Raw genomic sequence first — 44,283 nt, forward strand, 5'->3', positions numbered from 1 at the left:
AGCCATTGATCGCCGGGCCTGCCGGCTTTGGTCGGCAGGCCTGGCACTTCGCACCGTTGGAGTGCCCTATGCTGGACGCATATCTCCAGACTCTCCTGAGCGGCCTTGCCGTCGGCGGGGTCTATGCCCTGATCGCACTCGGCTTCAGCATCACCTTCACGACCACGAAGACGCTCAACTTCGCGCAGGGCGAGTTCATCTCGTTCGGCGCCTTCATTGGTGTGACGGTGCTCCTGCTCGTGTCCGGCTTGGCCGGCACGGCCACGGCTGTGCCCAGCGAGGCAGCTGCGGCCTGGCGCTATCCTGCGGCCGTCATTGCCGCCGGAGCGGTTGCAGGCGTCATGGGCATCCTCATCTTCGTCCTTGCCGTCCGGCCGTTCGCCGGAAAGGGTGGGATGAACTGGGTGATGAGCACCCTCGGGTTCGGCGTGATTCTGCAGAGCATCGGGCTTGCCATCTGGGGCCCCGCTCCCGTCATGGTGCCGTCTCCGTTGGGAGACGACGTGCTGCGCGTCGCCGGGGCAGGGGTTCGGCCGCAGGAACTGCTCGTGCTTGCCTGCGCGATTCTGATCATGATCGCGCTCGACCTCGTGATGCGCCGCACGCGCATCGGCAAGGCGATGATGGCCGTCGCGCATTCGCCGCAGACCGCGAGCCTCATGGGCATCAACGTCAACCTGGTCATGATCGGCGCCTTTGCCTTGTCGAGCGGCCTTGCCGGAGTGGCCGGCGTCCTGATCGCCCCGATTGCTTCCGCGTCGCTCTTCATGGGCATGGGATTTGCTCTCAAGGCCTTTTCCGGGGCCATCATCGGTGGGTTGAACAATCCGCGGGGCTGCATCTATGGCGGCTTCATCCTGGGTGTTCTTGAATCAGGCGTCGGGCTCTGGCAGGCGCAATGGCGCGAGATCGTCGTCTTCGGACTGATCATCCTGGTTCTGGCATTCCGCCCGGCAGGCCTTTTTGGCCAGGCCGCCGTCGACAAGGTGTAAGCCGCATGCGCCACATCATCGGATCCATTGCCCTGGTTGCGTCCATCGCGATCGGCGCCTCGTTCATCGAGAACGAGTTCTATCTGCGCACGCTCTTCATGATCTGCGTCTACTTCCTCTGTGCCGCGGGCATGAACGTGCTGTTGGGTTTCGCGGGGCAGAAATCGCTCGGTCAGGCTGGCCTTTTCGCGGCAGGAGCCTATGCAGTCGCTCTCCTGACCACGCACTATGAGGTCGGCCCCTGGCTGTCCCTTCTGCTCGCCTGCGGTGTTTCGGCGTTTTTCGGTGTCCTGATCGCTGTGCCGTCGTTGCGGGTCAAAGGGCCAAGCCTTGCCATGGTGACGCTGGCCTTCGGAATCGTCATTGAAAAGGTGGTGACGGAAGGCTCAGACGTCTTCGGGGGGGCGATGGGCATCTACGCCATTCAGCCCCTGAGCATCGGCGGCACGCCATTCACGATGGTTCAGTGGGTTTGGTTCGGATTGTTTTTGTGCCTTGGGACGCATCTTCTGCTTCGCAACCTGCTCAGCGGGCGATTTGGGCGCGCTTTCCTGTCTCTTCAGGCCGACGAGGTTGCCGCCGGAGCGGTCGGCGTGGCGGTGTATCGCTATAAGGTGCTCGCCTTCGTGATCGCGGCCGTGACCTGCGGCCTTGCGGGTGCGCTGGTGGCGCAGCAGAACCAATACATCAATTCCGACTTCATCAACTTCCACCTGTCGATCTTCATTCTTCTGCTCGTACTGTTCGGCGGGAGCGGTTCGCTCTATGGGCCTCTGCTCGGATCCGTGACGCTCGTGATCATCGGGGCTCTCGTGGCGCGGTGGTCCTGGATTGAGCATTTCGTCAACGGCGCGCTGCTGCTGTTCGCCCTGTACGCCATGCCCAAGGGATTGGCAGGTGTCTTCGGATCCCTCTTCCAGAAGATCGGTTTGGTCCGCAGCACGGGACGTGGGGCTGCCGCAGTGCAAAGCGGGATAGCGCCCAAGCTGCCTACACGGAGTACGTCTCGCAAGGCTGTAGGCAAGTTTCTGACGGCCGATCATCTCAACAAAGCCTTCGGCGGCGTCGTCCCGGCTAGGGATGTATCGCTCAGTCTGACGGAAGGGCATATCCACGCCCTAATCGGCCCGAACGGAGCAGGCAAGAGCACCTTCATCAACATGCTCACCGGGATCATCCGTCCGGATCAGGGCAAGGTGACGTTCCTGGGAGACGAAATTACCCAGCGATCGGTTCACGGGATCTGCAATCACGGGATCGCTCGGACCTTCCAGAACCTCAGGCTGTTCAAGGATCTGTCTGTGCGCCAGAACGTACTGCTCGGCCAGCACTCCCGCATGCGGAACGGTTTCGTCTCATCGCTCCTGGGCCTACCCAAGGCATGGCGGGAGGAGGACCAGGCCCTTCGGAAAGTCAATGATATACTGGCTTTCACAGGTTTATCCCAATATGTTGAGTCTGCGGCCGGGAGCTTGGCTTACGGTCTGCAGCGTCGGGTGGAACTGGCGAGGGCTCTCGCATCCGAACCGTTCCTTCTGCTGCTCGACGAACCGGCCGCCGGACTGAACCCGCAGGAGACGGCGGAGCTTGGACAGTTGCTCGTGCGAATCCGCAACGAGGGGATCACGATCCTGCTGATCGAACATCACATGGATCTGGTCATGACGATCTCGGATCACGTGATCGTTCTCGACTATGGCCAGAAGATCGCCGAAGGCACGCCGGGCAAGATCCAGGCGGATCCGCGGGTCATGGAAGCCTATCTCGGAACCTCCACTGAGGCAGCCTAGGACGGGAACAGCAATGCTGAAGATTCAGGACGTTCATCTCGCCTACGGACCGATCTCGGCGGTTCGCAGAGCCACCATCGACGTCGAATCCGGTGAGGTCGTCGCCATCGTCGGAGGCAATGGGGCTGGCAAGAGCACCTTACTGAAGGGAATTGCCGGATTGATGCCAGTCAGTTCTGGGCAGATTCTCTTTGAAAAGGAAGATGTCACCAGACTCCCGCCACATCGCAGGGTTGCACGAGGCATTGCGTTGTCCCCAGAGGGCAGGCAGGTTTTTCCGGACCAGAGCGTCTATGACAATCTGACCCTTGGTGCTTACTTCCGGCGGCTTTCAAACGACGCACTGGAGGCCGAGGTCGAGGAGCAGTTCAAGCTGTTCCCACGCCTGCGCGAGCGCCGGGATCAACTGGCCGTCACCCTTTCCGGGGGCGAACAGCAGATGCTGGCTATCGCGCGAGCCCTGATGGGCAAGCCCCGGCTGCTCCTGCTCGACGAGCCCTCGCTCGGTCTCGCTCCGAAGATCATCCAGGAGATCTTCGACATCATCGTGTCCCTCCGCCGATCCGGCATCACGATCTTGCTTGTCGAACAGATGGCAAATATGGCACTTGCGATCGCAGATAGAGCTTATGTTCTCGAAACCGGTAATGTGACGCTGTCTGGAACGGGGCAACAGCTCCTTCACGATCCAAAGGTTCGTGCGGCATATCTCGGAATATCCCACGGCACAGCGTGACGCTGCTGCCTTCGGGAGGATTGGATTGAGCCATGAGTATTGATGGACGCGGCGTACAATCGGTCGAAGTCGGGGGCAGGATTCTCGCGGCGCTGGTCAAAGCCGGCAAACCCTTGATGTTGCGCGAACTCGCGACCATGGCGGACGTCGCACCGGCTCAGGCACATGCCTATCTCGTCAGCTTCCGCAAATTGGAGCTTGTCGAGCAGGATGCAGCGAGCGGACGCTACCAGCTTGGCCCTTTCGCGCTGCAGCTCGGTATTGCGCGTCTGCGAAGCTTCGATCCGCTGCGCCTCGCGGCACATGCGGTTGTCGGGTTTGCGGAAGAGGTAGGCCTGATGGTCGCTATTGCCGTTTGGGGCACTCACGGCCCTACCATCGTTCAGGTTCAGGAGGGCAGCGACCAAGTTCACGTGAACGTACGCACCGGAACCGTGTTCTCGATCACCGGCACGGCAACGGGCAAGGTTTTCGCAGCTTTCATGCCTCCGAAGATCATCGAGGCTCAGTTGGCTGAGGAACTCCGAAAAGGCGCTCGTATCCAGGGTGTCGGCGCGACAACGTCGCGCAAGGAACTGGAAGCCGAAGTGGCAACAGTCAGGCAGCTTGGTTATGCAACGACCGAAAGCAAGCCGGTCACCGGCATCAACGCCATTGCGGCTCCAGTTTTCGATTACAGCGGGCAAATGCAGATCGCCGTTACCCTGATCGGACCCACAGGGGTTCTCGACGTCGGTCCCGGCAGCACCGATGCGAAGGCCCTGTTGGCCTTCACTCAAAAGCTTTCGACACAGCTCGGCTATGCGCCGAACGTGGACGAAGACGACTCGCAGGAAGAAGCAGGTCATGCAGAGATCGTTGCAGCCCCTGTCACCAGACGCCGCCGTCGCGCTTAGCTTCATTGAATTTAATTCACCTGCTTTTCGATGATATCTGCTCTGCTGTTGCAGAGTGCGCCCTATCGTGCCGCACTCGCGCTCTCATTGAATTGTTTCTACGACTATTCGCCATTTGCGAACGCGTTCGCTATATGCTTCTCTGAATGGAGCGCCTGATGTGTAGCAAGCGTGCGATTGCCTCAATCAATTCAGGGAGACGAAACAGATGTTGCTCGAAGGGCGTATTGCACTTGTAACGGGCGCCGGTCAGGGAAACGGCGCCGCTATTGCGCGAGGGCTCGCAGCGGAAGGTTCCCGGGTCATCGTAACCGATCTGAATGGAGAGGCGGCGGAGCAGACGGCCAAGGGAATCATTCAGACCGGCGGTGAAGCCTGGCCCTTCACTCTCAACGTTGCCGACGCTGAAGCATGCAAGGCTTTGGCACAAGAGGTTGAGTCGTCCATCGGTCCGGTATCGATACTCGTCAACAATGCGGGAATATGTCCGCGCAACACCATCGACAGTCCCGACATGCGGCGTTCCTGGGACGCCGCGATGCAGGTCAATCTTGACGGTACGCTTAATGTGACGTTGGCTTTCGTTGCCGCCCTGCGAGCCACGAAAGGAACCGTCATCAACATGGCGTCCATTGCATCCTTCGTGTCGACATCCACATCGATCAGCTATTCGACCTCGAAGGCAGCCGTGCGCATGCTGACCCAGAACCTGGCCCAGGAACTGGCCAAGGATGGCGTGCGTGTCAACGCGATTGCGCCTGGAACGCTCAATACACCGATGACGGAAGCCACGCGCAACAATCCTGAACGGGCAGCGCGCTTCCTGGCCCGCATTCCACTCGGGCGATTTGGAGAGCCTGAGGAACTGATCGGTCCGACGGTTTTTCTTGCATCAAACATGTCGAGCTACGTGACGGGCACGACGCTCGTGGTCGACGGCGGCTATCTCGCAGTCTGAGGAGACCGACATGATTGTTCGAATGGGACTCCTGACTCGCAAACAGGGCTCGAGCAGCGAAGACTTCCGTAGTCACTGGCGTAACGTGCACGGCCCACTGGCTGCCCGCCTACCGGGATTGAAGCGGTATCATCAGAACCACGTCGTCGATAGCCGCCAGCTTGCCATCGATCATGCCAGAGGGAACTGGGCGATCGATGGTATTTCAGAATTATGGTTCGACAGTATCGACGACATGCATCGGGCGATCTCTTCCGATGCCTATCTGGATGTCGCGCGAGACCACGAACGCTTCGTTGGTCAAACTGGACTGATTACGGCTGAGCAGAACATCGTTGTGCCGGTTGGATCTGCGGCAGGACCACTCGTCAAACGCATGTCGATCCTAACGCGCAAGCCGGGCCTGACGCCAGCACAGTTCAAGGCGGAATGGTGGGGCTTTCATGCCGAGGCCGTGAAGGCGTTTCCAAACCTCATGGGCTACACCCAGAATTTCGTCACCGAACGCAGCATTGGCCTTGGAAAGTCTGCATCCTACGAGGCGCTGCCCATCGATGGCATGGTGGAGCTCTGGTTCCGCTCTGTTGGCGACATCGAAGCGGCCTTTCGCTCTCCGGCAGCCAATGTCTCACAGACACATGCGCTCAGCTTCATTGCGGAAATCACGACGTTTCTCGTGGAAGCGCACAAGGTGATCTGACGAGCTGAGCGGTTTCGATACTCGATAGGGCATCGAAATTATCTTGAAATAGCGAATGCGTTCGTCTAAAACAAATCAACGAATGCATTCGCAAATGCTGAATCAGAAGCGTCCCAGGACTGCAAAGAGGGGCGAGAGACGAGGAGCGCCATGAAGCCGACGAAAACAGTCACCTGCGATGTTCTAGTTGTTGGGTCCGGCGCCGGCGGTTTTGCGACCGCGCTGACGGCCCGGCTTCATGGTCTCGACGTGATTGTCACGGAAAAGGAGCCCGTCTTCGGCGGAACGACTGCACGTTCCGGGGGATGGATGTGGATCCCCTGCAATCCGCTGGCGAAGCGGGAGGGCTTCAAGGATTCTCGCGAGGCGGCTCGCACCTATCTTCAGCATGAGGCCGGCAATCACTTTGACGCGAGCCGCGTCGACGCCTTCCTTGAGAATGGCCCGAAGATGGTCGAGTTCTTCCAGGAGAACACCGAGATGGATTTCACCCTCGGTCCGGCCTTCTCCGATTATCACCCGGATGCGCCAGGTGGCATGCCCGGCGGGCGCTCGGTCGTGGCAACTCCTTACGATGGACGCAAGCTCGGTAAGGAGATCGCCCGTCTGAGGCCGCCGCTGAAGGAAATCACGTTCCTCGGCATGATGATAGGATCCGGCAAGGAACTCCTTCACTTCTTCAACGTAACCCGCTCCGTCAAATCGGCCGCCTATGTCGGTGTGCTTCTCGCAAAGTATGGCCGCGACCTCGTATCCCATGGCCGTGCAATGCGCCTGACGAACGGCAACGCTCTTATCGGACGGCTGGCCAAGTCGGCGTTGGACCGGAACATTCCGATCTGGACCACGTCGCCCGTCAAGGATCTGATCGTGGAAGACGGCGCCGTGAAGGGAGCACTGGTTCAAACCGAGGATGGAATGACCGAGGTCCGCGCCCGTCGAGGCGTGGTGCTGGCAGCGGGGGGCTTTCCGCAGGACATGCTGCGGCGGAAAGAGCTCTTCCCGCATGCCCCGACTGGAGCGGAGCATTGGTCTCCCGCTCCCCCCGGCAACACCGGCGATGGCATTCGCCTGGGCGAGCGGGTCGGCGGACGGGCAATTGACGGCCTGCCGAACGCTGCGGCGTGGGTTCCGGTCTCCCTTGTTCCTCGCCGGGATGGTACTGCAGGACCGTTTCCGCATTTCATCGATCGCGGCAAACCCGGTGTCATTGCCGTTACGAAGAGCGGCAAGCGCTTCACGAACGAGGCCAATTCCTACCACGATTTCGTCCAGGCCATGGTCAGCGCCTGCAGCGAGGATCCGGAAAAGGCAGCTTGGCTCATCGTCGATCATCCGACGATCCGACGCTACGGCTTGGGGTTCGTGAAGCCGTTCCCGGTGCCGTTGGCGCCGGCCTTGAAGAGTGGCTATTTGGTGAAGGGCCGCACTCTGCGCGAGCTCGCGCAGAAGGTAGGTATCGATCCCGCTGCATTCGAGCAGACAGTCGAGACTTACAATCGCGATGCGCACCGTGGCGAGGATCCTCAGTTCAAGCGCGGCAGCACCGCATATAACCGGTATCTCGGGGATCCGGATCACAAGCCCAATCCCTGCGTCGGCCCAATCGAGCGTGGTCCGTTCTATGCCGTGAAGGTCGTGCCTGGAGACCTCGGTACTTTTGCAGGGCTCAAGACCGATGCCGATGCACGCGTGATCGACGAGAACGGGAATGCCATTCCCGGCCTTTATGCTGCCGGCAACGATATGGCGAGCATCATGGGTGGCAATTATCCTGGGGGTGGCATCACGCTCGGACCGGCCATGACCTTCGGCTTTATCGCAGGCCGGCATCTCGCTGGTGCTGCGGCTGAGGTTGGTTCGTCCGCGAGCCGTCCGGCAGCTTAAGCCTAGAACATGAACGCGCTTATCAAGCGATCGGCAAGTGAGCAATGACTCCAGCGCATCAGCGGCCACGACTCTTCGAGCCCGTGACGATCCGGGGCCTTACCCTCAAGAACCGCGTGGTCATCTCGCCCATGTGTCAGCATTCGGCGGAGCAGGGATTAGCGGGATCTTGGCATCTGGTTCATCTCGGCAAGTTCGCATTGGGTGGGGCAGGGCTGATTTTTGTCGAGAGCACAGCCGTCGATCAGAGCGCGCGCATCGGCGTACGGGATGTCGGGCTGTGGGCAGACGAGCAGGTTGCCCCCTTCAAAGCCATCGTTGACTTCATCCACCAGAATGGCGCCGCCGTCGGCGTGCAACTGGCCCATGCGGGGCGAAAGGCTGGTTCGCAGGCTCTATGGGAGGGGGGGAGGGCGCTCACAATGGAGCAATTGCACGAGACCGGCGAGCCATGGCGACGGGTCGGACCGAGTGCCATTGCGGCTGGGCCGGAATGGTCCGTGCCGGATGCTTTGAGCTTGAACGACATCACTGAGGTCCGGCAGATGTTCGTTGATGCAGCCAAACGGGCGGACCGGGCTGGTTTCGACGTCCTGGAGCTGCATTTCGGCCACGGCTATCTCGTCGCCTCATTCCTCTCGCCGCAATCCAATCTTCGGGAGGATGAGTATGGTGGCTCGCGCGAGAACCGCATGCGACTCGGCCTTGAGATCGCCGCTGACGTGCGAGCCGTGTGGCCAGAGGAGAAGCCGCTCTTCGTGCGTATTTCAGCCGTCGACGGAACAGAAGACGGATGGGGCTTGGGCGATTCCGTTGTACTCGCGCGAGATCTCAAGACAATCGGAGTGGACGTGATCGATTGCTCCTCCGGCGGGCTCTCGGACGAAACCCGGAACATGAACGTTCCGCGCGGGGTGGGCTTTCAGGTTCCATTTTCGGAGCATATCCGCCATGAGGCAGACGTCAGGACCCAGGCGGTTGGCGTCATCCTCGATGGGCATCAGGCAGAAGCAATTCTCCAGGGCGGTAAGGCGGACCTGATCGCGATTGGTCGACAGGCGCTCTATGATCCGTACTGGCCCCACCATGCAGCTCACGCTCTCGGCCATGATCCCGGGTTCGAGCATTGGCCGATCCAGCATGGGCCCTGGCTCGCAAAGCGGGCGCCCCTCATGGAAAAACTCAAGTTCACCGATAACAGCGTCAAGAGCCTGACAGGCTCTGACCATTAGCTGGGAGAGACAAGACAATGACAGCCAAAGCCTTTGCGTCGACGGGGGACACGGCGGCGAAGACGGTGTCGTTTACGGAGATCGGGCCGGATCTGTACGCCTACACGGCCGAGGGCGATCCCAACTCCGGCATCATCGTGGGCGACGAGGGCTGCCTGGTCATCGATGCCCAGGCAACGCCCGCCATGGCCGAGGACGTGATCGCCCGCGTGCGAACCGTCACCGACAAGCCGATCCAGTACGTGGTGCTCTCGCACTACCACGCGGTGCGCGTGCTCGGCGCCTCGGCCTACCAGGCGCAGGGCATCATCGCGTCGAATGCCACCTACGATCTCATCGTCGAGCGCGGCGAGCAGGACAAGGCCTCCGAGATCGGCCGCTTCCCGCGCCTGTTCCGCGGCGAGAGCAGCATCCCGCCCGGCCTGACCTGGCCGACGCTGACCTTCGAGAGCGGCATGTCGGTGTTCTTAGGGAAACGCGAGGTCAAGCTGTTCCATCTGGGGGCCGGCCACACGGCGGGCGACATCGTCGCCTGGGTGCCGGATGCCGAGGTGATGTTCACCGGCGATCTGGTGGAGTACCACTCCGCCTGCTATTGCGGCGACGCTTACCTGCGCGAGTGGCCGCAGACGCTGGATGCGATCCTCGACTTCCAGCCCAGGGCGATCGCGCCGGGCCGGGGCGCCGCGCTGCAGGGCGAGCAGGCGGTGCGCGAGGCGGTGGCGATGACGCGCGACTTCGTCACCACCCTCTATGGAGCCGCGGAGTTGTCGGTGGCGCGGGGGCGCTCCCTGAAGGAGACCTTCGCCGCCACGCGCGCGGTGATGGATCCGAAGTTCGGCGACTTTGCCATCTACGAGCACTGCCTGCCGTTCAACGTCTCGCGCGCGTTTGACGAGGCTTCCGGCATCGACCACCCCGTCATCTGGACCGCCAAACGCGACCACGATATGTGGGCCGANTTCCGGCATCGACCACCCCGTCATCTGGACCGCCAAACGCGACCACGATATGTGGGCCGAACTCCAAGGCTAAATTCATGCGGCCCGAGCGAGAGGGGTAGCCTCCTCTCGTGCAAGGCACGCCACCAGCCGCTTTCCGCGTGCGTCCGGATCGAACGAGCCACTCGGAAAGGTGCCGTAGCATGACGCTTGCCCCGATGAGCGAAGTCCAGAGAAGGACCAGGGCATCGACGGCCATCGGCATTCTTTGGGGGCTGACTGCCGCCGCGGCCTGGACGGGCTACAATGTGGGATCAAGGCTCGGGAGGATGGACGGCCTCGCGCCAATGGACATGTCCATGCTCCGCTTCGGCGTTGCGGCTCTGCTGTTGCTGCCCTTGGTCCTGTCCCGCAGCAAGGCCTATGGACTTGGGTGGGGGCGCCTCTTCTCGCTCGCCGCCTTGGCCGGTCCCCTTTTCGGCCTTCTCATCAACACGGCTTTCGGACTTGCGCCCTTGTCTCATGCGGTCGTTCTGACTGCTGGTGCAACGATGATGAGTGCCAATGCTCTCGCGTGGTGGCTCGATGGCAAGCGGCCATCCATTCTTCGCTTGTTCGGTATGACGGTTCTCGTCGCAGGATTGCTGCTCATTGCATCCGCACAGTACGATCATACGCCTCAATCGTCGGCTCATGTCTGGCTCGGGGACCTGTGTTTTCTCTTGGCAGGATCGCTCTGGGGTACGTTCACCTATCTCTTCGGTCGCTGGAAGGTCGATCCGGTCGTCGGCATCGGCCAGGTTTCGATCCTGTCAGTGCTCGCTTTTCTTCCTTTCTTTCTGGTCTGGCACCACGACAGCGCAGTATCGTCGGATGTTTGGCTGGCTCAAGCATTCTTCCAAGGCATATTGGGTGGATGTCTGGCCCCTGTTGCTATCGCCAAGGCAGTCTCGCGCGTCGGCGCGGGAGAGGCCGCGCTCTTTCCCGCCTTGGTACCTTCAGGTGCACTCCTGCTTGCGATCCCACTCCTGAACGAGTGGCCGAGCTATTCGGAGTGCTTGGGAATCGTGATCTGCACGCTTGGCTTGCTCACGTCATTCGACCTCACACGTTTCTTGCGGCATAGATCTGTCTCAGAATGAGCAGACCGTCTCCGGTTGCCTAATCGGCCCGGCCGTGGGAGTGAAGGCATCCCACGGCCGTCGATGGCCTGGTTCTCTTATCGGCCGTTGATCCGGCGATCATCGCCAGGCTCGAAGCGTTTATCGCGATCCAGGCGACCTCCGTTATCGTCTAGGGAGTTAGCATCGTCCGCACCACGCCCACGGTCCCGTCGTACTTCAAGGAGATGATCTGCCCCGCGGGTACGTGTCCGGGTCTGGTGCTGATCCCGTGCCTGTTCTCTTGCCCGAGTGTCGGCCTTCCTGCCATCATCTGTCCCGCGGCCACGCCGCCCGCCATCGTCTGTGCGGGAACGGCCCTGATCGTCTCTGCCACGGCCCTGGCCGTGGCTGCCACCATCTCCGCCACGCCCCCCACGTCCCCCGCTATCGTCGCTGGAGCGCCCACCCCGGTCGTCACCACTCCGGCCGCTGAGGCCCCCGTTATCATTGCCCCCGCGACCTCCCCCGCTGTGATCGCCGCCCCTTGCTACCGCAGGCGACAATGTTGCGCTGACGACCAACGCCGGGGTGGCTGCCGTCAACGAGGCCAGGATCGTACTCAGCACCAGCATGCCCGCTCCATTCGTAGCTCGCTTCAACATCCTCTCTCTCCCTTCATCCGCTGCGCAATAAGCGCCGGTGAGAAGGCAGCATGGGTGAAGCAGGGCATGCGAACCTGATTGAGCCTGTCAGCGAAATATCAGGTTGGGCGTGTTATGCTGAGGAGCTTTGGAAGTTCCTATGATCCGGCGCCACCTCATCCTTCTGTTCTCAGCGACCTGGGCTTTTGTCGCGGTGGAGATCGGTTGCCCAGTGGCCACGTTTGCCAAGGATGGCGGGAGTGGTGGGAGCGACGGAGGAGGCCACGGTGGTGGAGGCAGCGGTCGCGGGGGCGGCGACAGCAGCGGCAGAGGCAGCGACGACAGCGGCTCTGGCCGAGGATCCAACGGGGGAGGTCAGGGGCGAGGCCGCGGAGGGGACGACGATGCAGGGCGAGGGCGCGCTCGGGGTCGTGGCGATGACGACATGTCGGCTCCGCGCGGATGGGGCAGCACCTCTTCCGAGAATGCTCGAGACGCCGTCTCGCAGGGTTGGGCGCTGGCCCTGAGCGCGGTGCTTCCAACCGTCTCGCGTGCTGTTCCGGGACAGGTCCTGGAGGTCGACCTCCGCCAGTCATGGGGCGGCGAGTGGCGCTATGAATTCCTGATTCTCACCCGGGATCGTCGCTATCAGGAGGTCGTGGTCGATGCCCGCAACAACCAAATCCTCCAGATCAGGAGACGCTGATGAGGGTTCTTCTCGTCGAGGACGAGCCTGCAATCGCCAGAGATATCCAGCATGCCTTGGCCGAAACCGGATATGTCGTAGACAGTGTCCGGGACGGAGAGAAAGGTTGGTTCCTCGCCTCGACCGAAGATTATGATGCTCTCATCCTGGATCTTGGTCTGCCAAAGCTCGACGGCCTGTCGGTCGTGCGACGGTTGAGGGAAGAGGCCAGCACAATTCCGATCCTCGTTCTGACAGCCCGGGGCTCCTGGCTGCAAAGGGTCGAGGGAATCGACGCCGGTGCCGACGACTATCTGACCAAGCCTTTCGAGATGGAGGAACTCCTTGCTCGATTGGCCGCCCTGCTGCGTCGGGTCGGGCGCCATGTCACTCCTCTTATCGAAGTTGGTGCTCTGCGCATCGATACGCGGCGGCTGCGGGTGATGCTCAATGGCAGGTCCATCGAGCTATCGCCCCTTGAATTTCGCTTGCTCAGGTATCTGGCTCATAACCGGGATCGCGTCGTCGCTCAAAGCGAACTCGTTGAACACGTTTATGGATCTGACGAGCCGGAGAGCAATGCGGTCGAGGCCCTGGTGGCTCGTCTTCGGCGCAAGGTCGGACCAGAAACGATCGGAACCCGACGCGGCCACGGCTATATCATGGAGACACCTGCGCCATGACCTGCAATTCCATCCGGCTGCGGCTGCTGATCGTTGCCATCACATCCATCGTCGTGACGATTGCGGTCGCAGGCGCTTCTCTCGTCGTATTCTTCGAGCGCCAAGTACTCCGGTATGTGGAGCAAGATCTCAATATTCACTGGACGGAGTTGGCCGCGGCCTTCGGGACGGAGGGAGCAGCCGGACTCAGCCAGAAGCTCACGGACCCGCGTTATCACCAACCCTATGGCGGAGCCTACTGGCAGGTCTCCGAGGGCGGGCACCCCCTCATGCGCTCGCGTTCGCTCTGGGACAAGGAACTCCCCCTGGCCAGGTCACGCGATGGAACCGAGCGCGACAAAGCATTCGAGACCGATGGACCTGACGGTTCAGAACTCTACGTGATCGAGCGTGAGGTCTCTGTCGATGGGGAGCAAGGCCCCCGCCGCGTCAGTCTTGCCGTTGCACTTGATCACGGACAGGTCGTCGAACTGCGCCAAGCCTTCGGATGGGACGTGACCCGGGTCCTCATCCCAATTGCCACCGTTCTTGTTCTCTTTGCCTGGCTTCAGCTCACGCTGGGGCTTCGTCCGTTGCGAGCCGTAGGACATGAGCTGAATGCAGTTCAGACCGGGCAGATCCGGCGCATGACCCAGCGCTTTCCCAACGAAGTGGCTCCTCTCGTCGACAGCATCAACAAGCTTCTCGATCGGCAGGAGGACCTTGTCCGCAAAGCTCGGGACCGTGCTGGCGCGTTGGCCCATGGGTTGAAGACGCCATTGACAATCCTCGGCGGCGAGATGCGTCGCCTTGAGCAAGCGGGCCTGCAGGATGCCGCAGGATGCATGCAGGAGCAGTTGGACTTGATCTACACGCACGTCGAGCGGGAGGTCGCGCGGGCCCGCACCAGTGGTGCATCGGTCGGATGCGGGGCCTATACGCAAGTCGACCAAACCATCGCTCGGCTCCTGAGACTGATGCAGCACATGCCGCGAGGCGACCGGCTGATTTGGCAGACCAGTATTCCCGCTGACTTAGCCGTTGACATGGATCCTCATGATTTTGGTGAGGTCATGGGAAATTTGCTCGACAACGCCCGAAAGTGGGCAAAGACCTGTGTCAACGTCCAGGTGGAGAGACTGGGCGATAAAGCTCGAATCGGCGTTGAAGACGATGGTCCCGGCTTCTCTTTCAACGCTCACGGAAAAAGACCCGAACGCGGCGTGCCAGGCCGGTCCGAACCGGGCTCAAGCGGGCTCGGTCTTGGCATCGTAGAGGACATTCTGGCTGAATACGGAACAAGCGTCGAGATTGAAGGCGAGGGACACTGCCGTATCGTGTTCGACATCCCCCTCTGTCGACCAGGGCAAGTTCAGGATGCAGCAAAGAGCGCACTGCAGTTGAGTTCGTAACAGGAGAACCCACGGATAGCCGGCGGTTCGAGCGAAACCCATGTTCCAGATGTTCTGAGTGTGTGGACTGAAACATTCCAGGAGGACACCATGACACGTCGCAGTGAAGCAATGCACCGTCTCGGTTTGCTGGCAGGAGCGTTCGTCCTGTCGATCGGCTCCGCAGGCGTTCTCACACCTGCCATGGGTGCAGGCGAGGGCGGGAGCTCGGGAGGCGGTGGCGGCAACGCCGGTGGCGGAGGTGATAGCGGTGGAAGCAACGGAAACTCCGGTCGGCAGGGTGGGCGCGGCAACGATGCCGGTTCACTCAACATGATGACCTGCCCGAGGGGTCAGATTTATAGCCAGAGATCTCGTCGATGCGTCCAGGTTCGAAGCGAGGTTCTGACGGACGAGGCGGTGACGGATTATGCCTTCGCCCTTGCACAAGCCGAGCGTTTCGATGAAGCCCTCGAGGTGCTCAACATGGTTCGAAACCCGGATACGCCAAAGGCGCTCAATTACCGCGGGTACATCACACGCAAGCTCGGACGAACGGATGAGGGTATCGGCTATTATCTCAAGTCCGTCGCCATGGATCCACAATATTCCCAGGTGCGGGAGTATCTGGGCGAAGCCTATGTTACCCAGGGCAAGCTCGATCTCGCGCGAGAGCAGTTGCAGATCATACAGACATTGTGTGGAACGGAATGCGAGGAATACCGCGACTTGTCCGAGGCTATAGAAGCCGCTCGTCGATAAGGCAATAGGAAGCTGAATAATCCTCCAATGCGGCGCATGTGCGAGCGCCGCATGTTAGGGACGATGACCATGATCAGGCTTCAGGCGCCGCTTTCTTTCGCGGCAAGGCTCATGTTGGCGTTCATCTTCATTATCGAGGGCTGGAGCAAGATCGGATATTACGAGGGTACGGTACAGTACATGGAAAACCATGGCGTACCGGGAATGCTTCTGCCACTCGTCATCCTAACAGAGCTGGGTGGCGGTCTGCTGATCGCGTGTGGCTTCCAAACACGCATGGCCGCGCTGGCCCTAGGGGTCTTCTGCGTTCTGACCGCCATCCTATTCCATAGGAACATCATGGATGTCAGTGAGTTCATTCACTTCAACAAGGATCTTGCAATTGCAGGCGGCTTTCTGCTTCTCGCCGCATTCGGGGCCGGTCGCTGGTCGATCGACGCATGGCAGTCACGCGCGCCTTCCTCGGATCTCATCCGAGATTAAAATCCGGTAGGCTATTGAAGAATACGGATCAAACGCCTTCACCATTGCACGTCCAATGACTCCTTTGAATCCCGCACGAGATCTGGATGCAGGGGATCGACACGAGTTCCTTTATAGGAAAGGGGACCGTCTCGCTTCAAAAGCTGCCGTCCGCCGGTGAGAGGATCACGCCCGACATCCAGATATGATCGAGATGGGTGACACTCTCAACCGAAGATCTTCAACGCAATACCCTCTTCGAGTTGGCCCACTCGTGTCGACAAGAGCTCAATCTCGAAAGAATTCTTTTACTTGAAGTGTCAGAATCGTAATGCATCGCCGACTGCAATAGATGTCGCGGTCTGGAATTATTATAATTATAATCTGTTACATTTATGAAGATGTGCAAATCTTGAATCGTTATAATTAAAACTTACATAGGTATTGCAGACTAGATATATTCTAATATTTAATTTTACTCTGGACTCGACTGCGCCCTGTAAGTAGAAGCTGCTCCCCAACACGATCGCCGCTGACGATCCGTATCTATTTCCAAAACCCGCCGATGCGCGGGCACGCGAGACGAAGGGGAGCTGACGTGGGCACACCTAAGACCATCACAATCGATGCATCCTCAGCCACAAGCGGCATCAACCTCGACACTTATTTCGAGGCCTATTACGCGGGGCTGCAGACGGGATCATCAAGCTATTACGGCGGTACAGAGGACGCAGCGCCCTTTGGCTATCAGAACGGAACTCAAGTCGGCTTCCGTTACAAGGACAATGCGGGAGCGGCCACCGCCAAGCAGGTCCTCGTCGAGGGTGAGGATCTCGCCTACGACTACGCCCATTACGGCTCGACCTATGGCCACGGGATCTCGGGCACCATCAACTCGGTTTCCTTCGGCACCAAGACGACGGCGCAGGCGGCCGGCGCAGCCGAGATGACGGGCATGATCGCGGAGCTGGTGATCTCGGGTTGGGATATCACCGCTGAGAAGGGCAGCGGCAATGTTCAGTCGAACCCGGTGTACAGCCTCTATAGCGCCCTGCGCCTGAACCCAATCGGGAGCAAGGATATCCTGATCGCAACCCTTCAGGAGAAGATGGACGCCTACGCCCAGAACATTCTCGGCTCCGGCTTCGACGACACCCTTGTGGCAGGTACGCACGACGACACGATTGACGGTGGAGCGGGCGACGACGTCTTCGTGCTTTCCGGCCTGCGGTCGTTCTACGGCATCGTCAAGAATCCGGACGGTAGCTTCAAGATCACCGATCTCCGTGGCGCGTCCTCCGAGGGCACAGACACGGTTCATAATGTGGAGAGCTTCCAGTTCGCCGACGGCCGGGTCGTGGCCGCGAACGTCGAAGGGGAAGGTGCAGCGCGGATCACCATCGACGCCTCGGGGTCCACGGGTGGACTGGATTTCGAAGCCTTCATCCGCGGGGGCTTCCTCTCGGACATCACGGCGAACGGCTTCCCTGTCTTCGACAACAGTCAGGCATTCTCGGGCGAGGAGATGTTCTTGAACTATGGCGCAACGCCAGACAAGAAGTACCTGTTGGCCCATGGTTCCAGCCTTTCCTATGACATGAACACGCACGTGGTCGGCGGCACAATCAACACGATCGAGTACGGGACGCGTGGCAGCGGATCGTTTGATTCCACGACGGGCTACTTCACAGGCGGCAGCACACAGCTCAGGATCGCCGGGCTCGAGATGTCGAGCAACACCAGACAGGGAATCGTGCAGCTCTTCACCGCCGCGCATATGAATGGCTCGAACTATAACGCGGCCTACCTCAAGGCCTATGCGGACGCTCTCGACGCCATCGGCCAGAACTATATCGGATCGGCCGGAAGCGACATGTTCGGAGGCGGGCAATTCGACGACGACATCGCGGGAAACGGCGGCAATGACATCCTCCGCGCCAGCCAGGGCAACGATACCATTGACGGCGGCGCGGACACCGACACGGTCGTCTTCGCCGGCAACAAGAACGACTACACCATCGCCAAGGTGAGCAGCGTCTACACGGTCAGCCACAAGAGCGGCAACGGCATTGCCATGGTGAAGAACGCTGAGTTTCTGCGGTTCAACGACGTCCAAATAGACACGGCGACGGGCGACGAATCAGTGGTCGGGCAGTCGCCCATCAACCTGGCCCTTGCGCCTGCGAGCGTGAAGGAGAATGCCGCGATAGGAACGCTCGTCGGCGTCCTCTCCGCCACAGACCCCGAAGGCAAGACCGTCTCGTACCGTCTCACAAACAATCCGGGTGACACGTTCGCCATCGAAGGCAACAAGCTTTACGTCAAAAACGGAGTCAATTTCGAAGCCTTCCCCTCTCGCACCATCACAGTCGAGGCGCGGGATGCAGATGGCAGCACCACGCTCAAGGATTTCGACGTCGCCATCGAGGACGTCAATGAAGCGCCGGAGGAGCTCTTCCTCTCGAACTCCTCTATCTCCGAGAAGGCCGAGGTCGGGACTCGGGTCGGCATGCTGTCTGCCGTTGATCCAGAGGGAGGAGCAGTCACCTACAGCCTGATTGGCAATCCCGGTGGGTACTTCAAGCTGACGAACGGCAAGCTCACTCTGGCGAAGTCGCTCGATTACGAGAAGAAGCAGAGCCACATCATTACCGTCGAAGCAAAGGACTCGACCGGCCAGTCGACGACACAGACGATCAAGATCGATGTCGGCGACGTCACGGAACCGAAGGTCGGAACGGATCGAAACGACATGCTGACCGGCAAGATCGGTCGGGACAAACTGTCCGGCGGCGCCGGCGCTGACAAGCTCTCCGGCATTGGTGGCAATGATTATCTCTATGGCGGCAGCGGGAACGATAAGCTGACGGGTGGTCAGGGAGCAGATGATCTCTGGGGAGGATCTGGCGCCGATACCTTCATCTTCAAGGCGATCAGGGAAACGACTGTCTCGGGCGCTGGGCGAGACACGATATTTGATTTTTCAATGAAGCAGAAAGACAAGATCGATCTCTCCGCTATCGATGCCAGAACGACGAAGGGCGGAAACCAAGCATTTTCTTTCATCGGGACGAAGGCGTTTGACGGAAAGGCCGGAGAGCTGCGCTACGAGAAAGCGAAGAGCGACACCTATATCTACGGTGACGTAAATGGCGATAAGGTCGCGGACTTCACGATCCACCTCGATGATCGGGTCAGCCTCTCAAAGAGCTACTTCATCCTTTAATCGCTGGAGGCCGGAGGCGAGCCATGCCTCCGGTCCTGCGATTGATCGCTCGTTCCCCGAAGGCTGCTTCTCCTGTGTTTTCACTTCGCCCTGGTCGTTTTGGACTACACCTGATCCTGGCCGCTCTCGCGAGCCTGACAGCGCCCGCCGAGGCGCAGGAGATGATGCCGGGCGACGATACGACAATCGACCTTGACGCCATCACTGTCACAGCAACCAAAGCGGGTGAGCGTGTATACGAATCCTTGTCGCCATCGAGCGTCATCGGTCGCGAACGGATTGAAACTCAGATTCAGCCGAGCAGCACGGCTGATGTCTTGCGACTGATTCCAAGCGTGACGACCCAGTCGGCTCCAGGGGATCCCGGCATAGGCGTCAACGTCCGCGGGCTCCAGGATTTCGGCCGCGTAAACGTTCTTGTCGATGGAGCGCGGCAGAATTTCCAGCGCGAAGGCCATTCCGCCAAAGGAACTTTCTATTTTGACCCCGAGATGATGAAGTCTGTCGATGTGACTCGTGGGCCGACCTCGTCGATTTACGGATCGGGCGCCATCGGCGGCGTCGTGAGCTTCACGACAATCGATGCGGGCGACGTTCTGCCTGATGGAACCCATGTCGGCGGACGGATCAAGGGAACTTGGGAAACGAACGGAAACACCCCGCTTCTTCATGGAGAGATCGCCGCGCGCCCAAGCGATATGTTCGATCTCCTCGGGGCTGCAACCTGGCGCGATGCCGGGGATTACAGATCAGGGGATGGAGCCCCGAGCGACTATACAGCGCAGGATCTTCTCTCCGGACTGGTCAAGACCCGGATTCGGCCGTCGTCCGATCAAGAACTGACGCTATCGGCGTTGCGGATTACGAACGACTTTGAAAACGGCCTTTCGACCCTCTATCGGACGCAGGCTGTGGCCGACACCTTCACGGCAGGATACCGGTGGACTCCGTACTCTTCCGTTTGGGACTTGAGCGCCAAGGTCTATTTCAGCGGTACGAACGTGAAGCAAACCACCTTGGAGGGTATCACAGCGGGAGCTGCCAAGACCTTCGACATCGGCACGATCGGGTTCGATCTCTTTAACACGTCTAAGTTCGATACCGGATCGTTCCAGCACGAGCTAACCTATGGTGGCGATTTGTTTAACGACAATGTCGAAACGAAAGATCCCTTTGGGAACAGCGACCAGCTCACCCCTTCGGGGGAACGCCTCGTCTATGGCGCATTCCTTCAAGACCGCGTCGTATTTTCCGAATGGCTCGAAGTCATCGGCGCCCTGCGATACGACTTCTATCGTCTGACAGGCGTCGATATCGAGAATGAAGGCAGTCGCCTTTCACCCAAAATCACAGTCGGGATCACGCCCTGGCAGCCTGTCACCTTCTATGCGAGCTATTCCGAGGGCTATCGGGCTCCTGCATTGACCGAAACCCTGATTGACGGGTTCCATCCGCCGCCACTCAGCGCCGGACGTTTCTTTCCCAATCCCGATCTGAAGCCTGAGATTGCTCATAACATTGAGGGTGGGGTCAATCTGCGTTTCGATAATCTTATCGCCGAAGAGGATCGGTTGCGCATGAAAATCGGCATCTTCCACAATCGCGTGGATGACTATATCGAACAGGTTTTCACGCGCTTTCCGATTCCGGGAGGCTATCAGTATCGGAATATCGCCGAGGCAGTTATCGGAGGTGTTGAAGCCGAGGGAATCTACGATGCTGGCTCCTATTTCATCGGCATCGCGGGCCACATTCTTCGTGGCAGGAATAGCCGAACCAATGAAGATCTCGTCAAAGTGCCACCGAACCGCCTGACAGGAACCATCGGTTTTCGCGACTATGATGGACGGCTTGAGTTCGGCACCCGTGTGTCCTTTGTCGGGGCCAAGGATCGGGCGGAGGATTTCGGCTTCGTTGGTGATCCTTATGTCGTCGTCGACCTCTTCGCCAACTGGAAGGTTAACGAGCGGGCGACGACCGGCCTCGTGATCGAGAACCTATTCGATCGACAGTATACCGAGTACCTGAATGGGAATCCAAGTCCGGGTTTTAACGCGAAGGCGTCTCTGTCTGTCAAACTGTATTGAAACCGGAGAAGAGATAAATCACCCGTGGGATGTACCACGCTGCTTTGAGGAGGCAGGCATGACAATTACTATCAGGTTGACCGCGAGCAGCTCAAACAAAGGCGTGAGCTTCAATAGCTATATGAAAAGCTATTTCAAGGACTTTTCATTTGAAGGATGGCCTTACATTCTCGGTGGTGCGGGAGAGTTCAAAGGGACCCAGCTTGTTCTGCTCGATAATATGCACGGTCCAAATACCAAGACCGTCGTTCTCGACGGCCGCTCGATTTCCTATGATCTTGCGAAGCATGTCGTTAGTGGATCCGTAACCGCGGTGCGCCTGGGTACCCTCGGGAACAGCTACAAGGACTCGGGCGAGTTCACTGAGGATCCCGCAGGGCGGATCACGAACATCTCGGCGCAGGTGCAGATCTCCGGATTGGCGATTGCCGGCACGGAATTCCACTCGTTGGTCTCTGGCCTCATGGGTAGAGTCAGTTCAGGCCGGAAAGCCAATCCGGCAATCCTCAATGCGGCGCTTGCCGATGAAGCTCAGAACCTTATCGGGTCAAGCGGCAGCGATACGTATACCGGGACCCGCTTCAGTGATCGGATCACAGGCAATGCTGGAAATGACGTTCTTCTGGGGGGCAATGGCAACGACCGCATCAAAGGCGGCGCCGGTAGTGACAAACTAACAGGTGGGGCTGGAGCTGATGACCTCTGGGGTGGAGAAGGAACAGATACCTTCATTTTCAAGTCTGTCGGGGATTCGACCGTCAAGAGTTCTGGCCGGGACTCGATCTTCGATTTCTCCATCCAACAGAAGGACAAGATCCACCTGTCATCGATTGACGCCAATGCACTCAAAGGAGGAAATCAAGCCTTCGAGTTCATTGGCACTCGGGCCTTCAGCGGAGAGACCGGAGAATTGCAATACAGGAAAGCAGCCAGTGACACCTATGTCTCCGGTGATGTGAATGGCGATAAGATTGCCGATTTCACAATCCATTTCGACGATGCCATCGATTTCAGCCAGAGCTACTTCGTCCTGTAAGGTGCTGTCGTCGGTGGAAGGCGCCGAAGGCCAATGCCTCTCTCGAACGCCTTGCGTGGCATGCACAGTCCAAAATCCTCATTTGATCGGCATCGTGGGCTAAGGAGTGAGTTCTTCATCGACGGTGTCAGTCGCAATACGAATGTGGGACATTATTCTTGGACATGCAGGGCCGTGTGACAGCCCGGCCAAGTGCACGGGGCTCAGATCAACCCATGGCTAGAAGCGACTGTTCGGTGAACGCCGGGACATGCTTGCATCTGTATCAAAGGTTGGATGTCATTATTCCATCCACTGAGATTTCATTCCGGTAGGAATGAATGAGCGAAAGAGCTATCATCCCTTGAACACAAGGGTTCAGCTGTGTACCAGTCCTGGGACGGCGCCAGTGTTTTCGACATCTGGATCGACGCCGCCATGGCGTCGGATGGTCGAACTGACTCTGAACCATCCATTGTCTTTCCGGACAAGGACATCCTCTTCACCGCCGATTTCAGGAAATCCGGAACCGACCTGCTGCTGACGAGGCAGGAGACAACGGCCGTGATCCTCGACTATTTCAGGGGTGATCGGCGTTTGAACATCACGACACCGGAGGGCGCGAGCCTTTCAGCAGAGACCGTCGAGGCGCTGGCCGGCTCCGATCCGCAAGGACAATATGCCCAGCTCTCAGGGACAGTTGCGGTTCGTTCTCCGATCGGTCGGGTCGAGAAGGTATCAGGAACGGCAACCGTCCAGCGAAATGGGGTATCGGTCGACCTGCAGGTCGGCGACATGGTCGCCAAAGGGGACGTCCTCCAAACGGGGGCAAGCTCCTCTTTGTCGATCAAGTTCAATGACGGAACAGTCTTCAGCCTGTCTGCCAGCGCCCGAATGGTGCTGAACGACATGGTCTATGCTGCGGATTCGAGTTCGAATTCTGCGCTGTTCACCCTCGTTCAAGGCCTCATCGGGTTTGTCGCAGGTCGGATCGCCAAGACGGGCGATCTCAAGGTCGATACCCCTGTCGCCACCATGGCAATCAGAGGCACGGCCGTGCAAGCGGAGATCGCAGCTTTCAACGGCGCTACGCGGTTCTCGCTTCTCACCGAGCCGGATGGAACTGTTGGCTCGTTTCTGCTGCTGGACAAGAGCAACCCGTCTCGTGTGATTGGCTCGATGTCGGATGCGCGTACCTCGACGCTTCTGACTCCCGTGGCCGGCTCTGAACCCCGCATCACGCAGATCATGAAGACCGGCGACGATATTCGCGGCGAAAGCGATTTTGTCCGGGATCTCTTCCAGGTGTTTGCCCCCGAGCCTCGCCAGAGGAGGGGAAGCAGTGATTTTGAAGATGCGCCGATCATTCCGGCGAACTTGCCTCAGCCTGTCGACACGCCCGATCCATCACAATTCGCCATCGTCATTCCTGGGGGCGCGGGACGCACGTTGTTCCCCAGCCTAGCCCTTCCGGAGCTCACATTCGCGCCTGCTCCGATCCTTGGCAGGGCTATCGAGGATGGACCGCTCGCGCGGCTCGATGCGGTACCGGGTAGTCTCACGTTGGAGGACGCGGCGCTGCCATTCGTGATCGTGCCGGCCTTGTTGCCGCCAGGCGTAAGATATCTCGATGGGGCGCGAAGCTTTGCCCTGAATCCTTCGCATCCGGCCTATCAGCATCTGGGGAAAGGAGAGACTGAGACCGTTACTGTCGATTATGCATTGATGAGCGATGATGGCATCCGCATTCCGGCTTCGATCTCCTGGACCATCGCCGGCCGGAACGACGCTCCCGTTGCAATAAATGATCGCATCGGGAACATGGACGAGAGCGGGCGCCGGATCCTGACCGTGCGCGCCAACGACCGCGACGTGGATGGCGATGCTGTCAGTATCGTTCGCTGGACGTCCCCGCTCGAAGGCATCGTCTTTCGCAACTCGTCGGGGGATCTGGTTTTCGATCCCGGTCGTGAATTCCAGGCTCTGAGCGCCGGCGACACGGCAACAGTGAGCTTCGCCTACACGATTTCCGATGGCAGGGGAGGGACCGATACTGCGAATGTCACGTTGCAGGTCCGCGGCACGGGGACGTTCTCCTCGCCTAACAAGTCCGCTTTGAGCAGTGGAGTTCTCGGGTTCAACGACCAGTTGGTCTCGCTCACCCTCGAGGCACCCTCGGCGACAACAACTGAAGCGGCAAGCCTCGATCTGCTCATTGGTCTTGGTCCGGTTCTCCAGCCGCAGATGAACATCCTTTACCTCGTCGATATTTCAGGCAGCACATCGGACCAGTTTGAAGGAACGCCGGTCGGAGATCTCAACAATGACGGACAGTCCAATACCATTCTCGATGCAGAGATCGCGAGCTTGATCGCACTGACCGACCGGATCAGAGGGCTGGGATTCTCCCCCGCCGATGTCACGGTTACGGTGATTCCCTTCAACGGCAGCGCCGATCCGGCCGAGGCTTCGGCAGGGGGCATCGTGAATGCGGCGACATTCAGTCTTGGAGCCGTGGGCGAAGAGGCTGTCGCGAACCACCTGAGAGGGCTGAATGCCGGGGGGGAAACGAACTTCGCCGACGCCTTGCGGGCGGCCAATGACAGATTGCTGGGCCTGGATCAGGGAGGAGAGAAGAACTTCCTGTATTTCCTTTCGGACGGCAACGGACAGGGCCCGATCGATGCCGAACTCGCGACGCTGAACGAAGTCTATGAAGCGAAGATCACCGCTCTCGGCGTTGGTGGGAATGCAAGCCTTTCTCAGCTCAATGGCATCGATAATACGGCTGGAGCCTCACTTCTGACCTCCCCGGATCAGATCGACATCTCCGTGCTCGGAACTCCGCTTCCGGGCGGTACGATCGCCGATCTCGACATCTTCGTAAACGGGGCTGAAATCCTCGAGATTGGACCAGAGGATCTCGTCTCGACGCCCAGCGGACTTGCACTCGATGGGTCCGCTAGCGGCCTGAGAAGACTTGTCGGCGATAGCAATACCGTTTCGGCGACCGTGACCTTCGCGAGCGGGGAGGTTCTTACGACGGAACTGACCATCGCAGGCGCGTTACCGCGCTCAACAGACTTCATCCTGTGAGAGCGCGATGCTCCACTCACCGAATGTTTTGAACTCGTTCCGTAAGTGTCGTGGCCGGCGAGAGAAGCGATTGCAACTCCTGGCGGTCAACGCAGCAGTCGCCGCTGCATGGACATGCAGCGCAGCGGAATCATCCTTGTGATCGCCCTTCTGAAAAGGCTGCGCCGCTTCGGAATCGGACGGATTGTCGGTCTCCTGCTTCTCGTTAGTCTTCTTGCGGTGCGCGTCTGGGACCCTGGGCCGATCGAAGCCCTCCGCCAAAAGTCCTTCGACATCTATCAGCTCGTGTATCCGCGCACTGAGCGCCAGGATCTCGTCGCCATCGTGGATATCGACGAGCGGAGCCTGCTGGCTCTGGGGCAATGGCCGTGGCCACGCACCGTCGTGGCGGACATGGTCTCGAAGCTCACTGAGCTTGGCGCCACGGTCATCGGCTTCGACGTGCTTTTCCCGGAGCCGGATCGTAGTTCTCCGGAGGTTGCCGCTACGACCTTCCGAGGGTTGGATGATGCCACAAAGGAGAGGCTGCAACGGCTTCCCGGCAACGATGCCGTCTTCGCCAATGCCATGCGGGCTTCCAGGGTTGTCCTCGGACAATCCGGCTACCGCGTCTCGGGCACGGCGGCGATGATGCGGCCGGCGACTCAGGCGCCCATCGCCACTCTTGGTCCGGATCCTCGCTCTTTCCTGGTCGACTTTCCGCACCTGCTGCGGAATCTGCCGGTTCTGGACGATGCAGCTCAGGGGCACGGCCTTTTTTCGATCACCCCCGAGGGAGACGGCACTGTCCGCCGCATCCCTGTCGTGGCAGTGGCTCACCGAACAGTGGTCCCGTCGCTGTCTCTTGAGATGCTCCGCGTGGCCACCGGGGCAGGGGGCATTCTCATCAAGACGGATCCGAGCGGTGTGCGCAGCGTCAGCGTGCATGATTTTGAGATTCCGACCGATGGCAAGGGGAGGATCTGGATTCATTTTTCGGCCCCCGATCTGAGCAGGTACATTTCCGCCGTCGATCTCTTGCAGGGCCGAGTTCCCGCCGATCGTATCGCCGGAAAGATGGTGCTGATCGGGACCTCCGCCGCCGGGCTTCTCGATCTCAAGGTCACCCCGATTCATCCGGCCCTTCCCGGGGTCGAACTCCACGCTCAACTTCTCGAGAGCGCCCTTACGAGGTCGACCCTCAGCCGACCGAGCTACACGGCCTTCGCCGAGATCCTGCTGGCCGCGCTGCTGAGCCTGATCGTCATCGCGCTGGCCCCCAAGGTGAGTGCGGGGCCGCTCTTTCTGCTCGGCGGCACGATCGCCGCTCTCACCTTGAGCCTGTCCTGGTACGGCTTCTCGTATCTCGATCTTCTGATCGACTACACCTTCCCGCTGACCTCGAGCTTCCTTGTTTATGCGGTCTTGATCTGCACGAACTACATGACCGTGTCCGCGGACCGACGCTGGATCAGATCGGCTTTCAGCCAGTATCTCTCTCCCGATCTCATCGAACAGCTGGCCCATTCGCCCGAGAAGCTGACCCTGGGCGGAGAGCAGCGGGAGCTGACCGTATTGTTCTCTGACATCCGTGGGTTCACGGCCATTTCGGAATCGTACAAGGACGACCCGCAGGGACTGACCGCTCTGATCAATCGCCTCTTCACGCCACTGACCGAAGATATCGTGAAGCATCATGGAACGATCGACAAATACATGGGCGACGCGATCATGGCGTTCTGGAACGCGCCGCTCACCGATCCCTCTCATGAAGCGAATGCCTGCGAGGCCGCGCTCACGATGCAGGAGAGCCTCAAGGAGCTCAATGAGCAACGCCGGCGGGAGACCGAGGACGGGCGGTTGGCGACGCCTCTCCGGATCGGGATCGGTTTGAACACGGGTCTCTGCGTCGTCGGCAACTTCGGCTCCGACCTGCACTTCAATTATTCGGTCCTGGGAGATACGGTCAATCTTGCGTCCCGCCTGGAGGGGCTGACGAAGGAATACGGCGTTGCCGTCATCATCGGCGAGAAGACCGCTCAGGCGATCCGCTCCCAATTCGCCGTTCTCGAGCTTGATCATCTGCAGGTCCGGGGCAAGCAGGAGCCCGAACGCATTTTCGCGCTGCTGGGACGCGCGGACATGGCCTCGGACCCCGATTTCATCGAGCTGTTGGAACGGAACGAGGCCATGCTCGCGGCCTATCGACGCCGGGAATGGTCGCAGGCTCTTGAGATGATCCTCCTCTGCCGGGAGGCGGGCAAGGATTTCGGGCTCGACGATTACTACGATTCCTACATTCAGCGGATCCGCCACCAGATCGATTCCTCGGCGTCATCCAAGTGACCGGGCGTGGTCCCGCAACGATCTACGTCTTCTGAAGTTCGCCGCTGCTCGTCACCTCGCTTCGGATGAGCTGATCCCGCCGGGCAAGTTCCGGAAACCAGAACCGCCATAGGCCCGCGATCATGATCGTGCCGACGCCGCCGATCACGACGGCAGGCGAAGCTCCCACCAGCCAGGCCAGCGTTCCCGACTCGAATTCTCCGAGTTCGTTGGAGGCCCCGATGAACACCGTGTTCACCGCCGCCACACGTCCGCGCAAATCGTCCGGCGTCTCCGCCTGAACCAGGGTCTGGCGCACGACCACGCTCACCATGTCGGCCGCACCGAGAATGGCGAGCAGCACCAGGGTCAGGCCGAAACTCGTGGACAATCCGAACCCCACCGTCGCCAGGCCGAAGACGCCCACCGCCTGGAGCATCCGCAGACCGGCCCGGCGGGCGAGGAGGGACGAGTGCGCCAGCACGACCGCCATGGTGACGGCGCCGACGGCCGGCATGGACCGCAGGAGGCCGAGCCCCCACGGTCCGACATGGAACACGTCGCGGGCGAAGATCGGCATCAGAGCCGTCGCCCCTCCGAGAAGGACGGCGAAGAGGTCCAGGGAGATCGCCCCGAGCAGAAGCGGCTTCGTCCGCAGGAAGACGAGGCCCGCGATGACCCGGGACCAGGTCACCGGCTCCCGCTTGACCTCGGCGGGGCGCAGGCGCAGGGCCGCGATGAGCAGGGCCGCCAGTCCGAAGCACACGGCGGAGCCCAGGAACGGCGCCGTGGGATCGACGGCATACAGAATGCCCCCGACCGCCGGGCCGCTGATGGTGGCCACCTGCTGGACCGAGGAATTCCACGCGATGGCGTTCGCCAGATCGCCCGTCGGCACCAGGGCCGGAACGATGGCCTGTGCGGCGGGATTGCCGAAGGCCCGGGCGGCCCCGAAGGCCACCAGGAGACCGTAGATCGGCCAGAGGCTCGGCACGCCCGCATGGATCTGCGCGAGCAGGCCGAACGAGGTCAGCATCATGGCCGAGAAGACCAGCATGAGGATCCCGCGCCGGCTGTACCGGTCCGCCACGAGGCCGGTCACGAGCACGAGCGCGATTGTGGGCAGGAAGGACGCGAGCCCGACCAGGCCGAGGTTGAGCGCGCTGCCGCTGGCATCGTAGACCAGCCAGGCGACCGCGACCGTCTGGATCTGAATGGCCAGTGCCATGGCGAACCGGGCCGCGCAGAACAGCCGAAAATCCCTGTGGCGGAAGGCCGCCCAGCCCCTGGATCCCATGTCCTGTCCCGACTCTCCCGCTTGGATGTGGCGCGGGTTTCTGTAGCGCATCGTGCGGAAAAGTGGACCCCGTTTCCGCTGACGCGCCCCTTCGGGTCCGCTCGGATGATGCGCTAGTGGAAGGATTGAGCATCGGATCGATCCCAAAAGGGGAAACCACTTTTTTGACCCCGATGCACAAGAGCATTTTTCCGGGAAGGGGATCCGCTTCGCCGGCAAGACATCGCCGCACGGCAAGGAGGGGAGGCGAACCCCGCGGGACGCGGCAACTCCCGCGCATCGGGCGGGTCGCTGTTAGGCTTCGAACCACACGTCCCTCGCCGAGGGACGCACCGAAAGGGCCGGCGAGATCCTGGGGTGGATCCTCTTGTCGCGTCCGATGGGCTTTCTCTCGACGACCCGCAGGACCGCGTCAGCGCAGGCCGCGTCCAGCTTTCGCTAGCGCCCTCTCAGAAGGGCCTCGAACTGGATGCGTTCCTTGATCCAGACCTCGCGATGCTCCTGCATTTCCTCCAGCACCGCATCGGCGAAGCGCTTGCGGTGCTCGTGATAGCACGGCGGGCCGAAGCCGCCCTGGCAGCGCCCCTGGCTGCGGCAGGCGCGCCGGCGGCAGCAGGTTTGCGGCACCTGGATTACGTCGGCCAGACGGCGCAGGGCGTTGCTTGAGGAAGCGTGCGCTCCTCGCGGAGTCCCCCATCGAAACGGCTCAAGTCCAGGTTCGTGAAGAGCATTGCGCGGGGCAGAGGATCGCTCGTGAGGCTGTCCGTTCGCTTTCCCGATCCCAACCATGGTTGGGGGAACTTCCCAGGTGTCCAACGATTGACGGGTTCCCGCACAGGAGCCCCCGCATGAGCCAGTCCGACCAGGAACACATCCAGCCACCCGGCACCGAGGCGGAGATGACGCCGCAGGCCGATCATGGCGAGACGAGTTACCGTGGCTGCGACAAGCTGACCGGCCGCGCGGCGGTGATCACGGGAGGTGACAGCGGGATCGGTCGGGCGGTGGCGATCGCCTATGCCCGCGAGGGCGCCGATATTCTGATCAGCTACCTGAACGAACAGGAGGACGAGGACGCCCGCGAGACCGCGCGCCACGTCGAGGCGGCGGGACGCCGCTGCGTGCTCGTGCCGGGTGACATCGCCGAGGCCGCGCATTGCCGGGCCATCATCGACCGGGCGATGAGCGAGTTCGGCCGCATCGACATCCTGGTGAACAACGCCGCCTTCCAGCGTACATACGGGGCTCTGGAAGACATTCCCGACGAGGAATGGAGCTACACGTTCCGCACCAACATCGAAGCCATGTTTCACCTGGCCAAGGCTGCCGTTCCCCACATGCGACCGGGCTCATCCATCATCAACACGACATCCATCCAGTCGGACAAGCCCAGCCCCATGCTTCTGGCCTACGCCTCGACCAAGGGCGCCGTCTCCAACTTCACGGCCGGCTTGGCCCAGATGCTGGGAGGCAAGGGCATTCGGGTGAATGCGGTCGCACCAGGCCCGATCTGGACGCCGTTGATCCCCTCCACCATGCCGGACGAGAAGGTGAAGAGCTTTGGTCAGGACACGCCGCTGGGCCGTGCCGGCCAGCCGAGCGAGCTGGCCGGAATCTACGTTCTGCTCGCCTCCGACGAGGGCAGTTACATGACAGGCGGCATCTACGCCGTGACCGGCGGAACTCCGCTCCTGTAGGGGAGTAGGGGGAGGCCGGCCAAGGCTGACGACAGGACGGCATCTCCCGCGACCCGTACCTTGGGGAGCAACCGGTGATCCCGGTTGCCGAAGACCGGCGCCCTTTACAGCATCGGTCTCATTCGTCCCGGATGATCGACCGGATCCTCTGCGCGAGCGCATCGACGGCAAACGGCTTCGTGATCATCTGCATGCCGGGTTTCAAAAAGCCCGCCGCCAGGGTGGCATTCTCGGCATAGCCCGTGATGAACAGAATCTTGAAGTCGCGACGGCGCTCCCGGGCGGCGTCGGCGAGCTGGCGCCCGTTCAGGCCCGGCAGACCCACGTCGGTAATCAGGAGGTCGATGCGCCGCCGGGACTGGAGGATCTTCAGCCCCTCCGGTCCATCCGCCGCCTCCAGCGTCCGGTAGCCGAGGTCCTCCAGCACTTCGATGATCAGGCTGCGCACCACCGGCTCGTCCTCGACCACCAGCACGGTCTCGCCGGACTCGGCGCGCGGCGCCTCGGCAAGCGTCGAGGCCTCGATCTCCGCGTCCGTTTCGCCGCGATAGCGCGGCAGGTAGATCTTGATCGTGGTGCCCTGATCCACCTCGCTGTAGATCTTCGCGTGACCCTCCGACTGGCGGGCGAACCCGTAGACCATCGACAATCCAAGTCCGGTCCCCTGACCGATGGGCTTCGTCGTGAAGAACGGATCGAACGCGCGCTCGATCACGTCCCGCGGCATGCCCGTTCCCGTGTCGGTCACGCAGATGCAGACATACTGGCCGGGCTTCACGTCCCGCTGCGCCGCGATGTAGGCCTCGTCCAAGTGGGCGTTGCAGGTCTCGATCGTGAGCTTGCCGCCGTCCGGCATCGCGTCGCGGGCGTTGATGACGAGATTGAGAAGCGCACTCTCCAGCTGATTGGGATCGCAGAGCGTCGGCCAGAGACCTCCCGCCAGCACGACCTCCAAGGTCACCGTCTCGCCGACGGTGCGGCGGAACAGGTCCTCCAGCGAAGCGACGAGCGCGTTCGCCTGCACGGGCCTGGGATCGAGGGGCTGGCGGCGCGCGAAGGCGAGCAGGCGGTGCGTGAGGGTGGCGGCGCGGTTGGCGGAGGTCGTCGCCGCAGTGATGTAGCGGTCGACGGTCTCGAGGCGTCCCTGCGAGACGCGGGTCCGCAGCATGTCGAGGGACCCCACGATCCCGGTCAGCAGGTTGTTGAAGTCGTGGGCGATGCCGCCCGTGAGCTGGCCGACCGCCTCCATCTTCTGGGACTGCCGAAGGGCCTCTTCGGTCTGACGCAGCGCTTCCGCGGCCGCTCGCTCGGCGGTGATGTCGCGGCCGATGGCGTAGAACAGTCCCTCCTTGGGCACCGCCGTCCACGAGATCAGGCGGTAGCCGCCGTCCTTGGCGCGGAAGCGGTTCTCGAAGCGCAGGGTCTGGGCACCGTGGTCAAGGCTCGCAAGCTCCGCGAGCGTGCTGTCGACGTCGTCTTGATGGATGAGCCCAAGGAAGTTGCTGGCAAGCAGCTCCTCCTCGGACCAGCCGAGCATCGTCGTCCAGGCCGGGTTGACGGCGACGAGCGTTCCGTCCGAGCGGCATACATCCATCAGGTCCGTGCTGAGCTGCCAGATCTGATCCCGTTCCCTGGTGCGCTCCTCGACCTGAGCCTCCAGGGTTTCGTTGAGGCGCCGCAGAGCTTCCTCGGCGCGCCGGCGTTCCTCGATCTCACGCTGGCCCTTCTGGAACAGGCGGGCGTTGTCGATGGCCACGGCGGCTCCCGCGGCGAGCCCGGATATGAGCCGCTCCGAACGCTTGTGGAAGACCCCCGTTTGCGCATGTCCGAAGAACAGGCCGCCGATCACCTCACCGGACCGGGAAGCCACAGGCACGGCCAGGTAGCTGCGAACCGGCAAGTGCCCTTCCGGCATGCCTCGATGGGGCTCCGAGCGTCCGTAGGCCGGATCCTGGGTGATGTCGTCCGAGCGAACAATGCGCTCACCGCTGAAGGTCGGGCCGAACACCTTCGTGTTGCGGGGCATCGGGAACTTCGAGAACGCCTCGCGCGGAACGCCCGAGATGGCATAGAGCATGTAGCTCTCGCCGGCCTCGTTCTCCACGTTGTAGAAGAACGCCCCGAACTGGGCTCCGGTAAGCTCCACGCCCGCGTCGGTCACACGCTGAACGAGCCGCTCGAGGTCGTGCTCCGACGCGGCCGCGGCGAGCGCCGTGTTGAGGATTTCCAGGGCGCGGGTTTCTTCCCGCAGGGCGTCCTGGCTGGACCGGCGCTCCGAGATGTCCTCGGTGCTGCCGTACCATTTGACGATTTCCCCCTCCGGTCCACGCCGCGGAAAGGCGCGCGAATGCATCCAGCGGTAGGTGCCATCGCGCATGCGGGCGCGATGCTCGATATCGTAGGGCTCGCCGCTCGTGAACGCATGGGTCCATGCCTCGATCGAGGGGCCGAGATCGTCCGGATGGATGGCCTCAGCCCATGTGCCGCCGAGCCCGCTGGTTCCGGTCCAGTCCTGCCAGCGCTGGGCGACGCGATCGAGCTGGCCGTCGGGGCGGGCCGTCCAGGTGACCTGCGGGTTCAGCTCCACCGTATGGCGATAGTGATCTTCCGCCTCGCGAAGCTGGGCGTCCGCACGCTTGCGCTCGGTGATGTCACGGTAAAAGACCGCCAGACCATCGGGAGCCGGATAGGCCCGGATCTCGGTCCAGGCCTCCCGCCCGTCAGGCCACGTGTACCTGCTCTCGAAGGCGGCGGGAACGCGCTCGGCCATGGTTCGCCTGTAGAACTCGCCCAACCGCGAGTTCTCGGTGTTGGGCCAGATCTCCCAATGGGTGCGCCCGATGATCTCGGACTCGGGCCGCATGTCCAGCCTCAGAGCCGCCGGGTTGATCCTGAGGATCCGAAACTCCCGGTCGAGCAGGATGAAGGCCTCGTCCATGCCGTCGAGCACGCCCCTGGCCCGCTCCTCGCTCTCCCGCAGCGCACGCTGGCCGAGGACCTTGCCGGTCGTCTCCGTGGCGGCACAGAACATGCCGGCAATCGCGCCGACGTCATCCCACACGGGATTGTAGGAGAAGCTGAACCAGGCATCCTCGCGGTAGCCGTTCCGCTCCATCGGGATCAGCAGATCCTCGTGCCAGCTCGCCTGCCCGGACAGGGTCTGGTCGACCAGGGGCCTGATCTGCTCCCAGATGTCGGACCAGACAACGGCGAACGGGCGCCCGAGCGCATCGGCATGCTTGGCGCCGAAGATCGGGATGTAGTCGTCGTTGTAGAGGAAGGCGAGTTCGGGGCCCCACACGATGAACATGGGCTGCTTGGCGTTCAGGACCATCCGCACGAGCATCCGCAGCGGCCGTGGCCAGGTCTCGGGCTCTCCCAGCGGCGAACCCGACCAGTCATGCGAACGCATGCGGGCACCCATCTCCCCGCCGCCCGAGAGGAAGTCGCGATCGGTGGCGGCTAGCCGTGGGTTTCTATCGTGCATCGGCATTCCGGCTGGAGACTGGGGCAAAGCGGGTTTGAACGTGGCCGGGAGGCCTGGGCAACGGAGTGCGATCTAGGGCGACACGATGCATGCTGCAACGGGTGTCTTGTCGCTCCCCGTCGCGGGGGCCGTTGGGGCCGGTGAGCGGAACCGGACTATCGCCCCTGATGATCCGGGCTTGAGATGATACAAGTCATCGACGGCACGAAACAGAAGCTTGGCCGTCTGGATCGGCGAGCAGCAATCGAAATGGTCGCAAGCCGTGTCTTGATCCTCCTCGCGTCCAGGCTATTTCCCAGCCAGCATGCAACCATCAAGTCCCTCACTCCCTCTTGTCCTTGTCGTCGAGGATGATCCCATGGTCCGCGCCATGGCGGTGGACGCTCTCGAGAACGACGGCTTCGAGGTGCTCGAGGCGCCATCCGCCGATTTTGCCGCGACCCTGCTGGAAGCCAGACGCGACATCGGCGTGGTGTTCACGGACATCACGATGCCTGGGACGCTCAACGGCTATGATCTGGCCCGCCTGGTCCGGAGGACTTACCCGCATGTCCATGTCGTGGTCTCTTCCGGCGCCCTGCCGCCCGGGTTCAGCGGCGAGGCACCGGACGCGCGATTTGTTCCCAAGCCCTACCGCATGACGGAAATCGTGCGGATCATCCGCGGGATGGGCGCCTGACATGAGGAGCGGCCACGTGAGCCGGGCTCAACCCGCGACGGGTTCAGCCCGGCGTGAGTCCTTTGCGTCCGGTTGGTCCCCGTGGCGTTCGTCGCCGGCAGGCTGCGTCCGGGAGCCGCGGACCTTCAGGACCAGGATGACGATACTCAACACCAGGCCGAGAGCACTGAAGATCAGCACGGGCAGGCTGCCGAGGGCATAGCCGTAGACCGTCCAGAGCAGCAGCCCGAAGGTGCGTACCGCGAACATGCGCAGCGAGATGGCGGCTACGTCGCCGGTCCGGCAGCATTTCACGACCTGCGGCACGAAGCTGTAGAGGCCGATGCAGCCGGCCGCGGATCCAATCAGGGTCGAGAGCGATACATCCATGAATCAGTGCTCCCGAGCTGCCTTCGGGCCGCGCAGCTTCAGCACCAGGATGAGGCCGGCAAGAACGACGTTGACGACGTTGAACAGGATGACCGGCACGCTGGTGATCATCAGCCCGTGCACGATCCAAAGCCCGTATGCGATCAGCGATGCCACGTACATGCGTTTCGAGATCGCCTCCATGTCTCCCTCGCGCCAGGCCTTGAGCACCTGCGGCACGAAGCTGAAGCTGGTGCACAATCCCGCTGCCAGGCCCAAGGCCGTCAGCCACCATGTCTGCATGTTCCGCGCTCCACTGGAATGAACGTCGTCAACTGACGTGGCGGAGGGAGGGTTCCAGAGATATGTGGTCTTGCGAATGGGGAACTCCGCCCCGATGATTGATTGCCCCAGCGCGGTTGCCTCCGCACGAGATCAACCGCACATCTTCATCAACGCTTCTTCGCGGAAGATCACGCGGATGGGCCGCCCGGAGGTTTGAATGAGTGAGATGGGCGAGGGCATTTCGATGGTCGTCTTCGTCTACGGCATGGCCATTGTCCTTGGGGTCGGCAAGGCCTGCACCCTGCTGATCTGGCGCACCCTCCCGCAGTCACGACCAGGGTTGCGCCGGGAGGCGATGGAAGCCTGGCAGCGCTGGACACGGCGAACATCCCTCAAAGAGGCAACGGATCAGCCATCCGGTGATCACACCCCTCAGACGCAGACGTCTGCACAGGAAGCGCGGGACGGCTCGCGTCAACCCTGATCCCGCGCGGCTGGGCGGCCTACTTGCGCTTGTCGTTGTCGTAGACGTTGGTGCGGCCGGTCGGCGTCCCGGAGGTGGACGAAGTGTCGGTCGTGTGTGCAGTCGTGGTCCGCGACCGCCCGCGCATGAAGTACCAGACGAGGCCGGCAATGATCGCCAGCCCGATGATGATCCACAACCAAGGGGCGCCGCTGTCGGTGGCCTCGGGGGCAGCGGGCGGCGTGGCCTGGGCAAGGGCCGCATCGACCGTCCCGAGCGCTACGATCATGAAGACGGGGAACCTGTTGAGCATCATTGTCTCCTGTGCCCGCAAGAACTGCGGATCAACGTTGGCCGTAAGCCCGCGTTCCGCTGACATGGCCGGCTGTAGGGTCTTCATTGCTCGGACAATCACTCCTGCGCTGTTCCCGCAATCGTTCTACCGCCCTGCAATGCTCTCATCGTCAAACCCAGCGGGTGGAGACCTCTTGCTCCGTCGGCAGGCGGCCGTCCGGTGTGAATTGGTCAACCGCGTCGGGCAGCTCCTCCGAGAGTTCGGAGAGGAGTTGCTGGCGTGGAAGTCCGGTCTGTTGCTCCAACTCGTCGAGCGTGTCCGGCCCGAGCGCCTGCGAGAGCTCGTCCGGTGCGAGCCGCCGGTTCTGACCGGTGTTGACCCACGAATCCACCTGATCGCCATAGCCGTTCTGGCGGAACTGATCGAGCAGGCCACCTAGGCCGCCCCCGGCCTGACCGCCGCCTCCACCGAGCAGACCACCCAGCAAGCCGCCCAGTCCTCCCGGAAGCGCGCTACCAAGGCCGCCCGGCATTCCGCCACCGGGACCGCCGCTCTGGCCGCCGAGCATCCCGCCCAGGCCGCCGCCCTGGCCACCCAGGATGTCCCCGAGGCCGCCACCGGAGGCGCCGCCTTGCGAACCGGAGCGGTGCTGCTGGAAGGCCTTGGCCGCCAGAAGCATCATCAGCGCCTTGACGATCGGCGAGGTTGCTCCGCCGCGCTCCTGCGCCGAGGCGCCCCCGGCGCCCATCATGTTTCCGAGGATCGAGTCGAGCAGTCCCATCGTAACCTCCTGTTACGCACCATCTCACGGTGCAGCGTCATGACCCGGACTAAGCAGCCGCGATCAGAGAGAAGCCCGGCCGGAGCCGGGCTTCTGCGGGATCGTTAGCGATTTCGATCGGTCGGGTTGCCCGTGGTTCCCGTGCGCGAAATTTGATTCCCACGCTCGTCCTCCACGTCCACCTCGGTCTTGCGCACCGTGTCGGAGATCGTTTCCGTGCGCTGGTCGGCTTCCTTGCGGACCACCACTTCCTCCACGACGCGGGCCTCCTTCGAGACCACCGCCTCCTCGGCGCGCTCTTCCACCTCGATGGTGCGCTCCTGGAACGGATCGTTGCCGATGGCGCCGGCCTGGGTGGTGCCGGACACCGGACGCCGCTCCACCTGCACATGCTCCTCGCGCAGGTTCACCTGCTCCTGCACGGGACGCTCGACGATCCGGGAGTGGAGGCGGACCCGGCCGCGGTTCACCTCACGCTTGCCGACGTGCAGTTCCTCCTCCGCGACGGGGATCACCTCGTCGGCCCGATCAGCGGTGGAAGAGACGCGGTCAGTCAGCCCGGACGAGCCCGTTGCAGTGGTGGCGCTCGCAGTGGTGGCGCTGGCGCCCGTCCATCCCTCGGAGCGCCAGGTATTCTCGCGCTCCTCGAAGTCTACCGTGCCCTCGTCGTCGAGAATATCGACGATCCGTTCAACGTCCGCGTCGGAGGCGCGCACCGTCACCAGGGCGCCGCCGCGGCGAATGCCCTCGGCATAGGCATGGGCATCGTTCTCGTCCACGCCGGCATCGACCAGCGCGCCAGCGATGCCGCCTAAGGCCGCACCGGCCCCGGCACCCACGAGGGTGGATACGAGCCATCCGGCCGCGACCACCGGGCCGAGTCCCGGGATGGCCAGCATGCCGAGACCGGCCAGAAGGCCCGCGCCGCCGCCCGCCAGCGTGCCGACCGTCGCGCCCGTGCCGGCGCCGTCACTGACGTCGTCATGATGGTTGGTGCCGTCGAAGGTGCGGCTTGCGTGAGACGAGTAGCGATCACCTTCGTTGCTGGCGACGAGGCTCACGTCGCGATGCGCGATCCCGGCGGATTCCAATCGGCGGACAGCCTCGGCCGCGTCCTCGTAATTGTCGAAGAATGCCGTGATGGTCTTGCTGGTCATGATCGTTTCACTTTCTCGGTTGGGGTTGAGTGGCGCGTCGTCGTGATTGTTCGGTGAAGTACGTTCCGTATCGGCTTACTGGGCCTGCACGGTGCCCTTGTAGTCGATGGCCACACTGACGGATTTGCCGTCACGCTCCGCCTTGCCGCGCCAGATGCCCTGATCGTCCTTGCGCAGCTCGGCGACGTTCCTGAAACCTTGCGCCTCGATGCGGGAGCGCGCCTGCGCTTCCGTGAAGCTGTTGGAACCGGGCTCGACGGTGCCGGTGGTCTGCGGGCTGTCCGCGGGCTTGTGGGTGACGGCCGGATTGGATGCGCCGTTGCTGGTCGTCGGCTGCGCGGTCGAGGAGCCGGTGCCTTGGGGGGACGTGGATTGGGCAACGGCGGTCGTGGCAAGAGCCGAGACGACGGCGAGGGTTGCGAAGCCGAGGCGTATCAAAGTGCTTCTCCTATGAATCAAACACGTAGGGCTCAATGTGTGACCAGCGCGACGGTTCCGAATGTCAGGCTTGAGGAGAAAAGCTGTTCCTGCCGGCGAGCCAAGCCCTGAAGCGCTCCTTTGACACTGGAACTCCGGCTCCCAGGGTCCGTTGGTTGTCGTTCAGATGGGAAGATCAATGGCAAACCCAATCAAAGGCCCGGACGACCAGGAGCAGGTGCCTGTTCTTGACGATGCCTTGAGGAGCAGCCCGCAGGATCTGTCGGAGGAGGTGATCCCTCTCGTCGACGAGACTGCCGCAATCGGCAAGCAGCAGGTGGTGACGGGACGCGTGCGCGTGCGGACGGTCACCGATACGATCGAGGAGGTTGCGCAAGCCGACTTGCTGCGGGAGGACGTAGAGGTCACGCGCGTACCCATCGACAGGGTCGTCGACGCCCCACCGCAGATCAGGACCGACGGCGACGTGACGATCGTGCCGGTGCTCGAGGAGGTGCTCGTGGTCGAGAAGCGTCTCGTGCTCAAGGAGGAACTGCACATCCGGCGCCGCATCGCCACCGAAACTGTCGAGGTGCCGGTGACCTTGCGTAAGCAGCGGGCCATCGTGGAGCGTGACACTCCAGAGAGCTTGAGCAGCGATGAGGAGACGACAGGAAGGGAAACCGAAAATCGCGTTCCGCGTTGACTAACCGTAGCAGTTCGCCAGCGTGAGGGTAGGTGTATGCGTCGGTTCTTGCGGGACAATGGATTGTCGGTCACATTGTTTTTCCTGTTCGCAGTCTCGCTTGCCGGCCAGGCAATCACGGGCTGGAGAGCACACGCCGAAGAGCTTCGCCTCCATGAACTCCCGACGATCGGCTTCCTCGCGTACATGGGGAGCAGCCATTTCATTTCGGCCGTGTTCGAGAACTGGGAGAGCGAGTTCCTCCAGATGGCCACCTACGTGCTGCTGACCGTCTTCCTTTTCCAGAAAGGCGCGTCCGAGTCCAAGAAACCGGATGAGGGCAATCCGGAGGATGAATCCCCGTCGGCCAAACGCGACGATCCGGAGGCCCCTTGGCCCGTCCATCGCGGCGGCCTGCTGCTCAAGCTCTACTCGCATTCGCTCAGCATTGCGCTGGTGGCGCTGTTCATGCTGTCCTTCTGGCTGCACTTGGCGGGCAGCACGCGGCGGATGAACGAGGAGGCTCTCTGGCACGGGCAGCCGACACAGACGATGGCCGAGACGCTCACTGACGCGGAGTTCTGGTTCGAGAGCTTCCAGAACTGGCAAAGCGAGTTCCTGTCGATCGGCGTGCTCCTGGTGCTCGGCATCTACCTGCGTGAACGCGGCTCGCCCGAGTCCAAGCCTGTGGGGTCTCCCCATGCTGCAACCGGGCACTGACGGGATCGGCAAGCGGGCATTCAGACAGGCTTTCGATGGCCGATTGGGTCTGCGTCAGCCTCTTGCCCGGATCGTTCGCAGGGAGGTGAGAGCGTGCAACGACGGCTCCGGCCATCGCGATCGCGACCATTACGCCGATCCATGCCCCTAAAGGGCCTGTCCGGGAATGAGGTCCGCAGGACCGGCGTGACGATGTCGGTGACGGTGACGAGGGATTGAATCGCTCCCATGATAATGCCCTGCCGTTGTCGTGGAGCATGCACCGAGAGTGCCGCCGCGAATGTCGGCCGCGCGAGCGCTACGCCGGTGCTGATGCAGAGAATGGCAAGGGAGAGCGTGGCAATCATCGTCGCCAGACCTGCCGTCACATAATCGACCGACAGGGTTCCGAAGACGAGGCCGATCAGGCCCCGTTCACTGAGCGAGCAGGGGCTTGTACGAGGAGGTGCTATCGAGCGTCTAAGATTTAGATAATGGCGGAGGGAGCGGGATGAGACGCAGGCCTGCCATTTTCCTTATGCCACCGTGAGTCTCGGGACCTTCATTACGGGTAACACCGTGTGACCAACAATCAAGGTCGCAGACGGGTAGTAGTCCCCCGTCATAGCGGTCAAGCTTCATGTTGCCGTTCGGCATCAACCCTTTAGGTCGGCACCTGGATCGGAGCAGCCATCTCCTGGTCACCAGAGACGGGCCGGTCTCCCCAGTTTTGGTGGAACTGAGGGGATTTGCTGCTCGACATGCTGACCTACGGGCTGGACGAGTCGGGATGGGTAGGGCTGCGCAGTATGAGCGGTAGGGGTCCATGCGATCAAATCTGGCATGATCACTGTGACTGATGAGGCAATTAAATATCGACTTCTGGTCGCCCAGTGTGGGATACTAAATAACAGTGATGGCTTGCCATCACCTTATATGGCTCAGGAGTAAGATCGGGGTGACTCCGCCCCACACCGCAAACCGGGACATGATACGAGGCGATGAGGCAGATGAAGCTGCCAGCCGCAGACCGGCCAGCGAGGAGAGCCCCGACCGAGACGGACATCCCGCCCATGATGGTAGGTGAGTAACGGCTGCTCGGTGAAGGATCGACCAGATCGCTTCACAAGAAGGCATTGATCAAGAGGATACGCGTGTCCTGAACATCTGACGCCGTATCCGCGTATGTCCGATCCTCGCATTGTCGAGACATACGAGCTTCGAATTCCCCAATTCGATAACCGTTGAGGTCACCAAGGACCACCCGAAGCACAAGACGCAGAAAATGGAAAAGGCCCCATGTGCGCATTCCTGCACCATCCCAAAGCTTCACCCGATTAGGTGGGTCTGACCAGGAAGGGGCTGCAATAAGCTGGCACCGGGCAACCGCCAGCCGCCGAGTAAGATCGGCTACGTGGCTAATGCGGAGAGTAATGACTCAGGCAGAGTTCCCTCTCATTCATTCCCCTTGTTCTAGGCGCTTTGCTGAGCGTCCAGAACAGGGGGAGAAAAGAGATTCGATCTAGGCAGAAGCGACCTCATATGGCTTGAGCCGAGAAAGAAAGGCTGATGCCCTGAAGTGCGAACGATCACGAGCACGGCGAGTGATCGAGAGCGACGCAGGGCATCAGCAGGCCAGGACGCGTCAGCAGTTCTGGCCTCCAGGACATGAGTTTGCCCATAGGCACACGTGACGATCACGGTCCTCGCACGGCTCTTTCAACCGTCTCTGACCGTCCAAAAGATGTTGAGGTCTGATTATGCGGCCTCGGCGGGTGCTATGGCTTCGCGCTGTCCGGCTCGAAGGGCTGCGTAATAGCTGCTTTTGCTGATGCCCAGGACTCGACAGGTCTCCGGCACCGTGGTGTTCGGATCATCGTGTGCAAGCATGACCTGCCGGATCATAGCTGATGTGATCTTTGGCGGGCGGCCAAAACGAACTTTGCGCTGACGAGCGATAGCCCGGCCTGCCTCGCTGCGCTCCAGAAGGAGGTTCCGTTCGAACTCGGCCAGGACAGCCAGCACACCGACAACCATCTTGCCGGTGGCCGTGCTTGTGTCGATGTGGTCCATCACGGAGACGAGCTTGGCTCCTTTGGCCTCGATCTCCTCGACGATCTGGAGCAGGTGAAGCTGGGAGCGGGCGAGCCGGTCGAGGCGATAGACTGTGGCTTGATCGCCCGGACGGAGTTGATCGAGCATGCGACGAAGTTCGGTCCGATCTCGCTTCGCCCCTGACGCCTTCTCCCGGTAAATGTCCCGATCATCGACACCGGCACGGATCAGAGCATCGAGTTGAAGGGACCAGTCCTGGTCAGAGGTTGAGACGCGCGAGTACCCGAACTTCCGACCACTACCCATCCAGAAACTCCCGTGTAGTTTGAGAGGATTCTCGCACGGACTTTCTCGACTGCCAACGCCTTGTACTCTCGTCGGCGGAGCAGCAGTCCAGAAACTGAAGAGTTTACGGACTGATGTGGCGAAGCGGGTCTCACGATCCGGGCTCACTGAGGCCGGAACCCGAAGGTCTGATAGCGAAGGGCCAACGGCTTTCGACTAAGCAAGGGTGTCCAGACGTGACTTGGGCGATGATCCTGGCGAGAGCCGCCAAAGCATTTAGGCCTCATCACGGCACTATCGCTTAGCCATAGTCATATTCGAAGATAAGCTGAAAGCAGAAAGAGGGAAAGGAACGTGATGAGTAGCGCATTCCTGAACATTAAGCGTCATTTAGCGCTAAAGTCTGGACAGATTAACTGAGTGGCCTACTACGTGATGGCCTCTCCATCTATCGCACGGAGATGAAACATAATTGTCTCATGGGGACAAATACGGTTTCTTTCCCCAGAAGCTACACTAAGACTGCGCCGCGAGAGACTTTTGATTTTATCGGAATCGGCTAAAAGGATGCGGTTTCGCTCGATCCCCCGAAGGACTGACCAATGTCCTTCCTGTTGACTCCATTCAATCCCAATAATGACACCCGAGTAGTGCTCTGCCCAAATTTTGCTTACCTCATATAAGAAGTCGGTCACTGTTCTAAATCGCCTGTCCTTGAATGGTCGGCGTACTTCAATAGTTAACCCGCATTCTTGCAGCATGAACTTTGATGCATGGCGACACAGCTTCTCTAGCTGGAAGACATCCATACCATCCAGAAGAATATCAGCGCGATTTGACTTCGGGACACTGTCCACAAGATGCCTAAATAAAACTCGCGCGACTTCGTCCGTAAATGACCTAGTCTGAAGCAAATGGATCAGTGCATTGATTATCGAGTAGATTCCGCAGAGGCCATCTAAATGCCCCTGCTCAAACCGGCGCAACATACTTCCTCCATACATAAGCTGCCGCTGCGGGTACTCTCAAGGTAACAGGAGCTTGGGGTCGCCTATAGAAGAGCACTGGGCGTCTCGTCCCACGTTCTGCCATCAAGATTACACCTAGTCCAACTCTTCACGGGTCCACCCCACTGCTTGAAGTGGAACGCTACTCTAGCCCATCGGCTCATTCGGCCGTCACTGGCTTAACGGCAGACAGCAAACCTTGAACTTTTTACCCGATCCGCAAGGACATAGGTCGTTTCTTCCTACATCCTTCTTTGCTGAAGCGATAAATCTCGCTCGGTCGGATTTATGTTTCGGGAGGTAGCGGAGCATTGAGGAACTTAATTGGCCTTTGGTTAGCCGAGCTAGATCATCATCGGAGAAAGGGACTTGGGGCAGGCGATCAAGCTGCTCCTTAATCTTTGCCGCACATGCGCAAACCAACTTCGAAGTCTGAACGATGGACGTGGCTGTATGTGGTGATGGGTACGCCAATGTCGTCGCAACCGCAGGGACAGGCATAACTATCTGGTCTCCGGTTCTGAGGGTAACGACACGGGTGGTCCGCATCCCGCGACCAAATAGGCGGTGCCCGGAACCGTTATGATGGCAGATATTCGACAAAAAATCGTAGTCGTTGATGACACTGTCGAAGCCCTGCTCCTTTGAAAGATGCTCCATTGCAGGGAGAATCCTAATAGGTTTGAAGGCGCTTTCCGAGACCCGCTGCTCCCTCATGAACTTCGCGACCTCGGGGTCCGATGACGAATAGCGGCCCCGGATGAGCGCCGTGAAAAAACGCAGGCCGCGACCGTTCCAATCTCGTAGATCAGTCTTCAAAATCTCTTCGAGATCGCGGTAGATCGAGTTTGTCGTTGCGGCGAGTTCCAGGATGTAGCGCGCTAAGAGGCTGACTCAAAAAGACTTGTGGTGTTTCAGGGTCTTGCGAGCCGTCTTGTCAGCATCCGGATATGAGCGATGAAGACCCAAGCCACCGCACTTTCAATGGAGGCTTCGAAGTCCTTGGCCAGGCGGCGGCAGCGTCCAAGCCAACCGAAGGTTCGCTCCACGACCCAGCGGCGCTTGAGGGCCGCAAAGCCT

General features: G+C 61.0%; 37 protein-coding genes and 1 pseudogene (1 of these 38 cut by a window edge). 27 read left to right on the forward strand and 11 right to left on the reverse strand.

All coding sequences use genetic code 11. The features are described 5' to 3' along the window. The 21 genes and pseudogenes from KHP60_RS04225 to KHP60_RS04325 all read left to right on the forward strand — a co-directional run. Position 1: a 1-nt sliver of an ABC transporter substrate-binding protein gene (locus KHP60_RS04225; RefSeq protein WP_213562321.1), read on the forward strand. It extends 1,196 nt beyond the left edge of the window; just 1 of its 1,197 coding nucleotides falls inside the window; its start codon lies beyond the left edge, outside the window; the stop codon is cut by the window's left edge — 1 of its three bases falls inside, at position 1. Positions 2 to 68: 67 nt separating this feature from the next. After that, a complete protein-coding gene (locus KHP60_RS04230) occupies positions 69 to 992 on the forward strand; it encodes a branched-chain amino acid ABC transporter permease (RefSeq protein WP_213562322.1) in 924 nt (307 codons plus the stop codon). A gap of 5 nt (positions 993 to 997) precedes the next feature. Further along, positions 998 to 2,782, forward strand: a complete 1,785-nt coding sequence (locus KHP60_RS04235) for an ABC transporter permease subunit (protein ID WP_213562323.1) — start codon at positions 998 to 1,000, stop codon at positions 2,780 to 2,782. 13 nt (positions 2,783 to 2,795) lie between these two features. Then, entirely contained in the window at positions 2,796 to 3,518 is a 723-nt protein-coding gene (locus KHP60_RS04240; protein ID WP_213562324.1) for an ABC transporter ATP-binding protein, read from the forward strand. 32 nt (positions 3,519 to 3,550) lie between these two features. After that, positions 3,551 to 4,414 carry an IclR family transcriptional regulator gene (locus tag KHP60_RS04245; protein ID WP_213562325.1) on the forward strand — a complete coding sequence of 288 codons (864 nt, stop codon included), beginning with the start codon at positions 3,551 to 3,553 and terminating at the stop codon, positions 4,412 to 4,414. 208 nt (positions 4,415 to 4,622) lie between these two features. After that, on the forward strand, positions 4,623 to 5,372 hold the full coding sequence (locus KHP60_RS04250; protein ID WP_213562326.1) for an SDR family NAD(P)-dependent oxidoreductase: 750 nt from the start codon (positions 4,623 to 4,625) through the stop codon (positions 5,370 to 5,372). 10 nt (positions 5,373 to 5,382) lie between these two features. Further along, positions 5,383 to 6,072, forward strand: a complete 690-nt coding sequence (locus tag KHP60_RS04255; protein WP_213562327.1) for an EthD domain-containing protein — start codon at positions 5,383 to 5,385, stop codon at positions 6,070 to 6,072. Between the two features lie 150 nt (positions 6,073 to 6,222). Then, complete coding sequence (locus KHP60_RS04260) at positions 6,223 to 7,959, forward strand: FAD-dependent oxidoreductase (RefSeq protein ID WP_213562328.1); 1,737 nt, start codon at positions 6,223 to 6,225, stop codon at positions 7,957 to 7,959. A 44-nt stretch (positions 7,960 to 8,003) separates the two neighbouring features. Further along, positions 8,004 to 9,191: an NADH:flavin oxidoreductase/NADH oxidase gene (locus KHP60_RS04265; protein ID WP_213562329.1), complete on the forward strand. Its 1,188-nt coding sequence runs from the start codon at positions 8,004 to 8,006 to the stop codon at positions 9,189 to 9,191. 17 nt (positions 9,192 to 9,208) lie between these two features. Next, a pseudogene (locus tag KHP60_RS04270) lies at positions 9,209 to 10,159 on the forward strand (MBL fold metallo-hydrolase); the annotation flags it as partial. A gap of 176 nt (positions 10,160 to 10,335) precedes the next feature. Then, the gene (locus KHP60_RS04275) at positions 10,336 to 11,274 is read left to right on the forward strand and encodes a DMT family transporter (RefSeq protein ID WP_213562330.1); all 939 of its coding nucleotides are present in this window, start codon (positions 10,336 to 10,338) and stop codon (positions 11,272 to 11,274) included. Positions 11,275 to 12,321: 1,047 nt separating this feature from the next. Then, positions 12,322 to 12,582, forward strand: coding sequence for a PepSY domain-containing protein (locus KHP60_RS04280; protein ID WP_213562331.1), 261 nt, complete (start codon positions 12,322 to 12,324; stop codon positions 12,580 to 12,582). Beyond that, complete coding sequence (locus KHP60_RS04285; RefSeq protein WP_213562332.1) at positions 12,582 to 13,244, forward strand: response regulator transcription factor; 663 nt, start codon at positions 12,582 to 12,584, stop codon at positions 13,242 to 13,244. Before KHP60_RS04280 ends, KHP60_RS04285 begins: the two co-directional genes overlap by 1 nt. A 53-nt stretch (positions 13,245 to 13,297) precedes the next feature. Continuing rightward, the gene (locus KHP60_RS25615) at positions 13,298 to 14,635 is read left to right on the forward strand and encodes a HAMP domain-containing sensor histidine kinase (protein ID WP_213562333.1); all 1,338 of its coding nucleotides are present in this window, start codon (positions 13,298 to 13,300) and stop codon (positions 14,633 to 14,635) included. A 90-nt stretch (positions 14,636 to 14,725) separates the two neighbouring features. After that, positions 14,726 to 15,376 carry a tetratricopeptide repeat protein gene (locus KHP60_RS04295; protein ID WP_213562334.1) on the forward strand — a complete coding sequence of 217 codons (651 nt, stop codon included), beginning with the start codon at positions 14,726 to 14,728 and terminating at the stop codon, positions 15,374 to 15,376. Positions 15,377 to 15,445: 69 nt separating this feature from the next. Then, complete coding sequence (locus KHP60_RS04300; RefSeq protein ID WP_213562335.1) at positions 15,446 to 15,859, forward strand: DoxX family protein; 414 nt, start codon at positions 15,446 to 15,448, stop codon at positions 15,857 to 15,859. Positions 15,860 to 16,436: 577 nt separating this feature from the next. Further along, positions 16,437 to 19,064, forward strand: coding sequence for a cadherin domain-containing protein (locus tag KHP60_RS25620; protein ID WP_213562336.1), 2,628 nt, complete (start codon positions 16,437 to 16,439; stop codon positions 19,062 to 19,064). A gap of 23 nt (positions 19,065 to 19,087) precedes the next feature. Next, a complete protein-coding gene (locus KHP60_RS04310; protein WP_213562337.1) occupies positions 19,088 to 21,151 on the forward strand; it encodes a TonB-dependent hemoglobin/transferrin/lactoferrin family receptor in 2,064 nt (687 codons plus the stop codon). A 58-nt stretch (positions 21,152 to 21,209) separates the two neighbouring features. Next, on the forward strand, positions 21,210 to 22,187 hold the full coding sequence (locus tag KHP60_RS04315; RefSeq protein WP_213562338.1) for a calcium-binding protein: 978 nt from the start codon (positions 21,210 to 21,212) through the stop codon (positions 22,185 to 22,187). A gap of 363 nt (positions 22,188 to 22,550) precedes the next feature. After that, entirely contained in the window at positions 22,551 to 25,262 is a 2,712-nt protein-coding gene (locus tag KHP60_RS04320; protein ID WP_213562339.1) for an Ig-like domain-containing protein, read from the forward strand. Positions 25,263 to 25,370: 108 nt separating this feature from the next. Beyond that, a complete protein-coding gene (locus KHP60_RS04325) occupies positions 25,371 to 27,587 on the forward strand; it encodes a CHASE2 domain-containing protein (RefSeq protein WP_249688486.1) in 2,217 nt (738 codons plus the stop codon). Between the two features lie 22 nt (positions 27,588 to 27,609). On the opposite strand, the gene KHP60_RS04330 is transcribed toward KHP60_RS04325, so the two are convergent. Then, entirely contained in the window at positions 27,610 to 28,863 is a 1,254-nt protein-coding gene (locus KHP60_RS04330) for an MFS transporter (RefSeq protein ID WP_213562340.1), read from the reverse strand. A gap of 357 nt (positions 28,864 to 29,220) precedes the next feature. Between KHP60_RS04330 and KHP60_RS04335 the strand changes: the two genes are divergently transcribed. After that, positions 29,221 to 29,529 carry a hypothetical protein gene (locus KHP60_RS04335; RefSeq protein WP_213562341.1) on the forward strand — a complete coding sequence of 103 codons (309 nt, stop codon included), beginning with the start codon at positions 29,221 to 29,223 and terminating at the stop codon, positions 29,527 to 29,529. A 182-nt stretch (positions 29,530 to 29,711) separates the two neighbouring features. Next, on the forward strand, positions 29,712 to 30,560 hold the full coding sequence (locus KHP60_RS04340) for an SDR family oxidoreductase (protein WP_213562342.1): 849 nt from the start codon (positions 29,712 to 29,714) through the stop codon (positions 30,558 to 30,560). Between the two features lie 118 nt (positions 30,561 to 30,678). Here the strand turns inward: KHP60_RS04340 and KHP60_RS25430 are convergent, their stop codons facing one another. Beyond that, positions 30,679 to 34,047 (reverse strand): PAS domain S-box protein, encoded by a 3,369-nt coding sequence (locus KHP60_RS25430; protein ID WP_213562343.1) that lies wholly within the window; start codon positions 34,045 to 34,047, stop codon positions 30,679 to 30,681. A 304-nt stretch (positions 34,048 to 34,351) separates the two neighbouring features. Between KHP60_RS25430 and KHP60_RS04350 the strand changes: the two genes are divergently transcribed. Beyond that, complete coding sequence (locus KHP60_RS04350) at positions 34,352 to 34,726, forward strand: response regulator (RefSeq protein ID WP_213562344.1); 375 nt, start codon at positions 34,352 to 34,354, stop codon at positions 34,724 to 34,726. A gap of 27 nt (positions 34,727 to 34,753) precedes the next feature. On the opposite strand, the gene KHP60_RS04355 is transcribed toward KHP60_RS04350, so the two are convergent. Together KHP60_RS04355 and KHP60_RS04360 are read right to left on the reverse strand one after the other, a co-directional pair. Further along, entirely contained in the window at positions 34,754 to 35,095 is a 342-nt protein-coding gene (locus KHP60_RS04355; RefSeq protein ID WP_213562345.1) for a SemiSWEET family sugar transporter, read from the reverse strand. A gap of 3 nt (positions 35,096 to 35,098) precedes the next feature. Further along, positions 35,099 to 35,377, reverse strand: coding sequence for a SemiSWEET family sugar transporter (locus KHP60_RS04360; RefSeq protein WP_213562346.1), 279 nt, complete (start codon positions 35,375 to 35,377; stop codon positions 35,099 to 35,101). 199 nt (positions 35,378 to 35,576) lie between these two features. Here KHP60_RS04360 and KHP60_RS04365 point away from each other — a divergent pair, with 199 nt between their 5' ends. Beyond that, complete coding sequence (locus KHP60_RS04365; protein WP_213562347.1) at positions 35,577 to 35,843, forward strand: hypothetical protein; 267 nt, start codon at positions 35,577 to 35,579, stop codon at positions 35,841 to 35,843. 19 nt (positions 35,844 to 35,862) lie between these two features. Here KHP60_RS04365 and KHP60_RS04370 read toward each other — a convergent pair whose 3' ends face one another. The 4 genes from KHP60_RS04370 to KHP60_RS04385 form a co-directional block, all read right to left on the reverse strand. Then, positions 35,863 to 36,135: a hypothetical protein gene (locus tag KHP60_RS04370; RefSeq protein WP_213562348.1), complete on the reverse strand. Its 273-nt coding sequence runs from the start codon at positions 36,133 to 36,135 to the stop codon at positions 35,863 to 35,865. Positions 36,136 to 36,286: 151 nt separating this feature from the next. Continuing rightward, complete coding sequence (locus tag KHP60_RS04375) at positions 36,287 to 36,898, reverse strand: YidB family protein (RefSeq protein ID WP_213562349.1); 612 nt, start codon at positions 36,896 to 36,898, stop codon at positions 36,287 to 36,289. A 104-nt stretch (positions 36,899 to 37,002) separates the two neighbouring features. Next, the gene (locus KHP60_RS25010) at positions 37,003 to 38,055 is read right to left on the reverse strand and encodes a YsnF/AvaK domain-containing protein (RefSeq protein ID WP_249688488.1); all 1,053 of its coding nucleotides are present in this window, start codon (positions 38,053 to 38,055) and stop codon (positions 37,003 to 37,005) included. 75 nt (positions 38,056 to 38,130) lie between these two features. Further along, on the reverse strand, positions 38,131 to 38,493 hold the full coding sequence (locus KHP60_RS04385) for a PepSY domain-containing protein (RefSeq protein ID WP_213562350.1): 363 nt from the start codon (positions 38,491 to 38,493) through the stop codon (positions 38,131 to 38,133). A gap of 178 nt (positions 38,494 to 38,671) precedes the next feature. Here KHP60_RS04385 and KHP60_RS04390 point away from each other — a divergent pair, with 178 nt between their 5' ends. Both KHP60_RS04390 and KHP60_RS04395 read left to right on the forward strand, forming a co-directional pair. Continuing rightward, positions 38,672 to 39,178 carry a YsnF/AvaK domain-containing protein gene (locus KHP60_RS04390; RefSeq protein ID WP_213562351.1) on the forward strand — a complete coding sequence of 169 codons (507 nt, stop codon included), beginning with the start codon at positions 38,672 to 38,674 and terminating at the stop codon, positions 39,176 to 39,178. 36 nt (positions 39,179 to 39,214) lie between these two features. Beyond that, positions 39,215 to 39,877, forward strand: a complete 663-nt coding sequence (locus KHP60_RS04395) for a DUF6766 family protein (RefSeq protein WP_213562352.1) — start codon at positions 39,215 to 39,217, stop codon at positions 39,875 to 39,877. Between the two features lie 1,737 nt (positions 39,878 to 41,614). On the opposite strand, the gene KHP60_RS04400 is transcribed toward KHP60_RS04395, so the two are convergent. From KHP60_RS04400 to KHP60_RS04410, 3 genes are all read right to left on the reverse strand, one after another. Further along, on the reverse strand, positions 41,615 to 42,217 hold the full coding sequence (locus tag KHP60_RS04400; RefSeq protein WP_213562353.1) for a recombinase family protein: 603 nt from the start codon (positions 42,215 to 42,217) through the stop codon (positions 41,615 to 41,617). A 1,157-nt stretch (positions 42,218 to 43,374) separates the two neighbouring features. Further along, a complete protein-coding gene (locus tag KHP60_RS25795) occupies positions 43,375 to 43,920 on the reverse strand; it encodes an SEC-C metal-binding domain-containing protein (RefSeq protein WP_409366252.1) in 546 nt (181 codons plus the stop codon). Between the two features lie 197 nt (positions 43,921 to 44,117). Continuing rightward, positions 44,118 to 44,283: transposase (locus KHP60_RS04410; protein ID WP_213562369.1), on the reverse strand; the 166-nt coding region annotated here is incomplete at its 5' end.

The organism is Microvirga sp. 3-52, assembly GCF_018383585.1.
In the GTDB taxonomy this organism is placed as follows: domain Bacteria; phylum Pseudomonadota; class Alphaproteobacteria; order Rhizobiales; family Beijerinckiaceae; genus Microvirga.

Excerpts from the sequence above, each read along its gene's own strand:
- KHP60_RS04230 (WP_213562322.1), top strand. The coding sequence starts at position 69 with ATGCTGGACGCATATCTCCAGACTCTCCTGAGCGGCCTTGCCGTCGGC.
- KHP60_RS04235 (WP_213562323.1), top strand. The coding sequence starts at position 998 with ATGCGCCACATCATCGGATCCATTGCCCTGGTTGCGTCCATCGCGATC.
- KHP60_RS04240 (WP_213562324.1), top strand. The coding sequence starts at position 2,796 with ATGCTGAAGATTCAGGACGTTCATCTCGCCTACGGACCGATCTCGGCG.
- KHP60_RS04245 (WP_213562325.1), top strand. The coding sequence starts at position 3,551 with ATGAGTATTGATGGACGCGGCGTACAATCGGTCGAAGTCGGGGGCAGG.
- KHP60_RS04250 (WP_213562326.1), top strand. The coding sequence starts at position 4,623 with ATGTTGCTCGAAGGGCGTATTGCACTTGTAACGGGCGCCGGTCAGGGA.
- KHP60_RS04255 (WP_213562327.1), top strand. The coding sequence starts at position 5,383 with ATGATTGTTCGAATGGGACTCCTGACTCGCAAACAGGGCTCGAGCAGC.
- KHP60_RS04260 (WP_213562328.1), top strand. The coding sequence starts at position 6,223 with ATGAAGCCGACGAAAACAGTCACCTGCGATGTTCTAGTTGTTGGGTCC.
- KHP60_RS04265 (WP_213562329.1), top strand. The coding sequence starts at position 8,004 with ATGACTCCAGCGCATCAGCGGCCACGACTCTTCGAGCCCGTGACGATC.
- KHP60_RS04275 (WP_213562330.1), top strand. The coding sequence starts at position 10,336 with ATGACGCTTGCCCCGATGAGCGAAGTCCAGAGAAGGACCAGGGCATCG.
- KHP60_RS04280 (WP_213562331.1), top strand. The coding sequence starts at position 12,322 with ATGTCGGCTCCGCGCGGATGGGGCAGCACCTCTTCCGAGAATGCTCGA.
- KHP60_RS04285 (WP_213562332.1), top strand. The coding sequence starts at position 12,582 with ATGAGGGTTCTTCTCGTCGAGGACGAGCCTGCAATCGCCAGAGATATC.
- KHP60_RS04295 (WP_213562334.1), top strand. The coding sequence starts at position 14,726 with ATGACACGTCGCAGTGAAGCAATGCACCGTCTCGGTTTGCTGGCAGGA.
- KHP60_RS04300 (WP_213562335.1), top strand. The coding sequence starts at position 15,446 with ATGATCAGGCTTCAGGCGCCGCTTTCTTTCGCGGCAAGGCTCATGTTG.
- KHP60_RS04310 (WP_213562337.1), top strand. The coding sequence starts at position 19,088 with ATGCCTCCGGTCCTGCGATTGATCGCTCGTTCCCCGAAGGCTGCTTCT.
- KHP60_RS04315 (WP_213562338.1), top strand. The coding sequence starts at position 21,210 with ATGACAATTACTATCAGGTTGACCGCGAGCAGCTCAAACAAAGGCGTG.
- KHP60_RS04325 (WP_249688486.1), top strand. The coding sequence starts at position 25,371 with ATGGACATGCAGCGCAGCGGAATCATCCTTGTGATCGCCCTTCTGAAA.
- KHP60_RS04330 (WP_213562340.1), bottom strand. The coding sequence starts at position 28,863 with ATGGGATCCAGGGGCTGGGCGGCCTTCCGCCACAGGGATTTTCGGCTG.
- KHP60_RS04340 (WP_213562342.1), top strand. The coding sequence starts at position 29,712 with ATGAGCCAGTCCGACCAGGAACACATCCAGCCACCCGGCACCGAGGCG.
- KHP60_RS25430 (WP_213562343.1), bottom strand. The coding sequence starts at position 34,047 with ATGCACGATAGAAACCCACGGCTAGCCGCCACCGATCGCGACTTCCTC.
- KHP60_RS04350 (WP_213562344.1), top strand. The coding sequence starts at position 34,352 with ATGCAACCATCAAGTCCCTCACTCCCTCTTGTCCTTGTCGTCGAGGAT.
- KHP60_RS04355 (WP_213562345.1), bottom strand. The coding sequence starts at position 35,095 with ATGGATGTATCGCTCTCGACCCTGATTGGATCCGCGGCCGGCTGCATC.
- KHP60_RS04360 (WP_213562346.1), bottom strand. The coding sequence starts at position 35,377 with ATGCAGACATGGTGGCTGACGGCCTTGGGCCTGGCAGCGGGATTGTGC.
- KHP60_RS04365 (WP_213562347.1), top strand. The coding sequence starts at position 35,577 with ATGAGTGAGATGGGCGAGGGCATTTCGATGGTCGTCTTCGTCTACGGC.
- KHP60_RS04370 (WP_213562348.1), bottom strand. The coding sequence starts at position 36,135 with ATGCTCAACAGGTTCCCCGTCTTCATGATCGTAGCGCTCGGGACGGTC.
- KHP60_RS04375 (WP_213562349.1), bottom strand. The coding sequence starts at position 36,898 with ATGGGACTGCTCGACTCGATCCTCGGAAACATGATGGGCGCCGGGGGC.
- KHP60_RS25010 (WP_249688488.1), bottom strand. The coding sequence starts at position 38,055 with ATGACCAGCAAGACCATCACGGCATTCTTCGACAATTACGAGGACGCG.
- KHP60_RS04390 (WP_213562351.1), top strand. The coding sequence starts at position 38,672 with ATGGCAAACCCAATCAAAGGCCCGGACGACCAGGAGCAGGTGCCTGTT.
- KHP60_RS04395 (WP_213562352.1), top strand. The coding sequence starts at position 39,215 with ATGCGTCGGTTCTTGCGGGACAATGGATTGTCGGTCACATTGTTTTTC.
- KHP60_RS04400 (WP_213562353.1), bottom strand. The coding sequence starts at position 42,217 with ATGGGTAGTGGTCGGAAGTTCGGGTACTCGCGCGTCTCAACCTCTGAC.
- KHP60_RS25795 (WP_409366252.1), bottom strand. The coding sequence starts at position 43,920 with ATGAGGGAGCAGCGGGTCTCGGAAAGCGCCTTCAAACCTATTAGGATT.